Annotated in this window: 49 protein-coding genes and 1 pseudogene (1 of these 50 only partly in view); 33 read left to right on the forward strand and 17 right to left on the reverse strand. The window is 64.4% G+C overall.

What is annotated here, in order from left to right; all coding sequences use genetic code 11:
* The 25 genes and pseudogenes from rseP to rpoS form a co-directional block, all read left to right on the forward strand.
* Positions 1-229 carry the final stretch of a sigma E protease regulator RseP gene (gene rseP / locus BMY22_RS05000; protein ID WP_090620049.1) on the forward strand. It extends 1,124 nt beyond the left edge of the window, so 229 of the gene's 1,353 nt are visible here — the last part of the coding sequence; its start codon lies beyond the left edge, outside the window; the stop codon is at positions 227-229.
* Positions 230-302: 73 nt separating this feature from the next.
* Positions 303-2,678, forward strand: a complete 2,376-nt coding sequence (gene bamA / locus BMY22_RS05005; protein ID WP_090620050.1) for an outer membrane protein assembly factor BamA — start codon at positions 303-305, stop codon at positions 2,676-2,678.
* Positions 2,679-2,723: 45 nt separating this feature from the next.
* A complete protein-coding gene (locus BMY22_RS05010; protein WP_090620052.1) occupies positions 2,724-3,227 on the forward strand; it encodes an OmpH/Skp family outer membrane protein in 504 nt (167 codons plus the stop codon).
* A 2-nt stretch (positions 3,228-3,229) separates the two neighbouring features.
* Positions 3,230-4,297, forward strand: a complete 1,068-nt coding sequence (lpxD, locus tag BMY22_RS05015) for a UDP-3-O-(3-hydroxymyristoyl)glucosamine N-acyltransferase (RefSeq protein WP_090620053.1) — start codon at positions 3,230-3,232, stop codon at positions 4,295-4,297.
* 37 nt (positions 4,298-4,334) lie between these two features.
* Complete coding sequence (gene fabZ, locus BMY22_RS05020; RefSeq protein ID WP_090620055.1) at positions 4,335-4,775, forward strand: 3-hydroxyacyl-ACP dehydratase FabZ; 441 nt, start codon at positions 4,335-4,337, stop codon at positions 4,773-4,775.
* Positions 4,772-5,548, forward strand: a complete 777-nt coding sequence (gene lpxA / locus BMY22_RS05025) for an acyl-ACP--UDP-N-acetylglucosamine O-acyltransferase (protein ID WP_090620056.1) — start codon at positions 4,772-4,774, stop codon at positions 5,546-5,548. The genes fabZ and lpxA overlap by 4 nt, the downstream gene beginning before the upstream one ends.
* A gap of 1 nt (position 5,549) precedes the next feature.
* Positions 5,550-6,692, forward strand: coding sequence for a lipid-A-disaccharide synthase (gene lpxB, locus BMY22_RS05030; RefSeq protein ID WP_090620058.1), 1,143 nt, complete (start codon positions 5,550-5,552; stop codon positions 6,690-6,692).
* Positions 6,692-7,327: a ribonuclease HII gene (rnhB, locus tag BMY22_RS05035; protein WP_090620059.1), complete on the forward strand. Its 636-nt coding sequence runs from the start codon at positions 6,692-6,694 to the stop codon at positions 7,325-7,327. The genes lpxB and rnhB overlap by 1 nt, the downstream gene beginning before the upstream one ends.
* Positions 7,328-7,407: 80 nt before the next feature.
* Positions 7,408-10,935, forward strand: a complete 3,528-nt coding sequence (dnaE, locus tag BMY22_RS05040; RefSeq protein ID WP_090620060.1) for a DNA polymerase III subunit alpha — start codon at positions 7,408-7,410, stop codon at positions 10,933-10,935.
* Between the two features lie 141 nt (positions 10,936-11,076).
* Positions 11,077-12,027 carry an acetyl-CoA carboxylase carboxyltransferase subunit alpha gene (locus tag BMY22_RS05045; RefSeq protein ID WP_090620062.1) on the forward strand — a complete coding sequence of 317 codons (951 nt, stop codon included), beginning with the start codon at positions 11,077-11,079 and terminating at the stop codon, positions 12,025-12,027.
* Positions 12,028-12,158: 131 nt separating this feature from the next.
* Positions 12,159-13,472, forward strand: coding sequence for a tRNA lysidine(34) synthetase TilS (tilS, locus tag BMY22_RS05050; RefSeq protein ID WP_090620063.1), 1,314 nt, complete (start codon positions 12,159-12,161; stop codon positions 13,470-13,472).
* A gap of 158 nt (positions 13,473-13,630) precedes the next feature.
* Positions 13,631-15,262 (forward strand): CTP synthase, encoded by a 1,632-nt coding sequence (locus tag BMY22_RS05055; protein ID WP_090620065.1) that lies wholly within the window; start codon positions 13,631-13,633, stop codon positions 15,260-15,262.
* A 3-nt stretch (positions 15,263-15,265) separates the two neighbouring features.
* Positions 15,266-16,111 carry a 3-deoxy-8-phosphooctulonate synthase gene (gene kdsA, locus BMY22_RS05060; protein WP_090620066.1) on the forward strand — a complete coding sequence of 282 codons (846 nt, stop codon included), beginning with the start codon at positions 15,266-15,268 and terminating at the stop codon, positions 16,109-16,111.
* 40 nt (positions 16,112-16,151) lie between these two features.
* Positions 16,152-17,441: a phosphopyruvate hydratase gene (gene eno, locus BMY22_RS05065; RefSeq protein ID WP_090620068.1), complete on the forward strand. Its 1,290-nt coding sequence runs from the start codon at positions 16,152-16,154 to the stop codon at positions 17,439-17,441.
* 116 nt (positions 17,442-17,557) lie between these two features.
* Positions 17,558-17,845: a cell division protein FtsB gene (gene ftsB / locus BMY22_RS05070; RefSeq protein ID WP_090620069.1), complete on the forward strand. Its 288-nt coding sequence runs from the start codon at positions 17,558-17,560 to the stop codon at positions 17,843-17,845.
* Positions 17,842-18,549: a 2-C-methyl-D-erythritol 4-phosphate cytidylyltransferase gene (gene ispD / locus BMY22_RS05075; protein WP_090620071.1), complete on the forward strand. Its 708-nt coding sequence runs from the start codon at positions 17,842-17,844 to the stop codon at positions 18,547-18,549. Before ftsB ends, ispD begins: the two co-directional genes overlap by 4 nt.
* A gap of 114 nt (positions 18,550-18,663) precedes the next feature.
* Entirely contained in the window at positions 18,664-19,779 is a 1,116-nt protein-coding gene (locus tag BMY22_RS05080) for an S-(hydroxymethyl)glutathione dehydrogenase/class III alcohol dehydrogenase (RefSeq protein ID WP_090620072.1), read from the forward strand.
* An 83-nt stretch (positions 19,780-19,862) separates the two neighbouring features.
* A complete protein-coding gene (gene fghA, locus BMY22_RS05085; RefSeq protein ID WP_090620074.1) occupies positions 19,863-20,708 on the forward strand; it encodes an S-formylglutathione hydrolase in 846 nt (281 codons plus the stop codon).
* Between the two features lie 107 nt (positions 20,709-20,815).
* Complete coding sequence (gene ispF / locus BMY22_RS05090; RefSeq protein ID WP_090620120.1) at positions 20,816-21,289, forward strand: 2-C-methyl-D-erythritol 2,4-cyclodiphosphate synthase; 474 nt, start codon at positions 20,816-20,818, stop codon at positions 21,287-21,289.
* A complete protein-coding gene (truD, locus tag BMY22_RS05095) occupies positions 21,286-22,344 on the forward strand; it encodes a tRNA pseudouridine(13) synthase TruD (protein WP_090620076.1) in 1,059 nt (352 codons plus the stop codon). The genes ispF and truD overlap by 4 nt, the downstream gene beginning before the upstream one ends.
* Positions 22,332-23,081 carry a 5'/3'-nucleotidase SurE gene (surE, locus tag BMY22_RS05100; RefSeq protein ID WP_090620077.1) on the forward strand — a complete coding sequence of 250 codons (750 nt, stop codon included), beginning with the start codon at positions 22,332-22,334 and terminating at the stop codon, positions 23,079-23,081. Before truD ends, surE begins: the two co-directional genes overlap by 13 nt.
* Positions 23,081-23,758: a protein-L-isoaspartate(D-aspartate) O-methyltransferase gene (locus tag BMY22_RS05105; RefSeq protein ID WP_090620078.1), complete on the forward strand. Its 678-nt coding sequence runs from the start codon at positions 23,081-23,083 to the stop codon at positions 23,756-23,758. Before surE ends, BMY22_RS05105 begins: the two co-directional genes overlap by 1 nt.
* Before the next feature lie 18 nt (positions 23,759-23,776).
* Positions 23,777-24,014: pseudogene (locus tag BMY22_RS05110) on the forward strand (undecaprenyl phosphate translocase family protein); the annotation flags it as partial.
* Positions 24,015-24,109: 95 nt separating this feature from the next.
* On the forward strand, positions 24,110-24,940 hold the full coding sequence (locus BMY22_RS05115) for a peptidoglycan DD-metalloendopeptidase family protein (protein ID WP_090620080.1): 831 nt from the start codon (positions 24,110-24,112) through the stop codon (positions 24,938-24,940).
* 99 nt (positions 24,941-25,039) lie between these two features.
* Entirely contained in the window at positions 25,040-26,044 is a 1,005-nt protein-coding gene (rpoS, locus tag BMY22_RS05120) for an RNA polymerase sigma factor RpoS (RefSeq protein WP_090620081.1), read from the forward strand.
* 132 nt (positions 26,045-26,176) lie between these two features.
* On the opposite strand, the gene fdxA is transcribed toward rpoS, so the two are convergent.
* From fdxA to BMY22_RS05175, 12 genes are all read right to left on the reverse strand, one after another.
* Entirely contained in the window at positions 26,177-26,500 is a 324-nt protein-coding gene (gene fdxA, locus BMY22_RS05125; protein WP_090620083.1) for a ferredoxin FdxA, read from the reverse strand.
* A gap of 135 nt (positions 26,501-26,635) precedes the next feature.
* Complete coding sequence (mutS, locus tag BMY22_RS05130) at positions 26,636-29,203, reverse strand: DNA mismatch repair protein MutS (protein ID WP_090620084.1); 2,568 nt, start codon at positions 29,201-29,203, stop codon at positions 26,636-26,638.
* Between the two features lie 50 nt (positions 29,204-29,253).
* A complete protein-coding gene (locus tag BMY22_RS05135) occupies positions 29,254-30,258 on the reverse strand; it encodes a tyrosine-type recombinase/integrase (protein ID WP_090620086.1) in 1,005 nt (334 codons plus the stop codon).
* 1 nt (position 30,259) lies between these two features.
* Positions 30,260-30,460, reverse strand: coding sequence for a DUF4224 domain-containing protein (locus BMY22_RS05140; RefSeq protein ID WP_090620088.1), 201 nt, complete (start codon positions 30,458-30,460; stop codon positions 30,260-30,262).
* Positions 30,451-30,747 carry a hypothetical protein gene (locus tag BMY22_RS05145; RefSeq protein WP_090620089.1) on the reverse strand — a complete coding sequence of 99 codons (297 nt, stop codon included), beginning with the start codon at positions 30,745-30,747 and terminating at the stop codon, positions 30,451-30,453. Before BMY22_RS05145 ends, BMY22_RS05140 begins: the two co-directional genes overlap by 10 nt.
* On the reverse strand, positions 30,737-31,087 hold the full coding sequence (locus BMY22_RS05150) for a hypothetical protein (RefSeq protein ID WP_090620091.1): 351 nt from the start codon (positions 31,085-31,087) through the stop codon (positions 30,737-30,739). The genes BMY22_RS05145 and BMY22_RS05150 overlap by 11 nt, the downstream gene beginning before the upstream one ends.
* Positions 31,088-31,148: 61 nt before the next feature.
* Positions 31,149-31,439, reverse strand: a complete 291-nt coding sequence (locus BMY22_RS05155; RefSeq protein ID WP_090620092.1) for a pyocin activator PrtN family protein — start codon at positions 31,437-31,439, stop codon at positions 31,149-31,151.
* A 10-nt stretch (positions 31,440-31,449) separates the two neighbouring features.
* The gene (locus BMY22_RS05160) at positions 31,450-32,022 is read right to left on the reverse strand and encodes a deoxynucleotide monophosphate kinase family protein (protein ID WP_090620094.1); all 573 of its coding nucleotides are present in this window, start codon (positions 32,020-32,022) and stop codon (positions 31,450-31,452) included.
* Complete coding sequence (locus tag BMY22_RS05165; RefSeq protein ID WP_090620096.1) at positions 32,019-32,318, reverse strand: hypothetical protein; 300 nt, start codon at positions 32,316-32,318, stop codon at positions 32,019-32,021. Before BMY22_RS05165 ends, BMY22_RS05160 begins: the two co-directional genes overlap by 4 nt.
* Entirely contained in the window at positions 32,315-32,506 is a 192-nt protein-coding gene (locus tag BMY22_RS05170) for a hypothetical protein (RefSeq protein WP_090620097.1), read from the reverse strand. Before BMY22_RS05170 ends, BMY22_RS05165 begins: the two co-directional genes overlap by 4 nt.
* Before the next feature lie 246 nt (positions 32,507-32,752).
* Positions 32,753-33,937 (reverse strand): phospholipase D family protein, encoded by a 1,185-nt coding sequence (locus BMY22_RS23650; protein ID WP_208599230.1) that lies wholly within the window; start codon positions 33,935-33,937, stop codon positions 32,753-32,755.
* Positions 33,938-34,141: 204 nt separating this feature from the next.
* Positions 34,142-34,777, reverse strand: a complete 636-nt coding sequence (locus tag BMY22_RS05175) for a S24 family peptidase (RefSeq protein WP_090620099.1) — start codon at positions 34,775-34,777, stop codon at positions 34,142-34,144.
* Between the two features lie 101 nt (positions 34,778-34,878).
* Between BMY22_RS05175 and BMY22_RS05180 the strand changes: the two genes are divergently transcribed.
* Complete coding sequence (locus BMY22_RS05180; protein ID WP_090620100.1) at positions 34,879-35,115, forward strand: transcriptional regulator; 237 nt, start codon at positions 34,879-34,881, stop codon at positions 35,113-35,115.
* Positions 35,116-35,348: 233 nt separating this feature from the next.
* Entirely contained in the window at positions 35,349-35,846 is a 498-nt protein-coding gene (locus BMY22_RS05185) for a hypothetical protein (RefSeq protein WP_090620102.1), read from the forward strand.
* A 31-nt stretch (positions 35,847-35,877) separates the two neighbouring features.
* Here the strand turns inward: BMY22_RS05185 and BMY22_RS05190 are convergent, their stop codons facing one another.
* Positions 35,878-36,150, reverse strand: a complete 273-nt coding sequence (locus BMY22_RS05190; RefSeq protein WP_090620121.1) for an addiction module antidote protein — start codon at positions 36,148-36,150, stop codon at positions 35,878-35,880.
* A gap of 21 nt (positions 36,151-36,171) precedes the next feature.
* On the reverse strand, positions 36,172-36,462 hold the full coding sequence (locus BMY22_RS05195; RefSeq protein ID WP_090620103.1) for a type II toxin-antitoxin system RelE/ParE family toxin: 291 nt from the start codon (positions 36,460-36,462) through the stop codon (positions 36,172-36,174).
* A 146-nt stretch (positions 36,463-36,608) separates the two neighbouring features.
* Here BMY22_RS05195 and BMY22_RS05200 point away from each other — a divergent pair, with 146 nt between their 5' ends.
* From BMY22_RS05200 to BMY22_RS05215, 5 genes are all read left to right on the forward strand, one after another.
* Positions 36,609-37,658, forward strand: coding sequence for a PriCT-2 domain-containing protein (locus BMY22_RS05200; protein WP_090620105.1), 1,050 nt, complete (start codon positions 36,609-36,611; stop codon positions 37,656-37,658).
* Positions 37,659-37,972: 314 nt separating this feature from the next.
* Positions 37,973-38,143 (forward strand): hypothetical protein, encoded by a 171-nt coding sequence (locus BMY22_RS24275; protein WP_167363701.1) that lies wholly within the window; start codon positions 37,973-37,975, stop codon positions 38,141-38,143.
* On the forward strand, positions 38,136-38,810 hold the full coding sequence (locus tag BMY22_RS05205; protein ID WP_090620106.1) for a BRO-N domain-containing protein: 675 nt from the start codon (positions 38,136-38,138) through the stop codon (positions 38,808-38,810). Before BMY22_RS24275 ends, BMY22_RS05205 begins: the two co-directional genes overlap by 8 nt.
* The gene (locus BMY22_RS05210) at positions 38,803-40,527 is read left to right on the forward strand and encodes a primase-helicase family protein (RefSeq protein WP_090620108.1); all 1,725 of its coding nucleotides are present in this window, start codon (positions 38,803-38,805) and stop codon (positions 40,525-40,527) included. The genes BMY22_RS05205 and BMY22_RS05210 overlap by 8 nt, the downstream gene beginning before the upstream one ends.
* Before the next feature lie 343 nt (positions 40,528-40,870).
* Positions 40,871-41,374 carry a hypothetical protein gene (locus tag BMY22_RS05215; protein WP_090620109.1) on the forward strand — a complete coding sequence of 168 codons (504 nt, stop codon included), beginning with the start codon at positions 40,871-40,873 and terminating at the stop codon, positions 41,372-41,374.
* Positions 41,375-41,466: 92 nt separating this feature from the next.
* On the opposite strand, the gene BMY22_RS05220 is transcribed toward BMY22_RS05215, so the two are convergent.
* From BMY22_RS05220 to BMY22_RS05230, 3 genes are all read right to left on the reverse strand, one after another.
* Entirely contained in the window at positions 41,467-41,775 is a 309-nt protein-coding gene (locus BMY22_RS05220) for a HigA family addiction module antitoxin (protein ID WP_090620111.1), read from the reverse strand.
* 10 nt (positions 41,776-41,785) lie between these two features.
* Positions 41,786-42,067 (reverse strand): type II toxin-antitoxin system RelE/ParE family toxin, encoded by a 282-nt coding sequence (locus BMY22_RS05225; protein WP_090620123.1) that lies wholly within the window; start codon positions 42,065-42,067, stop codon positions 41,786-41,788.
* A gap of 245 nt (positions 42,068-42,312) precedes the next feature.
* Positions 42,313-42,591: a hypothetical protein gene (locus BMY22_RS05230; protein WP_090620112.1), complete on the reverse strand. Its 279-nt coding sequence runs from the start codon at positions 42,589-42,591 to the stop codon at positions 42,313-42,315.
* Between BMY22_RS05230 and tnpB the strand changes: the two genes are divergently transcribed.
* Positions 42,590-42,808, forward strand: a 219-nt coding sequence (gene tnpB, locus BMY22_RS05235) for an IS66 family insertion sequence element accessory protein TnpB (RefSeq protein WP_244158798.1), incomplete at its 3' end; no start/stop codon positions are given. The two genes, BMY22_RS05230 and tnpB, sit on opposite strands and share 2 nt — an antisense overlap.

Raw genomic sequence — 42,808 nt, forward strand, 5'->3', positions numbered from 1 at the left:
GGTGGGAGACTTCCTGAATTTCCTCGCCTATCTGAGTATAAGCTTGGGAGTGCTCAATTTGTTGCCGATTCCAGTGCTCGATGGCGGGCATCTGCTTTTCTATTTCGTCGAGTGGGTCCGCGGGCGCCCCTTGTCGGAACGAGTCCAGGCTTGGGGAATGCAGATTGGGATCAGCCTGGTCGTCGGGGTCATGCTGCTGGCTCTGGTCAATGACCTGAGTCGATTGTGACGCATTGTCGAGTTTCGAAACTGCCGCGAAACGCGGCAGTTTCTTTATTGTCAGTTGAAAAAGAAAGGACTTCATGAAACGCCTGCTGCTGCCTGCGGTCCTCGCCGCCCTGATGACCGCTGAGGTTCACGCCGAGTCCTTCACCATCACCGATATCCGCGTCAATGGTTTGCAGAGGGTCTCCGCCGGTAGCGTGTTCAGTGCCCTGCCGCTCGGCGTCGGCGATCAGGTGGACGATCGGCGTCTCGTGGAGGGTACGCGAGCCCTCTTCAAGACCGGCTTCTTTCAGGATATCCAGCTTGGCCGCGATGGCAACGTTCTGGTCATCACCGTAGTCGAGCGGCCCTCGATCTCCAGCATCGAGCTGGAGGGCAACAAGGCCATCAAGTCGGAGGATCTGCTGAACGGCCTGAAGAAGTCCGGCCTGGCCGAGGGCGAGATCTTCCAGCGGGCCACCCTGGAGGGGGTGCGTAACGAGCTGCAGCGCCAGTACGTCGCCCAAGGCCGTTATTCGGCTTCGATCGAGACCGAGGTCGTGCCGCAACCGCGCAATCGGGTGGCACTGAAGATCAAGATCAACGAAGGTTCGGTGGCTGCCATCCAGCACATCAACGTGGTGGGCAATACCGTCTTCCCGGACGAAACCCTGCTCAGGCTGTTCGAGCTGAAGACCACCAACCTGCTGTCCTTCTTTCGCAACGACGACAAGTATGCCCGCGAGAAGCTGTCCGGTGACCTCGAGCGTCTGCGCTCCTACTACCTGGACCGCGGCTATATCAACATGGATATCTCCTCCACCCAGGTATCCATCACGCCGGACAAGCGGCACGTCTACGTCACCGTCAACATCGACGAGGGCGAGAAGTACAGCATTCGCGAGGTCAAGCTCACCGGCGACCTGAAGGTTCCGGAAGAGGATCTCAAGTCCCTGCTGCTGGTCAAGGAAGGCCAGGTGTTCTCCCGCAAGGTGATGACCAGCAGTTCCGAACTGGTCACCCGGCGCCTGGGCAACGAGGGCTATACCTTTGCCAACGTCAATGCTGTGCCCGAGCCGCACGACGAGGACAAGACGGTTTCTGTCACTTTGGTGGTCGATCCGGGCAAGCGAGCCTATGTCAACCGCATCAACTTTCGCGGCAACACCAAGACCGAAGACGAGGTGCTGCGGCGCGAGATGCGCCAGATGGAAGGCGGTTGGGCCTCGACCTACCTGATCGACCAGTCCAAGACCCGCCTCGAGCGGCTGGGCTTCTTCAAGGAAGTCAGCGTCCAGACGCCGCAGGTGCCCGGCGCCGACGACCAGGTCGATGTCAATTTCACGGTCGAGGAGCAGGCTTCCGGTTCCGTCACCGCCAGCGTCGGCTTCGCCCAGAATGCCGGTCTGGTCCTAGGGGGCTCGATCAGTCAGAACAACTTTCTCGGCACTGGCAACAAGGTCACCATCGGCTTGACCCGTAGCGAATACCAGACCAACTACAACTTCGGCTTCGTCGATCCCTATTGGACCGAAGACGGCATCAGCCTCGGCTATAACGTCTTCCTCCGCGAGACCAACTACAACGATCTGAACGTGAATTACTCCAGTTACTCGGTGGACAGCTTCGGTTCTGGGGTCAACATCGGTTATCCGATCAGCGAAACTGCACGTCTGAGTTTTGGTCTAACCGCCCAGCGGGACAACATCAGTACCGGTACCTACACAGTCGACGAGATCTTCAGCTTCCTTGAGAAGGAAGGCGACAACTACGTGAACTTCAAGGCTTCGGCGGGCTGGTCCGAGTCGACCCTGAACCGCGGGGTGATGCCTACTCGCGGCGCCTCCCAGAGCCTGGTGTTCGAGAGCACGCTGCCCGGCAGCGACCTGTCGTTTTACAAGGTCGACTACAACGGCCAGCTGTTCAAGGCGCTGACCGACGACTACACGCTGCGCTTCCACACCCAGTTGGGCTATGGTGACGGTTTTGGTTCGACCTCGAAGATGCCCTTCTACGAGCATTACTACGCCGGCGGTTTTTCCTCGGTCCGGGGCTTCAAGGACAACACCCTGGGCGCGCGCAGTACACCGAGCCGCGGTGAGGCGGTGACCGGCAACGTGGGTACGCTGGCGGATCCGGACCAGAAGGCACAGCCGTTCGGCGGCAACGTGTTGGTCGCCGGTGGGGCCGAGATGATATTCCCGATGCCGTTTGTCAAGGATCAACGCTCCCTACGTACCAGTCTGTTCTTGGATATGGGTAACGTGTTCGACACCAGCTGCAGTTCCTCGCAGAAGGATCGCAATGACGATAGCTGTGGCGTCGACCTCACCAATATGGCTGCTTCGCTAGGTCTTGGCGTGACCTGGGTCAGCGGCTTCGGCCCGCTGAGTTTCAGTCTGGCCACGCCGGTCAGAACGCCAAATGACGCCCAAACCCAGGTGTTCCAGTTCTCAATGGGCCAGAGTTTCTGACGGCTCCATCCTCATCACGTAAATGCTGCAAAGCGGGAGTTCATCGTGCGCAAGTTGACTCAATGGGTTTTGTTCAGTGCAGCCCTTCTGGCGACACCGGCCTTCGCGGAAATGAAGATCGCCGTGCTCAACTATCAGATGTCCCTGCTCGAATCCGATGCGGCGAAGACGTATGCCGTGGATGCGGAGAAGAAGTTCGGTCCGCAGCTGAACAAGCTGAAGACCCTGGAAAGCGACGCCAAGCGCATCCAGGACCGCCTGGTGAAGGAGGGTGAGAAGCTGCAGACCGCCGAGCGCGAGCGCCTTGAACTCGAGTTCAAGCAGAAGGCCCGCGACTTCCAGTTCCAGTCCAAGGAGCTGAACGAGGCCAAGGCGGTCGCCGACCGCGAGATGCTCAAGCAGCTCAAGCCGAAGCTGGACAAGGCCGTCGAGGAGGTCATCAAGAAGGGAGGCTACGATCTGGTGCTCGAGCAGGGCTCGGTGGTCGAGGTCAAGCCGCAGTATGACATCACCCGCCAGGTCATCGAGCGCATGAACCAGATGCGCTGACGATGAGCGCGCCTGCATTCTCTCTCGGCGAACTGGCCGAGCGGCTTGGCGCCACGCTGCGCGGTGCGGCGGACCGAACCGTCCGCGGGCTGGCCACCCTCGAGGAGGCTGGCCCGGAACACCTGAGTTTCCTCGTCAATCCGAAGTACCGCAAATACCTGGAGAGCACCCGTGCCGGAGCCCTGCTGCTGGCCCCGGCAGACGCCGGGGCCTACGCGGGCGATGCCCTGCTGCTGGCCAATCCCTACTTGGCCTATGCGCAACTGTCGCACCTGTTCGATCCGAAGCCCGTGCCAGTCGCCGGAGTGCATGCCACTGCCCTGGTCGCTCCGGATGCCAGCATCCATCCCTCCGCCAGCATCGGTGCCTATGCGGTGATTGAGACCGGGGTGCGGATCGAGGAGGGGGTCACGGTCGGTGCGCAGTGCTTCGTCGGCGCCCGCAGCGTGATCGGCGAGGGCGGCTGGCTGGCGCCACGGGTGACGCTCTACCATGACGTACGGATCGGCAAGCGGGTGGTCATCCAGTCCGGAGCGGTGATCGGCGGCGAGGGATTCGGTTTCGCCAACGAGAAGGGCACCTGGCACAAGATCGCCCAGATCGGCGGGGTGACTATCGGCGACGATGTGGAGATCGGCGCCAATACCACCATCGATCGCGGCGCGCTGGCCGACACGCTGATCGGCAACGGCGTCAAGCTGGATAACCAGATCATGATCGCCCACAACGTGCAGATCGGCGACCACACCGCCATGGCCGGTTGCGTCGGAATTTCCGGCAGCACCAAGATCGGCAGGCACTGCATGATCGCCGGCGGCGTCGGCATGGTGGGGCATATCGAGGTCTGCGACGGGGTATTCGTCACCGGGATGACCATGGTCACCCGTTCGATCCACGAGCCGGGTGCCTACTCTTCGGGTACGGCGATGCAACCCGCACCCGAATGGAAGAAGAGCGTTGCCCGCATCCGCCAGCTCGACGATCTGGCGCGGCGCCTGCAGCAGATGGAAAAGCGCCTGGCGGCCGTGACCTCTGGCGGAGATGCTACATCAGAGGCTGACCCACTTTGACGTGCGTCCCCAACTTTACCTACAGGCTTCCCTGGAAATGATGGACATCAACGAGATTCGCGAATACCTGCCGCACCGCTATCCTTTCCTCTTGGTTGATCGGGTGGTGGACCTTGATATTGAAGGCCAGCGCATTCGCGCCTACAAGAATGTCAGCATCAACGAGCCGTTCTTCAACGGTCACTTCCCCCTGCATCCGATCATGCCGGGTGTGCTGATCATCGAGGCGATGGCCCAGGCAGCCGGCATTCTGGGTTTCAAGATGCTGGACGTGAAGCCCGCCGATGGCACGCTCTACTATTTCGTCGGCTCGGACAAAATGCGTTTCCGCCAGCCGGTGATGCCGGGCGACCAACTGATCCTCGAAGCCAGGTTCCTCAGCGCCAAGCGCAGCATCTGGAAGTTCGAGTGCCAGGCCCGAGTGGAGGACAAGCAGGTCTGCTCGGGCGAAATCATTTGTGCGGAACGTAAGCTATGAGTTTGATCGATCCTCGCGCCATCATTGACCCGACTGCCACTCTGGCCCCCGACGTACGTATCGGTCCCTGGACCCTGATCGGGCCGAACGTGCATATCGGCGAAGGCACCGAGATCGCTTCCCATGTGGTCGTCAAGGGGCCGACCTGGATCGGCCGGCACAACAAGATCTTCCAGTTCTCCACCCTCGGTGAGGACACTTCCGACCTGAAATACAAGGGCGAGCCGACCCGGTTGGTGATCGGCGACCATAACGTGATTCGCGAGGGTGTCACCATCCATCGCGGTACCGTCCAGGACCGTTCGGAAACCACCATCGGCGACCACAACCTGCTCATGGCTTATGTCCACATCGGCCATGACTGCGTGATGGGCAGTCACTGCATCCTGATCAACAACGCCTCCCTGGCCGGGCATGTGCACATGGGCGACTGGGCGATCCTCTCCGGCTATACCCTGATCCACCAGCATTGCCAGATCGGTGCGCACAGCTTCGTCGGCATGGGGAGTGGCGTATCCAAGGACGTGCCGGCGTTCGTCACCGTTCTGGGCAGCCCGGCCCAGGCCCGCAGCATGAACTTCGAGGGCATGCGCCGGCGCGGCTTCTCGGCCGAGGCGATGAATGCGCTGCGCCGTGCCTACAAGATCGTCTACCGCCAGGGGCTGACGGTGGAGCAGGCGCTGGTGGAGCTGGAGGAGACGGCCGCGCAGTTCCCCGAAGTCGCCATCTTCCGCGACTCCGTTCGCGCCTCCACCCGCGGAATCACCCGCTGACATGGCCCGCGCCTTGCGCGTAGCCCTGGTGGCCGGCGAGGCATCGGGCGACATCCTCGGCGCCGGCCTGATGCAGGCCCTGAAGGCGGTCCGCCCGGACGTCGAGTTCATCGGCGTCGGCGGTCCGCGCATGCAGGCCGAGGGCCTGCAGTCGTATTTCCCCATGGAGCGTCTGGCGGTCATGGGGCTGTTCGAGGTGCTCGGTCGTCTCCCCGAACTCTGGTTGCGCCGACGGCGGCTGATCCGCCGTTTGATCGACTCCAGGCCCGACGTGTACGTCGGTATCGATGCGCCGGATTTCAATCTGGGCGTCGAACTCCGCTTGCGCCGTGCCGGCATTCGTACCGTGCACTATGTCAGTCCGTCGGTGTGGGCCTGGCGGCAGAAGCGCGTGCTGAAGATCCGCCAGGCCTGCGACTTGATGCTCACCCTGTTTCCCTTCGAGGCGCAGTTCTACGAGGCGCAGGACGTGCCGGTACGTTTCGTCGGCCATCCGCTGGCCGATCAGGTGCCCCTGCAGACCGATCGCGACGCCGCCCGCGCCGCTCTGGATCTGACTGCCGGGGAGACCATCGTCGCCCTGATGCCGGGCAGCCGCGGTGGCGAGCTGGCTCGTCTCGGCCCGCTGTTTCTCGAGGCTGCCGAGCGCCTGCTGGCGCTGCACGCCGGAGCGCTGCGCTTCGTGGTGCCCTGCGCCAGTTCCGAACGGCGCCGGCAGCTCGAGGAGATGCTCAGCCATACCCGTCGCGACCTGCCGGTGATGCTGCTCGACGGCCGCTCCCACGAGGCACTGGCGGCCTGCGATGCGGTGCTCATCGCTTCCGGTACCGCGACCCTGGAGGCTCTGCTGTACAAGCGGCCGATGGTGGTGGCCTATCGCCTGGCGCCGCTGACCTACAAGGTTGCGAGACACCTGGTGAAGACGCCGTTCTTCTCCCTGCCCAATCTGCTCGCCGGCCGGGCGCTGGTGCCCGAGCTGCTGCAGGAGCGCGCGACCCCCGAGGCGCTGGCCGAAGCGCTGATGCCGTTGCTGGAGATAGGTCGGGAGCAGACCGAGTGCTTCGACGCCATCCATCGCTCGCTGCGCCGGGACGCCTCGCACCAGGCGGCCGAGTCGGTGCTCGAGCTGGCGGAGCGCGCCTGATGCAGCTGGGGCTGGACTTCGGCCGGGTCGAGGCGCTGGTCGCCGGTGTCGACGAAGTCGGTCGCGGCCCGCTCTGCGGGGCGGTGGTCACTGCTGCGGTGATCCTCGATCCGGCGCGGCCGATCATGGGGCTGAACGACTCGAAGAAGCTTTCCGAAGCCCGTCGCGAGGCGCTGTTCGAGGAAATCCGCGAGAAGGCGCTGGCCTGGTGCATCGCCCGTGCCGAGGTGGAGGAGATCGACCGGCTGAACATCCTCCAAGCGACCCTGCTGGCCATGCAGCGTGCCGTGGAGGGGCTCGCCGTGACGCCCCGTCTGGCGCTGATCGACGGCAACCGCTGTCCGAAGCTGGCGGTGCCCTGCGCGCCGGTAATCAAGGGTGACGCCCAGGTGCCGGCCATCGCCGCGGCCTCGATCCTCGCCAAGGTTGCCCGGGATCGGGAAATGCTTGCGCTGGATGTCCTCTATCCGGGCTATGGATTGGCCAGGCACAAGGGCTATCCCACGGCCATGCACCTGGAGGCCTTGGCCCGTCTGGGGCCGAGCGCCATCCATCGGCGCTCCTTCGCGCCGGTGCGCGAGCGGCTCGAGGCCGGTCCCGGCATCTGCACGCCGCCCGACGTCCTGCTTTCCTGAACGGGCGCGCGGCGAACCCCTTGCCGATAAAGGCAGTACAATTTCGCCCCTGCCGTTTCACTGTCACTCAAGGTCTGCCCATGTCCCTTTCTTTCGTCCACCTGCGCGTGCACACCGAGTTTTCCCTGGTCGACGGCCTGGTGCGGGTCAAGCCGCTGATCAAGGCGGTGGCCGGGGCGGGGATGCCGGCGGTGGCGGTCACCGACCAGAGCAACATGTGCTCGCTGGTGAAGTTCTATAAGACCGCCATGGGCGGCGGGGTCAAGCCGATCTGTGGCGCCGACCTCTGGCTGGCCAGCCGCGAGGCCGACGGTCCGCTGTCACGCCTGACCCTGCTGGCGATGGACGCCAAGGGCTACCGCAACCTCACCGAGCTGGTTTCCCGGGGCTGGACCGAGGGCCAGCACGGCGATGGTCTGGTGATCATCCAGCGCGACTGGGTGAAGGAGGCCGCCGAGGGGCTGATCGCGTTGTCCGGGGCACGGGAGGGAGAGATCGGCCTGGCGCTGCTCAACGGCCATGTCGACGAGGCGGCGGCGCTCCTCAAGGAGTGGCAGGCGGTGTTCCCCGAGCGCTTCTACCTGGAGGTGCAGCGTACCGGCCGGGTCGGCGACGAGGAATACCTGCATGCCGCCGTCGAGCTGGCCAGCCGCTGCGGTGCGCCACTGGTGGCCACCAACGACGTGCGTTTTCTCAAGCAGGAGGACTTCGAGGCCCACGAGACCCGTGTGTGTATCGGCGAGGGGCGTGTCCTCGGCGATCCGCGACGGCCGCGCAACTATTCCGATCAGCAGTACCTGAAGACGCCCGCCGAGATGTGGGAGCTGTTTTCCGACCTGCCCGAGGCGCTGGAGAACAGCGTGGAGATCGCCCGGCGCTGCAATATCGAGGTGCGCCTGGGCAAGCACTTCCTGCCCAATTTCCCGGTGCCGGAAGGCATGACCATCGACGACTACCTGCGCCAGGTGTCCTTCGAGGGGCTGGAGGAGCGCCTGGCGGTGCTCTGGCCGAAGGAAACCACGCCCAACTACGAGGAAAAGCGCCAGGTCTATGTCGACCGCCTGGAGTTCGAGCTGGGCACCATCATCCAGATGGGTTTTCCCGGCTACTTCCTGATCGTGATGGATTTCATCAAGTGGGCGAAGAACAACGGCGTGCCGGTCGGGCCCGGCCGCGGTTCCGGCGCCGGTTCGCTGGTCGCCTATGTACTGAAGATCACCGACCTCGATCCCCTGGCCTACGACCTGCTGTTCGAGCGCTTCCTCAATCCCGAGCGGGTCTCCATGCCTGACTTCGACGTCGACTTCTGCATGGACGGCCGCGATCGGGTCATCGACTACGTGGCCGAGGCCTACGGACGCAACGCGGTGAGCCAGATCATCACCTTCGGCTCGATGGCGGCCAAGGCGGTGGTGCGCGACGTGGCGCGGGTGCAGGGCAAGTCCTACGGTCTCGCCGACCGCCTGTCGAAGATGATCCCCTTCGAGGTCGGCATGACCCTGGAGAAGGCCTTCGAGCAGGAAGAGATGCTCCGTGAGTTCCTCAAGGTCGACGAGGAAGCCCAGGAGATCTGGGACATGGCCCTCAAGCTGGAGGGCATCACCCGCGGCACCGGCAAGCACGCCGGCGGCGTGGTGATCGCGCCGACCAAACTCACCGACTTCTCGCCGATCGCCTGCGACGAGGACGGCAGCGGCCTGGTGACCCAGTTCGACAAGGACGACGTGGAGGCCGCCGGCCTGGTCAAGTTCGACTTCCTCGGCCTGCGCACCCTGACCATCATCAAGTGGGCGATGGAAACCATCAACCGCGAGCAGGCGAAGAAGGATCTTCCGCCACTGGATATCGACTTCATTCCGCTGGACGACAAGGCGACCTACGCGCTGCTGCAGCGCGCCGAGACCACAGCGGTGTTCCAGCTCGAATCGCGCGGCATGAAGGAGCTGATCAAGAAGCTCAAGCCGGACTGCCTGGAAGACCTCATCGCCCTGGTCGCGCTGTTCCGCCCCGGCCCGCTGCAGTCGGGCATGGTGGACGATTTCATCAACCGCAAGCACGGGCGTGCAGAGATTTCCTACCCGCACTCCGATTACCAGTACGCAGGCCTGGAGCCGGTTCTGAAGCCCACCTACGGCATCATCCTGTATCAGGAGCAGGTGATGCAGATCGCCCAGGTGATGGCCGGCTACACCCTGGGCGGTGCCGACATGCTGCGCCGCGCGATGGGCAAGAAGAAGCCCGAGGAGATGGCCAAGCAGCGCGGCGGCTTCATCGAAGGCTGCGCCAATAACGGCATCGATGGCGATCTGGCAGGCAACATTTTCGACCTGGTGGAGAAGTTCGCCGGCTACGGCTTCAACAAGTCGCACTCGGCGGCCTATGGCCTGGTTTCCTACCAGACCGCTTGGCTGAAGACCCATCATCCGGCGCCCTTCATGGCCGCGGTGCTCTCGGCGGACATGCACAACACCGACAAGGTGGTGACCCTGATCGAGGAGTGCCGCAGCATGAAGCTGCGCATCGTCGCGCCGGACGTGAACAACTCCGAGTTCATGTTCACCGTCGACGACGAGGGGCGTATCGTCTACGGCCTGGGTGCGATCAAGGGGGTCGGCGAGGGGCCGGTCGAGGCCATCGTCGAGTGCCGCTGGGCGGGTGGCCCGTTCACCGACCTGTTCGACTTCTGCGCGCGGGTCGACCTCAAGCGGATCAACAAGCGCACCCTCGAGGCGCTGATCCGCGGCGGTGCGCTGGATCGCCTGGGGCCGTACTTCTCCGACGAAATCAAGGCCTACCAAGCGAACATCGACCGCAACCGGGCGGTCTTGTTGGCTGCCGTGGAAGAAGCCGTGCAGGCCGCCGAGCAGACCGCACGCAGCGCCGACAGCGGACATGTGGACCTGTTCGGCGGGCTCTTCGCCGAGCCTGAGGCGGACGTCTACGCCAACCATCGCAGCGCCCGCGAGCTGTCGCTCAAGGAGCGCCTGAAAGGCGAGAAGGACACTCTCGGCCTGTACCTGACCGGCCACCCGATCGATGAGTACGAGGGCGAGGTTCGCCGCTTCGCCCGCCAGCGTATCGTCGAGCTGCGTCCGGCGCGGGACACCCAGACCGTCGCCGGGCTGATCGTCAACCTGCGGGTGATGAAGAACAAGAAGGGCGACAAGATGGGCTTCATCACCCTCGACGATCGTTCTGCGCGGATCGAGGCTTCGCTGTTCGCCGATGCTTTCGCCGGCGCCCAGGCGCTGTTGCAGACCGATGCCCTGGTGGTGGTGGAGGGAGAGGTCAGCAACGACGACTTTTCCGGCGGCCTGCGCCTGCGCGCCAAGCGGGTGATGAGCCTGGAGGAGGCACGCACCGGGCTGGCCGAAAGCCTGCGCCTGCAGGTCGCCAGCCCGGCGCTGGGGGGCGATCGCCTACGTTGGCTGGCGGAGCTCTGCCGTCGCCACCCGGGTGCCTGTCCGATCACTCTGGACTATACCGGGCCGGATGCGCGAGCCCTGCTGCAATTCGGCGAAGCGTGGCGGATCGATCCGGCCGACAGCCTGATCCAGGCGCTGCGTGACCAGTTCGGCAAGGACAACGTCTTCCTGCACTACCGCTGAGACGAACGCCGGCGGAATCATCGTGCGCGAGGATCGCCCCGGACGGCTCCGATCCTCGACGCCAGGTGCCCGATCCCTTAAGGTGAAGGCGCCAACGGAACAGCAAACGGCCGCCAGGCCGTCGACTCAAGACGGAAACTTATGAACCCGAACTTTCTGGATTTCGAACAGCCGATTGCCGACCTGCAAGCCAAGATCGAAGAGCTGCGTCTGGTCGGCGACGACAACGCGCTGAACATCAGCGACGAGATTTCCCGCCTTCAGGACAAAAGCCATGCGCTCACCGCGAGCATCTTCGGCAACCTGACCAGCTGGCAGATCGCCCAGCTGGCGCGTCATCCGCGTCGTCCCTATACCCTCGACTACCTCGAGCACATCTTCACCGAGTTTGAGGAGCTGCACGGTGATCGTCATTTCACCGACGACGCGGCCATCGTCGGCGGTGTGGCGCGTCTGGACGGCGAGCCGGTGATGGTCATCGGCCACCAGAAGGGCCGTGACGTGCGCGAGAAGGTCCGCCGCAACTTCGGCATGCCGCGTCCCGAGGGGTATCGCAAGGCCTGTCGCCTGATGGAGATGGCCGAGCGTTTCAAACTGCCGATCCTGACCTTCATCGACACCCCCGGCGCCTATCCCGGCATCGACGCCGAGGAGCGCAACCAGAGCGAGGCCATCGCCTGGAACCTGCGGGTGATGGCACGCCTGAAGACCCCGATCATCGCCACGGTGATCGGCGAGGGCGGTTCCGGCGGCGCCTTGGCGATCGGCGTTTGCGACCGTCTGAACATGCTGCAGTACTCGACCTATGCGGTGATTTCGCCGGAAGGCTGCGCCTCGATCCTTTGGCGTACCGCCGAGAAGGCCGCCGACGCCGCCGAAGCGATGGGCATTACCGCCGCGCGCCTGCGGGATCTCGGCATCGTCGACGAGGTGATCGGCGAACCCCTGGGCGGTGCCCACCGCGATCCGGCCGCCACCGCCGAGGGCATTCGCCAGCAACTGCTGGCCCAGCTGGATGTGCTGCGCGGCCTGGACAGCGACACGCTGCTCGAGCAGCGCTACGAGCGTCTGATGAGCTACGGCAGGATCTGATGGGCGAGCGCCGGCGGTGCTCCGGCGGGGCCGGGCGGATGTGTCCGGCCCGGCCGGGATCTGTCGATCCGCTTGTGTGCCGCGCGGGGGCCTTGGGGCCTTCGCGCTGATTCTCCCGCGAGCCTTGCAGCATGTCTCTGGAGTCCCGCCTGCTCGCCATCCTGTCCCCTTGGTGCGATGCGCCAGGATGGCGCCTGGCTTTTTCCGGTGGACTGGACTCCACTGTCCTGTTGCATCTCTTGGTGCGGCTCGGCCGACAGCACGGCTTGCCGCCGTTGTCCGCTCTCCATGTTCACCATGGCTTGCAGGTCGTAGCCGACGACTGGCCGGAACACTGCCGGCAGGTCTGCGCGCGGCTGGGGGTTCCTCTGCAGGTTCTCCGCATCCGCGTCGAGGTGGGCGCTAGCCTCGAGCGTGCCGCCCGCGAGGCGCGCTACCGGGCCTTCGCCAAAGTGCTGGGGGAGGGCGAGTTGCTGTTGACTGCGCAGCATCAGGACGATCAGGCGGAAACCCTGTTGTTCCGCCTGCTGCGCGGGGCCGGGGTGCGCGGTCTGGCGGCCATGCCAGAGGTGCGTCCGCTCGGTCGCGGCCGGCTGCTGCGGCCCCTGCTGGAGGTTTCCCGCGGCGAGCTGGAGCGCTATGCCGTCGAGCAGGGGCTGCAGTGGATCGAGGATCCCTCCAACCGCGATCAGCACTTTTCCCGCAATTTCCTGCGTCACCGGGTGCTGCCGCTGCTCACCGAGCGCTGGCCGCAGGCCGTGCGGAGCATGGCCCGCAGCGCCGCGCATATGGCCGAGGCCCGGGAGCTGCTGGACGATCTGGCGCGACTGGATCTGGCCGCCGCCAGGGATGCGGGCGATTTTCCCTGGCTCGGATTGCCGTCGCTGTCTCTGGCGCCACTGCTCGGGCTGTCTCCGGCGCGCCAGCGCAATGCCCTGCGCCATTGGCTGGAACCCTTTACGCCCCTGCCGGACACCGACCACTGGGCGGGCTGGCAGGCACTGCGCGAGGCGTCGGTCGATGCGGCGCCGGTCTGGCGGCTGGCTCGCGGCGAGATGCACCGGGCTGCCGGGCGGATCTGGTGGCTCGCCGGCGACTGGCTGCGTCCGCCCGCCGGGCCGCTGTCCTGGGGCGAGCCGACAAGGCCGCTGGCCCTGCCGGGCAACGGCTGCCTGCAGCTGCAGGGCCGGGGGCCGGCCGCTTCCCTCGAAGTGCGCTACCGGCGGGGCGGCGAGGTGCTGGCCGTGCCGGGGCGTGGTCACCGCGATCTGAAGCGCCTGCTCAACGAGCGTGGCCTGCCGGCCTTCGTCCGCGGCCGCCTGCCGCTGCTCTACCGTGGCAACGAGTTGCTCGCCGTGGCCGGCGTGCCCGGTCTCGACGGCTCGGCCGACGGCGCCTTTCGGCTGCTCTGGAGGCCGCCGGAAAATGTCGAAAGTTTGAGCTGAAAAACCCTTTCCGGTAGACTACGCTCCCGTCTTACATCGCTACTGCGGATTCCGGCTAGGGAACCCGTAGTGCCTTGCTGTTGTCGCACAGTGCACAATCGCTCCTTCGCTTCCCCCGGCGGCGCCGGCCGCTTAAACGCAGACTTCTAGGGTTATTCATGACGCGCTACATCTTCGTCACGGGCGGTGTTGTTTCTTCATTGGGGAAAGGCATCGCATCGGCATCCTTGGCGGCTATCCTGGAGGCGCGGGGGCTGAAGGTCACCCTGCTCAAACTGGATCCCTACATCAACGTCGATCCGGGCACCATGAGCCCCTTTCAGCACGGCGAAGTGTTCGTCACCCACGACGGGGCCGAGACCGACCTCGATCTGGGCCACTACGAGCGTTTCGTGCGCACCACCATGACCCGCAACAACAACTTCACCACCGGTCGCGTCTACGAGGAAGTGCTGCGCAAGGAGCGCCGCGGCGACTACCTGGGCGCGACCATCCAGGTCATCCCGCACATCACCGACGAGATCAAGCGGCGCATCATCAAGGGCGCCGGCGATGCCGACGTGGCCATGGTGGAGATCGGCGGCACCGTCGGCGACATCGAATCCCAGCCGTTCCTCGAGGCGATCCGCCAGCTGCGCCTGGAAGTGGGTGCCAAGCGCGCGATGCTGATCCACCTGACCCTGGTGCCCTATATCGCCACCGCCGGCGAGACCAAGACCAAGCCGACCCAGCATTCGGTGAAGGAGCTGCGCTCCATCGGCCTGCAGCCGGACGTGCTGATCTGCCGCTCCGACCACCCGATCGACATCTCCTCGCGGCGCAAAATCGCGCTCTTCACCAACGTGGAGGAGCGCGCGGTGATCGCCTTGGAAGACGTCGACACCATCTACAAGATCCCTTCGGTGCTGCATGCCCAGGGCCTCGACGACATCGTCGTCGAGCGCTTCGGTCTGGAGTGCCGGGGCGCCGACCTCTCCGAATGGGAGCGCGTCGTCGATGCCAAGCTGCATCCGGAGAAAGAAGTCACCATCGCCATGGTCGGCAAATACATGGAGCTGCTGGACGCCTACAAGTCGCTGATCGAGGCCATGGGGCATGCCGGCATCCAGAACCGCACCCGCGTCAACCTGCGCTACATCGACTCGGAAGACATCGAGAACCAAGGTACCGCGCTGCTGGAAGGCGCCGATGCCATCCTCGTGCCGGGCGGCTTCGGCCTGCGCGGGGTGGAGGGCAAGATCGCCGCGGTCAGGTATGCCCGCGAGAACCGGATCCCCTACCTGGGCATCTGCCTCGGCATGCAGGTGGCGGTGATCGAGTACGCTCGTAACGTGCTGGGCTGGGCAGATGCCAACTCCACGGAATTCGACAAGTCCTGCGGCCATCCGGTGGTCGGCTTGATCACCGAATGGCAGAGCGCCACCGGCGCCACCGAGACCCGCAGCGAGTCCTCCGACCTGGGCGGTACCATGCGCCTCGGTGCCCAGGAGTGCCAGCTGGAAGAGGGTTCCCTGGTGCGCCAGTGCTACGGCAAGGAGGTGATCGTCGAGCGTCACCGCCACCGCTACGAGGTCAACAACAACCTGTTGCCGCAGTTGGCCGATGCCGGTTTCAAGGTCGCCGGCCGCTCCGGCGACGGCGCGCTGGTGGAGGTCATCGAGGTGGCCGACCATCCCTGGTTCGTCGCCTGCCAGTTCCACCCGGAATTCACCTCGACCCCGCGCGACGGCCATCCGCTGTTCAGCGGTTTCGTCAATGCCGCGCTCGCGCAGAAAGCCCGGAAGGCCTGAGACATGACCCAGAAGACCATCCGAGTCGGCACTATCGAGATCGCCAACGACAGGCCGATGGTGCTGTTCGGCGGGATGAACGTGCTGGAGTCCCGCGACCTGGCGCTGAAGGTCTGCGAGGAGTACGTGCGGGTCACCGAGAAGCTCGGCATCCCCTACGTGTTCAAGGCCAGCTTCGACAAGGCCAACCGCTCCTCGATCGCCTCCTTTCGCGGCCCGGGCCTGGAGGAGGGTATGCGGATCTTCGAGGAGGTGAAGAAGACCTTCGGCGTGCCGGTGCTCACCGACGTGCACGAGCCCTATCAGGCGGCGCCGGTGGCGGAAGTCTGCGACATCCTCCAACTGCCGGCCTTCCTCTCCCGACAGACCGATCTGGTGGTCGCCATGGCGAAAACCGGTGCGGTGATCAACATCAAGAAGGCCCAGTTCCTCGCCCCGCAGGAGATGAAGCACATCCTCGCCAAGTGCGAGGAGGCTGGCAACGACCAGCTGATCCTCTGCGAGCGCGGCAGCTCCTTCGGCTACAACAACCTGGTGGTCGACATGCTCGGCTTCGGCATCATGAAGCAGTTCGAGTATCCGGTGTTCTTCGACGTGACCCACGCCCTGCAGATGCCGGGCGGACGCGCCGACTCCGCCGGCGGCCGCCGCGCCCAGGTCACCGATCTGGCCAAGGCCGGCATCAGCCAGGGGCTGGCCGGGTTGTTCCTCGAGGCTCATCCGGACCCCGACAACGCCAAGTGCGACGGCCCCTGTGCCCTGCGCCTGGACAAGCTCGAGCCCTTCCTCGCCCAGCTCGCGCAGCTGGATGCGCTGGTCAAGAAATTCCCGCCAATCGAAACTGCTTGAACCCTGTCGCTTGCAGCTATCTATGGAGTGTTAAACAACAATGGCAAAGATCGTCGACATCAAGGGACGCGAAGTGCTTGATTCCCGCGGCAACCCCACCGTGGAGGCCGACGTGATTCTCGACAACGGCATCATCGGCAGTGCCTGCGCCCCGTCCGGTGCCTCCACCGGCTCCCGCGAGGCCCTGGAGCTGCGCGACGGCGACAAGGGGCGCTATCTGGGCAAGGGCGTGCTGAAGGCCGTGGCCAACGTCAATGGCCCTATCCGCGACCTGCTGCTGGGCAAGGATCCGGCCGACCAGAAGGCACTGGACCGGGCGATGATCGAGCTGGACGGCACCGAAAACAAGGCCAGCCTGGGCGCCAACGCGATCCTCGCGGTGTCCCTGGCCACCGCCAAGGCCGCCGCCGCGGCCCGCGGCCTGCCGCTCTACGCCCACCTCGCCGAACTCTACGGCACCCCCGGCGAATACAGCCTGCCGGTGCCGATGATGAACATCATCAACGGCGGCGAACATGCCGACAACAACGTCGACATCCAGGAGTTCATGGTACAGCCGGTCGGCGCCAAGACCTTCGCCGACGCGCTGCGCATGGGCGCCGAGATCTTCCACAACCTCAAGGCTGTGCTGAAGGCTCGCGGCCTCAACACCGCGGTAGGCGACGAAGGCGGTTTCGCGCCGAACCTGGCCTCCAACGAAGATGCTCTGGCCGCGATTGCCGAGGCCGTCGAGAAGGCCGGCTACCAGCTGGGCACTGACGTGACCCTGGCCCTGGACTGCGCTTCCAGCGAGTTCTACAAGGACGGCAAGTACGATCTGGCCGGCGAGGGCAAGGTATTCGATGCCGCCGGTTTCGCCGACTATCTGGCCGGGTTGACCCAGCGCTACCCGATCATCTCCATCGAGGATGGCATGGACGAGTCCGACTGGGCAGGCTGGAAGGGGCTGACCGGGAAGATCGGCGAGAAGGTGCAACTGGTCGGCGACGACCTGTTCGTCACCAATACCAAGATCCTGAAAGAGGGCATCGAGAAGGGCATCGCCAACTCGATCCTCATCAAGTTCAACCAGATCGGCTCGCTGACCGAAACCCTGGAAGCCATCCAGATGGCCAAGGCCGCTGGCTACACCGCGGTGATCTCCCACCGCAGCGGCGAAACCGAGGACTCCACCATCGCCGATCTGGCGGTGGGTACCGCTGCCGGGCAGATCAAGACCGGTTCGCTGTGCCGCTCCGACCGCGTGTCCAAGTACAACCAGCTGCTGCGCATCGAGGAGCAACTGGGCGCCAAGGCTCCGTACAAGGGACGTGCCGAGTTCCGCGGCTGAGCCGCGATGTGCTGAGCAGGGGCAGCGCAAGCTGCCCCTTTTCGCATGGTGGGTGAGCAATCCTATGAGCAGAGGCCTGGCGAAGCATCTTTGCCTTCGTACCGCGAAGTATCCACATGTCATTCCTGCGTAGTCATTACTGGCTTTTCGTCGTGCTGGCCCTGCTGCTGGGCGGCCTGCAGTATCGTTTGTGGGTGGGCGATGGCAGCCTGGCGCAGGTGACCGAGTTGAAGCGGCAGATATCCGAACAGAAAAGCGAGAACGAGCGCTTGCACGAGCGCAACCGGCTCCTCGACGCCGAGGTACAGGAGCTGAAGAAGGGGATGGAAACCGTCGAGGAGCGCGCCCGCCACGAACTCGGCATGGTCAAAGAGGGCGAGACCCTCTATCAGTTGGCCCAATGAACGTCTCCGACCTGCCGTCCTTCTGGACCGTGATCCCGGCTGCCGGCATCGGTAGCCGCATGCGCGCCGACCGCCCCAAGCAGTACCTGCCGCTCGGCGGAAGGACCATTCTCGAACACACCCTCGACTGCTTCCTCGGCCATCCGCGGCTCAAGGGGCTGGCGGTCAGTCTGGCGGCGGACGATCCCTACTGGCCGCAACTGCCCTGTGCCGGCGACGGACGCATCCTGCGCGCCGCCGGCGGCAGCGAGCGGGCCGACTCGGTGTTCAACGCCCTGCAACTGCTCGCCGGGCAGGGTGCGGACGCATCCGACTGGGTGCTGGTGCACGATGCCGCGCGGCCGAACCTGGCCCGCGCCGATCTGGAGCGGCTGCTCGCCGAACTGGCCGACGATCCGGTCGGTGGACTGCTGGCGGTGCCGGCGCGGGACACCCTGAAGCGCGCCGGTGCCGATGGCCGGGTGCGCCAGACCGTGGACCGCTCGGTGGTCTGGCTGGCCTACACGCCGCAGATGTTCCGCCTCGGCGCGCTGCGTCAGGCGCTGGGCGATGCGTTGGCGGCCGGCGTTGCGGTTACCGACGAGTCCTCCGCGATGGAGTGGGCCGGACAGGCGCCGCGGTTGATCGAGGGGCGTGCGGACAACCTGAAGATCACCCGTCCGGAGGACCTGGAGTGGCTGGCCCGGTGCTGGGCGGGCGACTGAGCATCTCGTTCCTGCTCGCCGCAAGGGCTGGCGGGAATCTTTTCCCGATGAGCGGTCATCTCTTCCGGGCCTTGAATTAGACTCTTCCTTTTCAATGCATCGAGATTGCTTGTCATGACCATCAAATCCCGTGCCGCCGTCGCTTTCGGCCCGAACCAGCCGCTGCAAGTCGTCGAAGTGGATGTGGAGCCGCCGAAGAAGGGCGAGGTGCTGGTACGCATCGTCGCCTCCGGTGTCTGCCATACCGATGCCTACACCCTGTCGGGGCAGGACTCCGAAGGCGTGTTTCCATGCATCCTGGGCCACGAGGGCGGCGGCATCGTCGAGGCGGTGGGCGAGGGGGTGACCTCCCTGCAGGTCGGCGACCATGTGATTCCGCTGTATACCGCCGAATGCCGCGAGTGCAAGTTCTGCAAGTCCGGCAAGACCAACCTGTGCCAGGCGATCCGCGCCACCCAGGGCAAGGGCCTGATGCCGGACGGCACTACTCGTTTCAGCTACCAGGGTCAGCCGATCTACCACTACATGGGTTGCTCGACTTTCTCCGAGTACACCGTGTTGCCGGAAATCTCCCTGGCCAAGATCCCCAAGGACGCGCCGCTGGAAAAGGTCTGCCTGCTCGGCTGCGGCGTGACCACCGGCATCGGTGCGGTGCTCAACACCGCGAAGGTCACCGAGGGCGCTACCGTGGCGATCTTCGGCCTGGGCGGCATCGGGTTGGCGGCGATCATCGGCGCCAGGATGGCCAAGGCCAGCCGGATCATCGCCATCGACATCAATCCGGCCAAGTTCGAGGTCGCCCGCGAGCTGGGCGCCACCGACTTCGTCAATCCGAAGGACCACGCCAAGCCGATCCAGGACGTCATCGTCGAGATGACCGACGGCGGCGTGGACTACAGCTTCGAATGCATCGGCAACGTGCAGCTGATGCGCGCGGCGCTGGAGTGCTGCCACAAGGGCTGGGGCGAATCGACTATCATCGGCGTGGCGCCGGCCGGCGCCGAGATCAGCACTCGGCCGTTCCAACTGGTCACCGGCCGGGTCTGGCGCGGTAGCGCCTTCGGCGGCGTCAAGGGACGCACCGAGCTGCCGAGCTACGTGGAGAAGGCGCAGAAGGGCGAGATCCCGCTGGACACCTTCATCACCCACACCATGGGCCTGGAAGACATCAACCAGGCCTTCGAGCTGATGCACGAAGGCAAGAGCATCCGCACGGTCATCCACTTCTGAGTGGGGCGGCGCTCGCCTCTCGATGATCGCGCCCACGCACCTGCGTGGGCGCTCCGTTTCAGGACTCCGTTCAAGGACCGCTCATGACCCTCGAGCTGCTCTCCAGCCAGAAAAGCTTCGGCGGCTGGCACAACCGCTATCGTCACCATTCGACCACCCTGAACTGCGACATGCTGTTCGCCATGTACCTGCCGCCGCAGGCGGAGGAGGGTACCAGGCTGCCGGTGCTCTACTGGCTGAGCGGCTTGACCTGCACCGACGAGAATTTCATGCAGAAGGCCGGCGCGCAGCGCCTGGCCGCCGAGCTGGGTCTGGTGCTGGTGGCGCCGGACACCAGTCCGCGCGGCGAGGGCGTGCCGGGCGATCCGGACGGCGCCTGGGATTTCGGTCTCGGCGCCGGCTTCTACCTGAATGCCACCCAAGAGCCCTGGGTGCAGCACTACCGCATGCACGACTACGTGGTGCACGAACTGCCGGCCCTGATCGAGGCCCGCTTCCCGGTTTCCGATCGGCGTGGAGTCAGCGGCCATTCCATGGGCGGTCACGGCGCGCTGGTCTGTGCGCTGCGCAACCCCGGGCGCTACCGCTCGCTGTCGGCCTTCGCGCCGATCGTCAATCCAAGCGCCTGTCCCTGGGGCGAGAAGGCGTTCAGTCGCTATCTGGGCGAGGACCGCGAGACTTGGAAAGACTGGGATGCCTGCGCGCTGCTCGCCGGAGCCCGGGAGCGCCTGCCGATCCTGGTGGATCAGGGCGATGCCGACGGCTTCCTCGCCGACCAGCTCAAGCCCGAGGCCTTGCAGGCCGCCGCGATGGCGGCCGGGCATCCGCTGACCCTGCGCCTGCAGTCGGGCTACGACCACAGTTACTATTTCATCGCCAGCTTCATCGACGACCATCTGCGCCATCATGCGCAGGCCCTGAGTCTGTAGGGCCGATTTTCGGGCGATCCGACATCCTTGATCGCCAGCAAGCTGGCTCCTATCCGGCGCGACTCCTGTAGAATCGCGCCCTGACTTTTTTCAGGGTGTTCTTCATCATGCGTATCGGCCACGGCTACGACGTGCACCGCTTCGGCACGGGCGATTTCATCACCCTCGGCGGTGTGCGGATTCCCCATCGCTTCGGGCTGCTCGCCCATTCCGACGGCGACGTGCTGCTGCATGCGCTCTGCGATGCGCTGCTCGGTGCTGCGGCGCTGGGCGACATCGGTCGGCACTTTCCGGACACCGATCCGCAGTTCAAGGGCGCCGACAGTCGCGTGCTGCTGCGCCATGTGGTCGCTCTGGTGCAGGGCAAGGGCTGGCAGGTCGGCAACGTCGACGCCACCATCGTCGCCCAGGCGCCGAAGATGGCCCCGCATATCGAGCGCATGCGCGTGCTGATCGCCGAGGACCTGCGGGTCGGGACGGACCAGGTCAACGTCAAGGCCACCACCACCGAGAGGCTCGGCTTCGCCGGCCGCGAGGAGGGTATCGCCGTGCATGCGGTGGCCCTGTTGCTGCCGCAATGACGGAGCTCGAACTGCTCGGGCCCAGGGCCCACGGTGAAGCCTGCGGTCAAGCCGTGCTCAAGGCCTGTGCGGAGGACTTCCAGGTCGACGAGGTGCTGGATATCCCACTGAGCGGGCAGGGCGAGCACCTTTGGCTGTGGGTGGAGAAGCGTGGGCTGAATACCGAGGAGGCGGCGCGGCGCCTCGCCCGCGCCGCCGGGATGCCGCTGAAAGCGATCAGCTATGCCGGCCTCAAGGATCGCCAGGCACTGACGCGCCAGTGGTTCAGTCTGCATCTGCCGGGCAAGGCCGATCCCGATTTCGCCGCAGCGGAAGGCGACGATCTGCGCATCCTCGAGCGCACCCGCCATTCGCGCAAGCTGCAGCGCGGCGCCCATGCGGCCAACGGTTTCACCCTGCGCCTGACTCGTCTCGCTGCCGACCGTCCGGCGCTGGATGCGCGCCTGGAGCGAATCCGCCGGGAGGGGGTGCCCAACTACTTCGGCCTGCAGCGCTTCGGCCACGACGGCGGCAATCTCGCCGAGGCCCGTGCCTTCGCCGGGCGCGGGGAGTTGCCGGCCCAGCGCAACCTGCGCTCGCGCCTGCTCTCGGCGGCGCGCAGCTACCTGTTCAACCGGGTGTTGGCCGAGCGGGTCGCGGCCGGCAGCTGGAACCGGGCGCAGCCGGGCGATCTCCTGGCTTTCACCGACAGCCGCAGTTTCTTCATGGCCGGGGAGGCCGAATGCGCGGACCCGCGTCTGGCGCTGCTCGACCTGCATCCGACCGGACCGCTCTGGGGCGCGGGCGACTCCCCGGCCGGCGCGGCCGGCCAGGCGCTGGAGGAGGTCGTCGCCCGGGGCGAGGTGCCGCTGTGCGAGTGGCTGGGTGGCGCGGGCATGGTGCACGAACGGCGCATTCTGCGCCTCCCCATCGACCGGCTGGCATGGCATTATCCCACTACCGATATCTTGCAACTGGAATTCGTCCTGCCGGCCGGCTGCTTCGCCACTGTGGTGGTCCGCGAGTTCGTCGATCTGCTGCCGGCGGGTCCAATGGACACTTCATGCGTATTCTGATCGCCAACGACGACGGGGTTCATGCCCCTGGCATCGCCGCGCTTCACGATGCTCTGGCCGGTATGGCCGAGTGCGTGGTCGTCGCTCCCATCAAGGACATGAGTGGCGTCAGCAGCTCGCTGACCCTGGACCGGCCGTTGCATCCGCAACGGCTGTCGAACGGCTTCGTCGCTCTCGATGGCACCCCCACCGACTGCGTCCACCTGGGCCTCAACGGCCTGCTGGAAGAGATTCCGGACATGGTGGTGTCCGGCATCAACCTGGGCGCCAATCTGGGCGACGACGTGCTCTATTCGGGGACCGTGGCGGCCGCCATCGAAGGGCGCTTCTGCAGCCGGCCGGCCTTCGCCTTCTCGCTGCTGTCGCGCGAGCCGGACAACCTGCCGACAGCCGCGCACATCGCCCGCACCCTGGTCGCGCAGCACGAGCGACTCGAACTGCCGCCGCGCACCGTGCTCAGCGTGAATGTCCCCAACCTGCCCTTGGACCACATCCGCGGCATCCGCCTGACTCGCCTCGGCCACCGGGCCCGGGCCAAGGCGCCGGTCAAGGTGGTCAATCCGCGCGGCAAGGAGGGCTACTGGATCTCGGTGGCCGGCGATGTCGAGGATGGCGGGCCAGGGACCGATTTCCATGCCGTGATGCAGGGTTATGTGTCAGTCACCCCGCTGCAGCTCGACCGCACCTTTCACGAGGCCTTCGCCGGCCTCGGCAGCTGGTTGGAGGGCTTGCTCTGATGCGCCGTCGGCATGACGACCTGTTGCACAGCGGCATCGGCATGACCTCGCAACGTACCCGTGAGCGACTGATCCAGCGTCTCTGCGAGGAAGGCCTGTCCAGCCCTCCGGTGCTCGAGGTGATCCGTCACACGCCGCGCCATCTGTTCGTCGACGAGGCTCTGGCACATCGGGCCTACGAGGACACTGCCCTGCCGATCGGCCACAACCAGACGATTTCACAGCCCTACATGGTCGGTCGCATGACCGAGCTGCTGCTCGCCGGCGGCCCGCTGGACAAGGTGCTGGAGATCGGTACCGGTTCGGGTTACCAGACCGCAGTACTGGCGCAACTGGTGGAGCGGGTGTTCTCCGTCGAGCGGATCCAGACGCTGCAGGAGCGCGCCAAGGAGCGGCTGCTCGAACTCAAGCTGCGCAATGTGGTCTTTCGCTGGGGCGACGGCTGGGAGGGCTGGCCGGCGTTGGCGTCCTACAATGGCATCATGGTCACCGCTGCCGCCCCGGACGTGCCGCCGGCACTGCTGGAGCAGTTGGCCCCCGGCGGGCGTCTGGTGATTCCGGTAGGTACCGGCGACGAGCAGCAGTTGTTGTTGATCGTTCGCGAGGCCGACGGCTTCCGCCGTCATGCGTTGGAAACTGTACGTTTCGTGCCCTTGCTCCAAGGCTCCTTGTTCTGACCGTTCTGGATGGGCTCCGTGAAATCCTCCTTGTTTCTTTTCCTGAAGGGTGTGGCCAATGTCGTGCCTGGTGTCTCGGGTGGTACCGTCGCTTTCATCGGGGGCATCTATGATGAACTGCGGCGCTCCATCGGTCGTCTGCCCAATGCACCGCTGTTGTTGTGCAGGTGTCGTGGCGGCGTGGCGCGATTGATCAGTTGCCTGCTGGAACATCGGCCGATTGGTCTGGTCGTTCTTCTGTCTGATCGTGGTATCGAGCTGGCCGGTCGTCGTCAGCCGGCAGGCAGCGTTGTCGAATAGCTGTGGTTCGTCTGGATTCCAGTGTCACGTCATCGGAAAGGGGATGCGCGGGTGAGTTTCAGAGTTCTTCAATTTCGGCTTGGCAGTCGCGCTGCCCGGCTTCCGTTGGGCGGAATCGCCTTCGCCCTGCTGCTTGCAGGCTGCGCCAGCTCTTCCCGTGACAGCGTGCAGGTGGCAGAGCAGCCGGCAGTTCCGCACGTCACCAGCGGTCAGCATGTGGTCAGCCGTGGCGAGTCGATTTCCTCCATCGCCATCCGTTATGGCTGGGACTGGCGGGAACTGGCGGCCCTCAATGGCATCGCCGCACCCTACGTGATCCGTCCGGGACAGACGATCCGCTTCGGCCCGGCACGCCAGGCCGGCTCGACCCAGACGGTTCGGCAGCCGGCAGCAGCTACCGCTGCCTCCTCAACGACCCCACCTGCCGCGGCCCCCGCCAAGCCGGCTGACGGAACGGTCCAGGCGAAGCCTGCGACAACGCCTCCCGGCTCAGCAGTATCGGTCCGTTCGTCGTCCGGTTGGTCCTGGCCGGCCGATGGTCCCCTGGTGGGACGCTTTTCCTCAAACGACAGTTTGAATAAAGGCATTGATATCGGCGGGCAATTGGGTCAGCCTGTTGTGGCTGCGTCTGATGGATCGGTTGTTTACGCCGGAGGTGGCTTACGGGGTTACGGCGAACTGGTCATCATCAAGCACAGCGATATCTATGTCACTGCCTACGGCCACAACCGCAGGCTGCTGGTTCGGGAAGGACAACAGGTCAAGGCGGGGCAGACTATTGCCGAAATGGGGTCGACAGGCACTGATCGGGTGAAGCTCCATTTCGAGATTCGCCGTCAGGGCAAACCTGTGGATCCTCTGCAATACCTCCCTTCCCGATAAGCTGTTGCTGTCCGCTCCCGCCAGAGATAAGGGCTCGGGTTTCAGCCATGGGATGGCGGTACCGGAGCTTGTTGTCGAACACAGCATGGGACAACAACGATGGCTCTCAATATAAAAGCAAAAGAAGCGCCGGAGTTTGATGTAGACGACGATGTGCTCCTGATGGAGGCGGAGATCGTGCTGGAGGATGTCATGGACGATGAGTCGGACCTTCCCGTTGCGAAATCCAGGCAGGCGAGCCTGAAGCAGCACAAATACATCGACTATAGTCGGGCACTGGATGCGACCCAGCTTTATCTCAATGAAATCGGCTTCTCGCCGCTGCTGACCCCAGCGGAAGAAGTGCATTACGCACGGCTGGCGCAGCGGGGTGATCCGGCCGGGCGCAAGCGGATGATCGAAAGCAACCTGCGGCTGGTGGTCAAGATCGCCCGTCGCTATGTCAACCGCGGCCTGTCGCTGCTCGACCTGATCGAGGAAGGCAATCTGGGTCTGATCAGGGCGGTGGAGAAATTCGACCCGGAGCGCGGTTTCCGCTTCTCGACCTATGCCACGTGGTGGATTCGCCAGACCATCGAGCGGGCCATCATGAACCAGACCCGTACCATCCGCCTGCCGATCCATGTGGTCAAGGAACTCAACGTCTATCTGCGGGCGGCGCGCGAGTTGACGCAGAAGCTCGATCACGAACCCTCGGCGGAAGAGATCGCCAACTTGCTGGAGAAGCCGGTCGCCGAAGTCAAGCGGATGCTCGGGCTCAACGAGCGGGTCACTTCGGTCGATGTCTCGCTGGGGCCGGATTCGGACAAGACCCTGCTCGATGTGCTGACCGACGATCGCCCCTCTGACCCCTGCGATCTGTTGCAGGACGACGACCTCTCGCAGAGTATCGACCAGTGGCTGTTCGATCTGACCGACAAGCAGCGGGAAGTGGTGGTGCGCCGCTTCGGCCTCCGCGGTCACGAGAGCTGCACGCTGGAGGAGGTGGGGCAGGAGATCGGCCTGACCCGCGAGCGGGTACGCCAGATTCAGGTCGAGGCGCTCAAGCGGCTGCGGGAAATCCTTGAGAAGAACGGTCTGTCCAGCGACGCGCTGTTCCAGTAGGGCGATTCCGCCCCTTCCACAGACCTATGATGGTGGGTTTGTGCGGGGGGGCGGGTACGGCTGCAGTGAGGCTCTTTGCCGTGGAAACGAAAAGGCCCGCCATTCGGCAGGCCTTGTTCTATTGGTGCGGAATCAGCGTTCCAGATGTTGCAACTTACCCTTCACCCCATCCCAGTCTTCCGCGTCCGGTAGGGCTTCCTTCTTCTCGGTGATGTTCGGCCAGACTTCCGCCAGATCGGCGTTCAGTTGGATGAACTCCTGCATGTCCTCGGGCACTTCGTCTTCGGAGAAGATCGCCTGGGCCGGGCACTCGGGCTCGCAGAGCGCACAGTCGATGCACTCGTCCGGGTGGATGACCAGGAAGTTCGGCCCTTCATAAAAACAGTCTACCGGGCAGACTTCAACACAGTCGGTGTACTTGCACTTGATGCAGTTGTCGGTGACGACGAAGGCCATTCCAGTGTTCTCCTCAGGCTGCAGCCGGGGAGCCGATTCGGCTCCCCGGCTTGTATTGAAAGGGCTCCGGGCTTCAGGCTAAAGGTTCCGGAGCTCCCTGAAAGCGCGCGATTCTAGCAGCTTGATCGAGCGCCGTCAGATGCGCGACTTCAATGTATATATCAGCTCAAGTGCCTGCCGTGGACTCAGCTCATCCGGATTTGTCCGGCCCAGCTCCTCCAGGACCGGATGCGCCAGGCTGGCGAACAGGTCGTTCTGGATGGGTGGCAGGGGTTTGCCCGTCTCGCGGTGTGGTGCCTCGTGGGGGAGGCTGGTGGCTTCCAATCGCGCCAGATGCTCGCGGGCGCGTTGGATGACGGCATTCGGCACCCCGGCGAGCTGCGCCACCGCCAGGCCGTAGCTCTGGCTGGCCGGTCCCGGCAGGACGTGGTGAAGGAAGACGATGCGTTCGTTGTGCTCGACGGCGTCGAGGTGCACGTTGGCCGCCGCCGACTGGCTTTCCGGCAGCACGGTCAGCTCGAAATAGTGGGTGGCGAACAGGGTGAAGGCGCGCTGCTGCGCCAGCTGCTCGGCCGCTGCCCAGGCCAGCGACAGGCCGTCGAAGGTGCTGGTGCCGCGGCCGACCTCGTCCATCAGCACCAGGCTGCGTTGGGTGGCGTTGTGCAGGATGTTGGCGGTCTCGCTCATCTCCACCATGAAGGTAGAGCGGCCGCCGGCCAGGTCGTCGCTGGAGCCGATGCGGGTGAAGATACGGTCCACCAGAGACAGTTCGCAGCTGGCCGCCGGAACGAAACTGCCGATGTGCGCGAGCAGCACGATCAGCGCCGTCTGGCGCATATAGGTGGATTTGCCGCCCATGTTCGGCCCGGTGATGATCAGCATCCGGGTGGCGTCGTCGAGCTCCAGGTCGTTGGCGACGAAGGGCGTGTCGAGCACCTGCTCGACCACCGGATGGCGGCCCTGGCTGATGCGCAAGCAGGGCTCCTCGACGAAGCGCGGACGGTTCAGGTCGAGGTTCAGTGCCCGTTCGGCGAGGTCGGCCAGTACGTCCAGCTCGGCCAGAGCGGCCGCGGTTTCCTGCAACGGTGCCAACTGGTCGATGAGGATTTCCAGAAGCTCCTCGTAGAGCGCCTTCTCCCGTGCTAGGGCGCGGCTCTTGGCCGACAGGGCCTTGTCCTCGAAAGCCTTCAGCTCGGGGGTGATGAAGCGCTCTGCGCCCTTCAGGGTCTGCCGACGGATGTAGTCGGCCGGCGCCTGTTCGGCCTGTACCCGCGGCAGCTCGATGTAGTAGCCGTGGATGCGATTGTAGCCGACTTTCAGGTTGGGCAGGCCGGTGCGGGCCTTCTCGCGGGCCTCCAGATCCATGAGGAACTGGCCGGCGTTCTCGCTGAGCGAGAGCAGCTCGTCCAGCTCGGCGTCGTAGCCCTGCTTGAGCACGCCGCCGTCGCGGATCACCGCTGGCGGGTTGTCGATGATGGCGCGGGCCAGCAGGTCGGCCAGTTCGGGGTAGGTACGAATGCTGCCGGCCAGGGTCTGCAGGTGCGGTGCTTCCAGCGGGCTCATGGCCGCCTGCAGCTGCGGCAGCGCGGCAAGGGCATCGCGCAGACGGGCGAGATCGCGCGGACGGGCGTTGCGCAAGCCGATGCGGGCGAGGATCCGCTCGACGTCGCCGATCTCCTTGAGCTGCGGCTGCAGGGTTTCGAAGCGATAGTTCTCCAGCAGGCAGGCGATGGCGTCTTGGCGCGCCTCCAGTATGGTTCGATCACGCAGCGGACGGTTCAGCCAGCGGCCGAGCAGGCGGCTGCCCATGGCTGTCTGGCAGCGATCGATCACCGATTGCAGGGTGTTGTCGCGTCCACCGGCCAGATTGACGTCCAGTTCCAGGTTGCGTCGGCTGGCACCGTCGAGGATCACGGTGTCGTCAAGGCGCTCGTGGCGCAGGCTGCGCAGGTGCGGCAGGGCGGTGCGCTGGGTTTCCCGGGCGTAGCCCAGCAGGCAGCCGGCAGCGCCGATGGCCAGGGTCAGGCCATCGCAGCCGAAGCCTTTCAGATCCTGGGTGGCGAACTGCTGGCAGAGGCTTTTATATGCGCTGTCGCGGTCGAAGTCCCAGGGCGCCCGGCGGTGCGCGCCGCGGCGCTTTTCCAGCGGCAGACCGGCCGGCCAGTCGTCGGGGTACAGCAGTTCGGCGGGATTGAGGCGTTCCAGTTCGGCCAGCAGATTCTCCCAGCCCCTGAGTTCCTGCACGCTGAAGCGTCCACCGGTGATGTCCAGCACCGCCAGGCCGAACAACCGCTCGTCGCCGACCACCGAGGTCAGCAGGTTGTCGCGGCGCTCGTCGAGCAGTGCCTCGTCGCTGATCGTGCCGGGGGTGATGATGCGCACCACCTGGCGCTCCACCGGCCCCTTGCTGGTGGCGGGATCGCCGATCTGCTCGCAGATCGCCACCGATTCGCCGAGCTTGACCAGCTTGGCCAGGTAGCCCTCGACCGAGTGGAAGGGAATCCCGGCCATGGGAATCGACTTGCCGGCCGACTGGCCGCGGGCAGTCAGGGTGATGTCGAGCAGCTTGGCAGCTTTCTTGGCGTCCTCGTAGAACAGCTCGTAGAAATCGCCCATGCGGTAGAACATCAGCTGGTCCGGATGCTCGCGCTTGAGTTTCCAGTATTGCTGCATCATTGGTGTGTGTTCAGAAAGGCTTTCCATTCAATCACTTAGCGTTATTTGTCTATTTGACAGGGGCAAGGTGTCTAATACTACCCTGCCTGCTGCTCGGTTTTTGAGGGCTTTTTGCGGGGGAGAGTGGGGCCGTCGGCGATGTCGATTTCGCGCAGGCGGATGTAGCGATCGGTCATGCGCGGGTCGGCGTGGCCGGCCAGTTTGGTGGCGTCCTTGCCCTCGCGCTTGGCGTCGGTCAGGGATTTGGCGCGGATATCGTGCAGGGTGGCGTTTCCCACGCCGGCGCGCTCGCAGGCCTTGCGCCACTGCTGCTTGACCGTCTCGTAGATCACCGGCTTGCAGGTGCGCTTGGTGGTGAACAGGGTCAGGCCGCGGGCCGAGCGGGGCAGGGCTTTCGCACGGGCGATGACGTCGGCGAGATCGGGAGTCATCTTGACGATCAGCCGCTTGTCGGTCTTCTGCTGCTTGAAGGCGATGCCGTCCTCGGTGATGTCGGCCAGGCGGATCGACAGCACGTCGTTGATGCGTTGGGCGGTGAGGTAGGCCATCTGGTAGATGACCCGCATGTTCTCGGTGGCCTGGGCGCAGATCGCCTGGAATTCCTCGTCGGTCAGGTAGCGGTCGCGCTTTTTCTCGGCGTGACGGCGGATGCCGATGCAGGGGTTGCTGTCGACGATCTGCCACTCGACGGCGTAAGTGAATACGGCGCGCAGGAAGCTGAGCACGCGGTTTCCCATGTTCGGGGTGGCGGCCATGCTGTTCTTGATGGCCGCGACGTGCCTGGGCAGGACCTGGTCGGGGTTGAACTCGGCCAGAATGTCCTTCAGCCGCTCGGCTGCAGCGGTGTACTGCAGCACGGTGTTGGGTTTGAGTGTCGGGGAAACCTGCGTGAGCACCCGGTCGATCAGCGCGGGCATGCCCGCGCCGGAGCTGGTGACCTGGACCTTCTTGGCATAGGCCGCCAGCGCTTCTTCGAGGGTTCCGCCCAGGCGCTCCCACTTGTTCTGGTGGACGTAGTAGAAAGCGCCGTGCTTCTGGTAGACCTTGGCCGGCAGATGACGGTCGGTTTTGCGGGGTCTCATGTCAGGATGCCAGGCGCAGCTTCGGTTCGTGCGGAGTGTGGCCGGCACCCCCCAGGCGCGCAAGGACCAGCTCCCTGAGTACCTTGGGTTTCCCATCGCCGCCGATGATGTGCGGGATATTCTCGCTATTCAGCCAGCGCGCCTGGGCGCTGGCCTTCTGCTTGCCCGAGAGGGTGCGCAGTTCTTCTTCCGTCAGGAACACTTCCGTTTCCCTCCTTTCCTTCTCTTCTTCCCGCCGTAAGCGGTGGCTCGCCAGCTGACGAAGGTGGCGACGTTGCCGACCTCGTCGCCGATGGTGTGGGCCATGACGGCGCGCAGTTCCTCGAAGGTGGCGCGCTGGATGGTTTTCTCGCCCAGGACGACGGTGCGGCCGTCCGGGGTTTTGACGACGTAGTCCACGGCCCAGCGCATCGGCTTGGCGGGCGGGGTGCCGAAGACTTTCGCCCGCTCGTTGGGCATTTCGGTGCTGTAGAAGAGGCTACAGGTCATTGGCTGGCCTCCCTGGCGGCTCCATTTGCAGGGCGCTGGTGGTGAGTTGCCCGAGCGCTTGGGTGGCGTTGCGGCGTTCGATCCTGTGCAGATCCTGCACGCGGCGCAGTTCGGTCTGGGTGGCGGCGAGGAGGCGCTCGGCCTTGTTCAGGCGCTGGGTGGTTTCGTGCAGGTCTGCGCTGAACTGGCCGTGGGCTCTGTGGTAGCCGTCGCTGTGGCCGTGCTGTATGCCGAGGCGGATGCCGGCCGCTCTGCCGATGAGGTAACAGGCGGCGCAGGTGAAGCTGGTGCCGAGGGTGACGCCGATAAGGGTGGTGATTTGGTCGGGGGTCAGTTCCATGCTTGATGCTCTCCTTGTCGATCCGTGCCGGCGCGCCCTTGTTGGCCGGCGTGGGTAGGGATCATGCCGCATTTGTGGCGCCTTGCTCAGCGCGGTCGAGAAATGCGGCCAGATGGCTGAGGTAAACGATTAGCGGGGCGCGCTCGCTGTCGTGCAGGCGCGATAGGGGCAGGGCGATGCGTCCGGCCCGGATTTCCGCGCGCAGATACCGCTCGGTACCGATGTGCGGCAAATGATCGAGCAGCAACCGCTCCACGGTGATGTAGTTGCAGCCGTAGCGGCGGCGCAGCAGCTCCAGCGTGCTGGCCTCCCTGCGACCCTCCCGATGAAGTGCCTGTCCGGTGGTCGTCACGCGGCACCTCCTACGCGGCACGGCGGCCAGCGCGGGCAGCCACACGCTGCACGGTTTCCCGTACGCGCTGGCGAAACCCGTCCGGATCGCTGTCGTTGTGGATCACCAGATCGTTGTCGCCGATGGCGATACCCGTCTCGGTTGCGTGGGTGCGTATCGGCGGCGCGTCCGGCCGCAGGATGTGCACCAGCACGCCGCCGCGCTGGCGGACGAACTCGGCTTCGTCCTCGTAGCGCACATCGCTGATCACGATGCCGGGCGCCTGCGGGTGGCAGTCCGCGAGATTGCCTAGGTTCTGCCGGGCGATGCGCAGCCACAGCTCCGGGTGCACCAGATGGCGGCCCCATTCGGTGCCGAGGGTCTGCAATAGCTCGCGGGGCGACTTGCCCAGCCAGGGCAGCGGCGCCTCCTTCTGTGCGCCTTCGAGCTGCGCGTCGCTCAGGTTCAGGCCCTGAGCGAGCATCGCCTTGAGCGGCTGGGCGAAGGCGTAGTGGAGGAAGCCGTAGTGCGCCACCAGCTCGCGGGCGGCGGTGCTTTTGCCGCTGTGCGCGGCGCCGGTGAGGCCGATCAGCAGCGTGCTCATGCGGCCTCCTGACGGTCTTCGAGGTGACGGCGGGCGAAGGCCAGCATGGCTTGCAGTTCTTCGATGTACTTCTCTTCATCGGCCGGCGTGGCCGGCACGATGTGCGCGTAGCAGGTCTTGCTGCTTGGCCAGTTACCCGGCGGCGCAGAGCGGTCGAATGCTTGCGGGCGGAAGTACAGGCTGACGTTCGCGTAGCGGCCGCCGATGTCGAAGTACGGCGTCCAGCGGCCCTTGGCGCTGACCTGGGTGATGGTATCGACGATCAGCAGCAGAAGGAGGTTGATGCGCTGGCTCATGCTGCACCCCCAAGCGGGCCGAGGTCGGCGGCAAAGGGGCGCAGGGTGGCGGCTTGGCGGCTACCGCCGGCGATCACCAGCAGGCCGGTGCGGCGCTGGATGCGGGCGATGATGGAGGGGTTGGAGGCCGCTGCCGGGTGCAGGTAGACCGGGTAGCGGGTGGTGGGCTTGCTGTGCGGGGTGGGCATGGTGGGTGCTCCGTACGGTGGTGGGTACGGAGCTAAATTAGCAATCGCTAATTTTCATGGCAATAGCTAATACTAAAAATAACGCAATCGCGCCTGCTAATGGAAATGCAGGAGCTTAGCCGTTCGTTACAGTGTGGGCTTCCCTTCTCCGGCTTGCCTGCAGCAAGCCGGAGAAGGGCAGAAAAGGTGGCATCTGAATGTGGCTAAGCTGCGGCTAGATCATTGGCTGCAGAGTCGGTAAGGGGCTCATTCCTCATAAAATATGGCGTCGAGCATTGCTGCTCTGCCATCCCAAACCTGCATCTCCTGACTATCAATAGGGCGTCTGCTTCTCCACCAAGGGGTGTCCATGATGCGCTCAATGACTTCTTCCCAGTAGCGATCATAGTCCATCTTGCTGGAAGGGATCCCGAAATCAGTGCATAGCTTCCGCCGGTTCTTAGAGTCTAAGCAGATGAATTGATCTGGGCGTTTAAGTGCTAATAAACGGCTCGCGATACTAACGCCATGTCTGCCGTTTGGGAAAGCCTTTATGAAATCTTTTATGTAATTATTGTACTGTTCGCGAGTGACCGTCCCGTGTAGGGGTATTGCATCAAGAGCTTTCGAGATGTATGGGTTGTTATTATTGATTGCCTGGTGGTAATAGCCTGCGCCCTTCATGCTTCCAAACCACCCCCACCGCTCGTCGAGGCCATTCGGCAAGCCGGCAATCGTTTTCCGAAGGGTAAGTTCCATCGATTCAAAGGTGGGGTGATTAAGAAAGGCTCTATGCACAAACTCCAGAAGGTTGCATCGATGATCGAAGCCGTGGTACGAGTCAGATTTAACTTCTTTGAAGTATTGTGCCCATGACATTGACATGACTGAGGATTCAGTCGGGGGCTTCGCGGCCGCTCTTGATCCATATTGGCCGCTTAGTCTGCTAAGGTCTGACTGCTTCGTGCTCCAGATTTCTCGGTAAGCTGTGGCGTCGTCTTCGTTTATCTCTTTTGAGATTGACCAGTAGCTATCAATAAGTGAAAGGATTTCATCTTTTCCGTGGGAATAATCAGTCCCTTCGCCAGAAAGCAGAACCATAGCTTCCGAGTTTGTGCTGAGGGCTCCTGTAGTTAGGTTGGCGCTTCCAATTAGCGCCTCCCATCTTTTTTTATCCCAAAAAATGTAGATTTTAGGGTGAAACACACCAGATGGCTGAAGAATGAAGTGCACTCTTGGCGAGTTTTTAAAAGTATCTAGCACATCTGGATGTGTTTGGTAGAAGTGAGTCCCGATTACTGCCTGGGTGATCTTGGGGACGTGTTTCTTCAGGAGGGAGAAAATGGTGTTTCCTGATGTTGCCCAAGCAACAGCGAATGCGGATTTTGGGTAGGTGGTTATCAGGCGAGAAAGTGTTTTAACTAATTCTTCGTTTTGCGTGATCAGCTGCAAGTCAATTTCTCCTGTTGTCGATCTGTTGAGTTAAGATGTTGCCTCGGTCTCACGTCGGTGCTGCAAAGGAGAAAGGTTTAACTTGTGTTTGCAGCCATTCGGATCAAGCGCTGGCCGACTCGGATAGCCATACGAATGAGGCTATCTCTGTTGTAGATATCATTTACTGGGGCACTCCTTTGCCATTCCTTGGTTCTCCCTGCGTCAATACCTGATCTTGCTAGGCGGCACGATGCTGCCGACAGGATGGATGTGCTCAATCTCTACGCGGGGGATGGTCAAACGGCCATAGCTGGCATTGACCGACATGAGGCTGACGCTCTCGGTGTTGGCGTAGAGCAGTTCCTTGACCATCTGTTGGCCGTTGGTGCGGCGGACCATGACGTACTCGCCGGGCACCGGCTCGCAGTTCGGCTCGCACCAGACCGCCCAGCCGTCGCGGATGGCCGGTGACATGGAGTCGCCTTTCACGCGCAGGGAGTAGGCGTTCGGGTCGCTGGAGGGGATATCTATCCAGCCGTCTGCATGTTCGAGTGCATCCCAATATCCGTCTGGGCCCAACTGTGCAATTCCCTTGATCGGTGCGCGTCGGAACGCCTGTGGCTCCAGTTTCGTGCCGGGCAGCAGCTCGGCTTCCTCGCGGGGATAGATCAGTGCGAATGACGGTAACCCCAGCTTTTCTTCCAGGGTGGCGGCGGCCTTTTCACCGAGCTTTCGGTGGCCGTTGAGGATTTGGGACAGGTATGAGGCGTCCAGATCGTGGCGCTCTGCGAACTCCTTGAGCTGCATGCCGCCGATCAGGCGCTTCAAGGCTGTGACTCTGAGCTGATTGATGTCCATGGCCAAATAGTCGCCTCCCGTTAGCAGTTAGTAAATTACTGAGTGCTATTGTGTTATGGGTTAGCGGTTGCTAATCTCTGCCGCGACGAGAGGAGGTGCGTATGAATCTGCGCGAGTACATCAAACCCTTGAAGAAGCCGGAGCTGGAGCAGTTCGCCCTGCGCTGCGGCACGTCTGCCGGTCAGATCAAGCAGGTGGCCTACGGCCATCGGCGGGCCTCGGCCGGGCTGGCCGTGAGCATCGACCGCGAGACTGGCGGCGAAGTGAGCTGCGAAGAGATGAGGTCGGATATCGACTGGGCCTACCTGCGGGGTAGCGAGCCGGGGGAGGCGGCCTGAAAAGAAACCGGCGGGGTTGCCCCCGCCAGTCGGTTGGCCGAAGCGATAACCCACCACGGTCTTCGCTCCTGCCTGCCCAGTGCTACCCACCAAGGCGGCACTGAGCTTGGTGCTGGCGGGCACCCACCACGGTGATCCGCCAGCTTGACGTCGCACAGCAAGCACTTTGTCGCGGCAGATGATAGGCCAACGGGCCTGCGTCTCGCCACGGCGTTTCCAAGGGATTAACGCCAATGTCGAGAATCGACCCCACCCGTGGCCTCGGCCCTGTTCTGACCCTGGAACAGGCCGTGGACCACGACACTCGCCGCGAACGCGGCGGCCCGGTTGCGGTATGCGCCACGCTGGGCTTTTCCTACAACAGCTACCAGAAGAAGTTTTCCATCAGCTACCCCGACCACCTGTTGAGCGTGCGCGATTTCGAGCGCTGGCTCGAACTGGTCGAAGCCAGCGAGACGCTGCGGACCATCGCCCGTATCAAGGGCGGGGTGTTCTATCGCCCGAAGCCGGTGCCGGCGACGGTGGATGCGCTGCTCGCGCTGGCCGATCTGCTGGCCCGCAAGAGCCGTTTCGTCGGCAGCCTGCACGACGGGCTGGCCGACAGCCGCTGGGAAGAGCGCGAGGTACTGCAGCTGGAGCGCCACGGCAACGAGGTGATCGAGGCGGTGCTGGGCATCATGGCCGGCGCCCGCGAGGCGATGGAGCGCGACGGGGAGGGGGGTGATGACTGATGCCCCGAATCAGGCCGGCGTTCAGCCGCGATCAGGCGGGCGTGACCGTCAGTTTGAAGCCCAAGGCATGAATAACCTTGAGCAGCGTTTCCGTATTGGGGGTCCGCTCGCCGGACAAACTCTTGTACAGGCTCTCACGCGACAGGCCGGTTTTTCTGGCCAGTTCGGTCATGCCGCGCGCACGAGCGATATCGCCCAGGGCGACGGCCAGCAATCTTGGATCGTTATCCTCCAGCACCACGTCGAGGTAGGCCGCAATGTCCTCTTCGCTGTTCAGGTAGTGGGCCGCATCAAAGGGGCGCATTTTCAATTTGGCTTTGGTCACTCAGAGCTCCTTGGACAACTGAATTGCCCGCTCGATGTCACGTTGCTGGTTGGACTTGTCGCCGCCGCCCAGCATGATCAGCAGCACATCGCCCCGTTGCACGTAGTACATCCTCCAGCCGGGGCCGAAGAACTCACGCATCTCGAACACGCCTTCGCCAACGGGCTTCACGTCGCCCAGGTTGCCCAGCGCCGCACGCTGCAAGCGCTTGATCAGCCGCATACGGGTGATGGTGTCTTTCAGCCCACTCAGCCAGTCGCTGAAGGCTTCGGTTTCGATGATGGAATACATGGCCCGCACTGTAGCCAAAAGGCTACACCTGTCAAGCGCATGGGATGCCGCGCGGTGCCCTTACTCCCTCGTCTTCAGGGGCATCGATTTGGCCAGCTTGGCCTGCATGTTTTCTTTGCCGTGGGTAGGGATAAGGAGCGGCACCGATGAGCAACAAGATCGATCTGCAACTGGCCGACCTGCCGTTGCTGCTGCGCTTCATCCCGGCGGATAGCCGGGAGGTGTGGATTCAGGTCGGCATGGGGCTGAAAGTCGAGTTCGGCGAGGCTGCCTTCGATGACTGGGACGACTGGAGCCAGTCCGGCACCGGGTACAGCCCGCGCGATGCGCAGACGGTGTGGCGGTCGTTCCGCAAGTCGGGCACCGGCATGGGCACGGTGATCAAGCTGGCCAAAGACGCCGGCTGGTTGCCGGAGAAGCGCGAACTGAGCCGCGAGGATCGGCGCCGGCTGGCCGAACAACTGGAGGCGAGGCGTCAGGCGCGGCAGGCCGAGGTCGAGGCGGACGAAGCCCGCTCGGCACGGATGCGCGAGGCGGTGGCCGAGGCGTGCGGGCGGATCTGGGCCGAGCACTGCCGGCCCGAGGGCGCGAGCGACTACCTGCAGCGCAAGCGGGTGGGCGGCCACGGCGTGGGGCACTTCTCGCATCTGGTGGTGCTGGAGATCGACGATCAGGCGGAGCGTTGCCAGATCTGGGTCGGCGAGGATGCCCAGCGCTGGCTGGGCATGGTGCCGAAGCCGCGCCCGGCGCACCTGTCGATGCTGGTGTTCCGCAAGGGCTACATGGCGGTGCCGCTGCGCGATGCGGCGGGGCGGCTGTGGGCGTTGCAGTCGATCAACGGGCAGGGCACCAAGCTGTTCCCGAAGTACGGGCGCAAGCAGGGTTGCTTCCACCTGATCGGCGAGCCGGCCGGTGCCGCGGTGCTGGCGGTGGCCGAGGGCTATGCGACGGCGGCGAGCGTACATGAAGCCACCGGCTGGCCGGTGGCGGTGGCGTTCGACGCGGGCAATCTGCTGGCGGTCGGCCGTGCGCTGCGCGAGCTGTACCCGGAAGCGGCGCTGGTATTCGCTGGCGACGACGACCCGAGCCAGCCGGGCAATCCGGGCCGCACCAAGGCCGAAGCCGCGGCGGCGGCGCTGGACGCGGTGGCGGCCTTCCCGGCGCTGCCGGCCGGGGCGATGGGGGAGGCGGCGTGATGTTGGATACTCAATCCATTCGCTTTGAATCGTTGACCCGTGCTGTGCTCGGGCCTATCCTTGCCCGCAAGTCCACTGTGAAAGCGACAGTGGCCGGGTTTGGCGACCCGATCAGGCAAAGGCGCACAAGCGCCCATCATTCGACAGCAGGCGCTTTTTTTGTGCCTGCCGTTCAGAGTTATGGCGGCCGTGTGTGGGAGACCTTCGGGTCTGCCGGGTTCCTTTGTCCCCGGTTCGCCAACCTGCGCACGGCTGCCACCTATATTCGTTTGGCGACGAATCGTGGCAGCTCCTCAGACAAAGGAGCATCACGCATGAAGCACTCGCACGCCCTCAATCCGTCCAAACTCCGGGCGCTGGCCCATCGCCGCATGGCCCTGGCCGCGCTGCACGCCGACTCCAGCCTTTCCACTCGTCTTTCCCGTTACAACCATCACATGAGCATCGTGCGCCGCCTGGAAGCCGGGGAGGTGCAGCATGGCTAACGTCATTCCGTTTTCCTTCGATCAGCATCCGGTTCGCGTCATCGAGCGTGACGGCGAGCTGTGGTTCGTGGCCGGCGATGTAGCCGAAGCGCTGGAGTATCGCGATGCCGGCAACATGATCCGCAACCTGGATGACGACGAAGCTGATACTCACATTGTGAGTACCAGGTCTGACAATGGTGTAGAGCAGGATCGCGAGCTGCTGATCATCAACGAGTCCGGCCTGTACGCGGCGATCCTCAAGAGCCGCAAGCCGGCGGCCAAGCGCTTCAAGAAGTGGGTGACGTCCGAGGTGCTGCCGTCGATCCGCAAGACCGGGCGCTATGAGCACCCGGATGCCGACGCTATCCGCGCGGAAATGACCGAGGTGCGTGCGGCGTTAACCGATACCGCTGTGAAGAATGCCGCCTGGGATCTGATCCACGAGCGCCCTGAACTGTTCCTGCGTGACCTGCGCTTGCTTGTGAGCTGGGACTGGACCGGGCAGCCACAGGCTCAAGTCATACCGCGCTCGGCAGTGGTGATGCAGTCGGATCAGTTAGCAGGGTATGTGGGCGATAGGTTCGGTCCGGCACTGACCCTGTTGCCGGACATTATTGAGGCAGCGGCAAAACGTCTTGGTGCAGCGGTGTGCTTACCGCATCTGCGGGAGCACAAGGATGAATGAAGCACGGAAGCTGGACTGGAACGACCTGCACGTGGCCCACGGCCTCGACGCCGTGCGCGCGCAGCTCGCGCAGGCGCTGACTCTTCCCCGCACCCCATCTGTGGTGCAGCCGCCCGAAGCGGCTGCGGCGACCGAGGGGGCCGGGGAGGGCGAAGAGGCCAAGGCGCGGCGCGACGCCGCGATTGCCGCGAAGGTCTTCCAGAGGTTCGCGCTGGTCGAGGGCAAGACGGCGGTCTTCGACATGCACAAGCAGGCGACCCTCAAGAAGACAGCCTTCGAGGCGCTGGTGACCAAGCCGGTGGCCACCGCCTGGTTCGGGCGGATGGACAAGAAGCTGATCGCCGAGGATCAGGCGCAGCGGCTGGTCGATCAGGCCAAGCTGGCCGGCAAGGCGACGCGCGACGGCGGCTCGGAGCTGTCGCCGGTCGAGCGTTACGTCTACATCGACGGCACCAAGGACGCCTGGGACGTGGCCAAGCGCCGGCGCGTGCCGGAAGGCGCGGTGAAGATGGCCCTGGGCGATGCCTACGGCCTGTGGCTGAACAGCCCGCAGCGGCGCACCGTGGACATGGACCACATCGTCTTCGACCCGACCATGACCAAAGACCCGGAGGTGTACATCAACACCTTCGAGGGCCTGCCGCTGACGCCGGAGGACGCGCCGGAGAAGTGCCGGACGCTGCGCGGGATGATCGGCTTCCTCTGCAACGGCGACCCGCAGGCGACGCACTGGCTGACCTGCTGGCTGGCCTACCCGCTGCAGCACCTGGGCGCGAAGATGGACACGGCCGTGCTCATGCACTCGACCATGGAAGGCTCGGGCAAGAGCCTGCTGTCGGCGGACATCATGGGCGCGATCTACGGCGCCTACGCCGCGACGGTCGGTCAGGCGCAACTGGAATCGAGCTGGACGGTGTGGCAGTCGAACAAGCTCTACGCCGTGTTCGAGGAAGTGGTGAGCCGGGACCAGCGTTACAACCAGGTGGGCAAGATCAAGCACATGGTCACCGGCAAGACCGTGCGGATGGAATCGAAGTTCGTCAACGGCTGGGAAGAGGCCAACCACATGAACGCCGTGTTCCTGTCCAACGAGATCATGCCGTGGCCGATCAGCGAGAACGACCGGCGCATGCTGGTCATCTGGCCCGAGGAAACGCTGCCCGAGGAGCGGCAGAAGGCCGTCGAGTACGAGCTGGCCAACGGCGGGCTGGAGGCGCTGTACGGCTACCTGCTGAGCTACGACCTGGGCGACTTCAACCGGCGAACCCGCCCGCCGCAGACGGAGGCGCGGCAGCGGCTGGTGGCCTTGAGCCGGGCCAGTTGGGAAAACTTCTTCGTAGCCTGGAAGTTCGGGACGCTGGGCGTGCCCTTCGGCCTGGCGCGCACCGAGGACATCCACGACCTCTTCCTCACCTGGTGCTCGCGCAACCGCGAGAACACCTTGAGCGCGACCAAGCTGTCGCTGTTCCTCTCCACCCAGGTGCCCAAGACGGCGGGTCAGGTGGGCTGGAAAGGCGACGATGGCGTGCGACGACGGGCGATCCTCTTCGTACCGGAAGACGAGACGGTGGACATCGGCAACAGCGAGGCCGTCGGCGCGAAGATCCGGGCCTTCCGCCGCGCCGCCTACTGGGCCGGCTGGGGGCCGGAGAAGTGGGAGAAGTGCCAGGGCTTCACGGTGCCGATGGATGCCGAGAAACCGACGGAGGTGGCCTGATGGCTGTCTTGACTAGGGTTGCTAGGGTTTGTCTAGGGTCGTTTTCGCTAACCCTAGCCAGCGCAAACCCGCGCCGTTGCTGGCTTGGCGGGGGTCTGTCTAGGGTGACTAGGGTTCACGCGGGCGCGCGCGTACGCGGGTGCGTTTTTATCGGTATCTGACGGCGCCTCAATGCGTGCCGATGATTTTTCTCATGCGTGAGGGAAAACCCCTAGCAACCCTAGTCACCCTAGTAAAAGTCTATAAAGCCTTTGAAATTAAAGGATTTTTTGTGACTAGGGTTGTGACTAGGGTCGAGGATTTCCCGACTAGGGTTGAATTCGACCAGAAGGAGAGCAGGGATATGGCGGTTTACGGCGAAAAGCAGGACCAGGTGCGCGCAGGCGGAATGATGACGGCAGTGGACGACCTGTTGCGCCAATGGGGCCAGGAACGCGCTGCGCCGGCCCTGGAAGCTTCGCTGCGCTCGCCGCTGGGCGACACCGACCAGTGGCTCGGCGGCGGCCGTGGCAGCGGCGGAGAGCGCGGCTTGGGCGTAGCGGCGCTGTTCGCCCAGCACAGCCGGGTCTGCCGCGTGGTGGACGACGTGCTGCGCTCCCTGAGCGCCCCACGCGAAGAAGGCGGCCTCGGCGGCCGTGGGCGGGTGCTCTACACACTGGCCAAGGTGCGCTACGTGCATGCCGGCGAGCAGCCTCCCGTGGTGGCCCAACTGGCCGAACTGGCGATCAGCGAGCGCACCTACCGCACGCAGGTGGCCGAACTGCACAGGGCCGTGGCGGAGCGGCTGGAGAAGCGGTTGCGGGAGGCGGATAGGGTGGCGTGGCGGGTGTTGGTGGGGGAGGTTTGAGAGTCGGTAGGGTGGGCAACTCGCGCAGCGATTGCTCACCGCCGAGGGCGCGGGCCGGTGGACAAGGCTGCGCCGTTGTCCACCCTACGGTTTCATGCGTGCGCCGGATGCGTCTCGGCCCACGGGCGGATCTTCGCCAGCGTCTCGGCAATGGCGTCCTTGGTCATCTCGCGGTCGTAGTCCGACTGCAGGCCGATCCAGAAGTCTTCCGACATCCCGAAGAACCGCGCCAGACGCAGGCCCGTGTCGGCCGTCACGGCACGTTTGCCGGCCACGATCTCGCCGATACGCCGCTGCGGCACGCCGATCTCCTTGGCCAGCCGGTACTGGGTGATCCCCATCGGCTTGAGGAACTCCTCGAGCAGAATCTCGCCCGGATGTGGGTAGGCTACTTCGCGCATGCTCACCTCCTCAGTGGTAGTCCACGATTTCAACATCGTCCGCGCCGGCATCCGACCAGCGGAAGCACACCCGCCACTGGTCGTTGATGCGAATGCTGTACTGCCCGAGCCGGTCGCCCTTGAGCGCCTCCAGCCGGTTGCCGGGCGGCACTCGCAGATCGTCCAGACGCCCGGCGCGGTTCAGCATCGCCAGCTTGCGCATGGCGACGGCCTCGATGTTCACGAAACGCCGCACGCGATCACCGTCGAACAGGCTTTCGGTGTCGCGGCACTTGAATGAATTGATCGCCATGGCGGGCATGGTAACGCTGCGCGTTACTAACGAGCAATGTTAGCCAGCCGAACGGCGCCCGCCAGCCCGGCCCAGCTCGCCAAGCTAGCGATCAGCGAACGTACCTACCGCGCACCCAGGGCCGTACAGGAGCGCCTGGAGAAGCGGTTGCAGGCGGCGGATAGGGTGGCGTGGCGGGTGTTGGTGGGGGAGGTTTGAGAGTCGGTAGGGTGGGCAACTCGCGCAGCGATTGCCCACCGCTTGTATCAGCGCTGGCTGTGCTTCTCGCCACGGGAACGCACGGTGGCTGCGTCCCAGAAGGCATCCACGGCCGTAGGGTCGTTCGGGTCATAAAGATCGCCGGCATCGTGCGCCACCGGCTCGTCGGCGGCTGCTTCGGCCTTGACGCGCTGCCAGGCGATGACGCGCTTGAGCGCGGCGGCGGAGACGTCTTCCGACGTAACCGCTCCATAAACCCTACCTTCGAAACCGCGCCCTGAGATCTGATGCTGAGCTCCCGATTCCTTCTGGAACTTGCCCCGCATGATGCGTCCCGCCCCCAACGTCAAAGCTGTTTACCTCTACCCCAAGCCGGTCGATTTCCGTAAATCCATCAATGGCTTGGCAGCCCTGGTCGAGTTGGATATCAAGGTCGCGGTGTTCGACCCTGTGTTGTTCGTCTTCCTCAATCGCACACGCAACCAAGTGAAAATTCTGTACTGGCATCGCAACGGCTTCTGTCTGTGGCTCAAGCGCCTGGAG

It is taken from the genome of Azotobacter beijerinckii (assembly GCF_900110885.1).
Classification (GTDB): Bacteria; Pseudomonadota; Gammaproteobacteria; order Pseudomonadales; family Pseudomonadaceae; genus Azotobacter; species Azotobacter beijerinckii.

What these genes read in the sequence shown, in the direction of transcription:
- bamA (WP_090620050.1), top strand. Translation starts at nt 303, where the DNA reads ATGAAACGCCTGCTGCTGCCTGCGGTCCTCGCCGCCCTGATGACCGCT.
- lpxD (WP_090620053.1), top strand. Translation starts at nt 3,230, where the DNA reads ATGAGCGCGCCTGCATTCTCTCTCGGCGAACTGGCCGAGCGGCTTGGC.
- fabZ (WP_090620055.1), top strand. Translation starts at nt 4,335, where the DNA reads ATGATGGACATCAACGAGATTCGCGAATACCTGCCGCACCGCTATCCT.
- lpxA (WP_090620056.1), top strand. Translation starts at nt 4,772, where the DNA reads ATGAGTTTGATCGATCCTCGCGCCATCATTGACCCGACTGCCACTCTG.
- lpxB (WP_090620058.1), top strand. Translation starts at nt 5,550, where the DNA reads ATGGCCCGCGCCTTGCGCGTAGCCCTGGTGGCCGGCGAGGCATCGGGC.
- rnhB (WP_090620059.1), top strand. Translation starts at nt 6,692, where the DNA reads ATGCAGCTGGGGCTGGACTTCGGCCGGGTCGAGGCGCTGGTCGCCGGT.
- dnaE (WP_090620060.1), top strand. Translation starts at nt 7,408, where the DNA reads ATGTCCCTTTCTTTCGTCCACCTGCGCGTGCACACCGAGTTTTCCCTG.
- BMY22_RS05045 (WP_090620062.1), top strand. Translation starts at nt 11,077, where the DNA reads ATGAACCCGAACTTTCTGGATTTCGAACAGCCGATTGCCGACCTGCAA.
- tilS (WP_090620063.1), top strand. Translation starts at nt 12,159, where the DNA reads ATGTCTCTGGAGTCCCGCCTGCTCGCCATCCTGTCCCCTTGGTGCGAT.
- BMY22_RS05055 (WP_090620065.1), top strand. Translation starts at nt 13,631, where the DNA reads ATGACGCGCTACATCTTCGTCACGGGCGGTGTTGTTTCTTCATTGGGG.
- kdsA (WP_090620066.1), top strand. Translation starts at nt 15,266, where the DNA reads ATGACCCAGAAGACCATCCGAGTCGGCACTATCGAGATCGCCAACGAC.
- eno (WP_090620068.1), top strand. Translation starts at nt 16,152, where the DNA reads ATGGCAAAGATCGTCGACATCAAGGGACGCGAAGTGCTTGATTCCCGC.
- ftsB (WP_090620069.1), top strand. Translation starts at nt 17,558, where the DNA reads ATGTCATTCCTGCGTAGTCATTACTGGCTTTTCGTCGTGCTGGCCCTG.
- ispD (WP_090620071.1), top strand. Translation starts at nt 17,842, where the DNA reads ATGAACGTCTCCGACCTGCCGTCCTTCTGGACCGTGATCCCGGCTGCC.
- BMY22_RS05080 (WP_090620072.1), top strand. Translation starts at nt 18,664, where the DNA reads ATGACCATCAAATCCCGTGCCGCCGTCGCTTTCGGCCCGAACCAGCCG.
- fghA (WP_090620074.1), top strand. Translation starts at nt 19,863, where the DNA reads ATGACCCTCGAGCTGCTCTCCAGCCAGAAAAGCTTCGGCGGCTGGCAC.
- ispF (WP_090620120.1), top strand. Translation starts at nt 20,816, where the DNA reads ATGCGTATCGGCCACGGCTACGACGTGCACCGCTTCGGCACGGGCGAT.
- truD (WP_090620076.1), top strand. Translation starts at nt 21,286, where the DNA reads ATGACGGAGCTCGAACTGCTCGGGCCCAGGGCCCACGGTGAAGCCTGC.
- surE (WP_090620077.1), top strand. Translation starts at nt 22,332, where the DNA reads ATGCGTATTCTGATCGCCAACGACGACGGGGTTCATGCCCCTGGCATC.
- BMY22_RS05105 (WP_090620078.1), top strand. Translation starts at nt 23,081, where the DNA reads ATGCGCCGTCGGCATGACGACCTGTTGCACAGCGGCATCGGCATGACC.
- rpoS (WP_090620081.1), top strand. Translation starts at nt 25,040, where the DNA reads ATGGCTCTCAATATAAAAGCAAAAGAAGCGCCGGAGTTTGATGTAGAC.
- fdxA (WP_090620083.1), bottom strand. Translation starts at nt 26,500, where the DNA reads ATGGCCTTCGTCGTCACCGACAACTGCATCAAGTGCAAGTACACCGAC.
- mutS (WP_090620084.1), bottom strand. Translation starts at nt 29,203, where the DNA reads ATGGAAAGCCTTTCTGAACACACACCAATGATGCAGCAATACTGGAAA.
- BMY22_RS05135 (WP_090620086.1), bottom strand. Translation starts at nt 30,258, where the DNA reads ATGAGACCCCGCAAAACCGACCGTCATCTGCCGGCCAAGGTCTACCAG.
- BMY22_RS05145 (WP_090620089.1), bottom strand. Translation starts at nt 30,747, where the DNA reads ATGACCTGTAGCCTCTTCTACAGCACCGAAATGCCCAACGAGCGGGCG.
- BMY22_RS05150 (WP_090620091.1), bottom strand. Translation starts at nt 31,087, where the DNA reads ATGGAACTGACCCCCGACCAAATCACCACCCTTATCGGCGTCACCCTC.
- BMY22_RS05160 (WP_090620094.1), bottom strand. Translation starts at nt 32,022, where the DNA reads ATGAGCACGCTGCTGATCGGCCTCACCGGCGCCGCGCACAGCGGCAAA.
- BMY22_RS05165 (WP_090620096.1), bottom strand. Translation starts at nt 32,318, where the DNA reads ATGAGCCAGCGCATCAACCTCCTTCTGCTGCTGATCGTCGATACCATC.
- BMY22_RS05170 (WP_090620097.1), bottom strand. Translation starts at nt 32,506, where the DNA reads ATGCCCACCCCGCACAGCAAGCCCACCACCCGCTACCCGGTCTACCTG.
- BMY22_RS05175 (WP_090620099.1), bottom strand. Translation starts at nt 34,777, where the DNA reads ATGGACATCAATCAGCTCAGAGTCACAGCCTTGAAGCGCCTGATCGGC.
- BMY22_RS05180 (WP_090620100.1), top strand. Translation starts at nt 34,879, where the DNA reads ATGAATCTGCGCGAGTACATCAAACCCTTGAAGAAGCCGGAGCTGGAG.
- BMY22_RS05185 (WP_090620102.1), top strand. Translation starts at nt 35,349, where the DNA reads ATGTCGAGAATCGACCCCACCCGTGGCCTCGGCCCTGTTCTGACCCTG.
- BMY22_RS05190 (WP_090620121.1), bottom strand. Translation starts at nt 36,150, where the DNA reads ATGCGCCCCTTTGATGCGGCCCACTACCTGAACAGCGAAGAGGACATT.
- BMY22_RS05195 (WP_090620103.1), bottom strand. Translation starts at nt 36,462, where the DNA reads ATGTATTCCATCATCGAAACCGAAGCCTTCAGCGACTGGCTGAGTGGG.
- BMY22_RS05200 (WP_090620105.1), top strand. Translation starts at nt 36,609, where the DNA reads ATGAGCAACAAGATCGATCTGCAACTGGCCGACCTGCCGTTGCTGCTG.
- BMY22_RS24275 (WP_167363701.1), top strand. Translation starts at nt 37,973, where the DNA reads ATGAAGCACTCGCACGCCCTCAATCCGTCCAAACTCCGGGCGCTGGCC.
- BMY22_RS05205 (WP_090620106.1), top strand. Translation starts at nt 38,136, where the DNA reads ATGGCTAACGTCATTCCGTTTTCCTTCGATCAGCATCCGGTTCGCGTC.
- BMY22_RS05210 (WP_090620108.1), top strand. Translation starts at nt 38,803, where the DNA reads ATGAATGAAGCACGGAAGCTGGACTGGAACGACCTGCACGTGGCCCAC.
- BMY22_RS05215 (WP_090620109.1), top strand. Translation starts at nt 40,871, where the DNA reads ATGGCGGTTTACGGCGAAAAGCAGGACCAGGTGCGCGCAGGCGGAATG.
- BMY22_RS05220 (WP_090620111.1), bottom strand. Translation starts at nt 41,775, where the DNA reads ATGCGCGAAGTAGCCTACCCACATCCGGGCGAGATTCTGCTCGAGGAG.
- BMY22_RS05225 (WP_090620123.1), bottom strand. Translation starts at nt 42,067, where the DNA reads ATGGCGATCAATTCATTCAAGTGCCGCGACACCGAAAGCCTGTTCGAC.
- BMY22_RS05230 (WP_090620112.1), bottom strand. Translation starts at nt 42,591, where the DNA reads ATGCGGGGCAAGTTCCAGAAGGAATCGGGAGCTCAGCATCAGATCTCA.